This window comes from Ligilactobacillus ceti DSM 22408, from assembly GCF_000423245.1.
Taxonomy (GTDB): Bacteria; Bacillota; Bacilli; order Lactobacillales; family Lactobacillaceae; genus Ligilactobacillus; species Ligilactobacillus ceti.
Window position 1 is genome coordinate 1 of record NZ_AUHP01000015.1, and the last position, 57671, is coordinate 57671.

Annotated in this window: 53 protein-coding genes, 1 rRNA gene and 1 riboswitch (1 of these 55 running past the window's edge); of the genes, 12 read left to right on the forward strand and 42 right to left on the reverse strand. The window is 33.5% G+C overall.

Going from position 1 to position 57671, the window contains the following annotated elements:
* The 7 genes from G540_RS07510 to G540_RS0101810 form a co-directional block, all read right to left on the reverse strand.
* Nucleotides 1–115 (reverse strand): 16S ribosomal RNA (locus G540_RS07510); the annotation flags it as partial.
* Nucleotides 116–508: 393 nt separating this feature from the next.
* Nucleotides 509–1126, reverse strand: coding sequence for a histidine phosphatase family protein (locus G540_RS0101785; RefSeq protein WP_027106619.1), 618 nt, complete (start codon nt 1124–1126; stop codon nt 509–511).
* A gap of 93 nt (nt 1127–1219) precedes the next feature.
* Entirely contained in the window at nt 1220–2488 is a 1269-nt protein-coding gene (serS, locus tag G540_RS0101790) for a serine--tRNA ligase (protein WP_027106620.1), read from the reverse strand.
* 294 nt (nt 2489–2782) lie between these two features.
* Nucleotides 2783–4267, reverse strand: a complete 1485-nt coding sequence (locus tag G540_RS06850; RefSeq protein WP_051188925.1) for an amino acid permease — start codon at nt 4265–4267, stop codon at nt 2783–2785.
* 221 nt (nt 4268–4488) lie between these two features.
* Nucleotides 4489–5025, reverse strand: coding sequence for an Rrf2 family transcriptional regulator (locus tag G540_RS0101800; RefSeq protein WP_027106621.1), 537 nt, complete (start codon nt 5023–5025; stop codon nt 4489–4491).
* A gap of 24 nt (nt 5026–5049) precedes the next feature.
* Nucleotides 5050–5556 (reverse strand): GNAT family N-acetyltransferase, encoded by a 507-nt coding sequence (locus G540_RS07210; RefSeq protein ID WP_051188921.1) that lies wholly within the window; start codon nt 5554–5556, stop codon nt 5050–5052.
* A 58-nt stretch (nt 5557–5614) separates the two neighbouring features.
* Nucleotides 5615–6466 carry a zinc-ribbon domain-containing protein gene (locus G540_RS0101810; protein ID WP_027106622.1) on the reverse strand — a complete coding sequence of 284 codons (852 nt, stop codon included), beginning with the start codon at nt 6464–6466 and terminating at the stop codon, nt 5615–5617.
* A gap of 133 nt (nt 6467–6599) precedes the next feature.
* Between G540_RS0101810 and G540_RS0101815 the strand changes: the two genes are divergently transcribed.
* Nucleotides 6600–7448: a sulfite exporter TauE/SafE family protein gene (locus tag G540_RS0101815; RefSeq protein WP_035463502.1), complete on the forward strand. Its 849-nt coding sequence runs from the start codon at nt 6600–6602 to the stop codon at nt 7446–7448.
* A complete protein-coding gene (locus tag G540_RS0101820; protein ID WP_027106624.1) occupies nt 7449–7829 on the forward strand; it encodes a DUF1634 domain-containing protein in 381 nt (126 codons plus the stop codon). It abuts the gene before it with no gap.
* 52 nt (nt 7830–7881) lie between these two features.
* Here the strand turns inward: G540_RS0101820 and mscL are convergent, their stop codons facing one another.
* From mscL to G540_RS0101880, 12 genes are all read right to left on the reverse strand, one after another.
* Complete coding sequence (gene mscL, locus G540_RS0101825; protein ID WP_027106625.1) at nt 7882–8259, reverse strand: large-conductance mechanosensitive channel protein MscL; 378 nt, start codon at nt 8257–8259, stop codon at nt 7882–7884.
* 79 nt (nt 8260–8338) lie between these two features.
* Nucleotides 8339–8779 carry a threonine/serine exporter family protein gene (locus G540_RS0101830; protein WP_027106626.1) on the reverse strand — a complete coding sequence of 147 codons (441 nt, stop codon included), beginning with the start codon at nt 8777–8779 and terminating at the stop codon, nt 8339–8341.
* A 14-nt stretch (nt 8780–8793) separates the two neighbouring features.
* A complete protein-coding gene (locus G540_RS0101835; RefSeq protein WP_027106627.1) occupies nt 8794–9537 on the reverse strand; it encodes a threonine/serine exporter family protein in 744 nt (247 codons plus the stop codon).
* A 155-nt stretch (nt 9538–9692) separates the two neighbouring features.
* Nucleotides 9693–15848 (reverse strand): SpaA isopeptide-forming pilin-related protein, encoded by a 6156-nt coding sequence (locus G540_RS0101840; protein WP_027106628.1) that lies wholly within the window; start codon nt 15846–15848, stop codon nt 9693–9695.
* A gap of 238 nt (nt 15849–16086) precedes the next feature.
* Nucleotides 16087–16287, reverse strand: a complete 201-nt coding sequence (locus tag G540_RS0101845) for a cold-shock protein (protein ID WP_027106629.1) — start codon at nt 16285–16287, stop codon at nt 16087–16089.
* A gap of 156 nt (nt 16288–16443) precedes the next feature.
* Nucleotides 16444–17091, reverse strand: coding sequence for a metal-dependent transcriptional regulator (locus G540_RS0101850; protein ID WP_027106630.1), 648 nt, complete (start codon nt 17089–17091; stop codon nt 16444–16446).
* A 74-nt stretch (nt 17092–17165) separates the two neighbouring features.
* The gene (locus tag G540_RS0101855; protein ID WP_027106631.1) at nt 17166–18068 is read right to left on the reverse strand and encodes an RluA family pseudouridine synthase; all 903 of its coding nucleotides are present in this window, start codon (nt 18066–18068) and stop codon (nt 17166–17168) included.
* Nucleotides 18069–19028 carry a hypothetical protein gene (locus G540_RS0101860; protein ID WP_027106632.1) on the reverse strand — a complete coding sequence of 320 codons (960 nt, stop codon included), beginning with the start codon at nt 19026–19028 and terminating at the stop codon, nt 18069–18071.
* Nucleotides 19029–19030: 2 nt separating this feature from the next.
* On the reverse strand, nt 19031–20389 hold the full coding sequence (locus G540_RS0101865; RefSeq protein WP_035463503.1) for an MATE family efflux transporter: 1359 nt from the start codon (nt 20387–20389) through the stop codon (nt 19031–19033).
* Between the two features lie 125 nt (nt 20390–20514).
* On the reverse strand, nt 20515–22437 hold the full coding sequence (mnmG, locus tag G540_RS0101870; RefSeq protein WP_027106634.1) for a tRNA uridine-5-carboxymethylaminomethyl(34) synthesis enzyme MnmG: 1923 nt from the start codon (nt 22435–22437) through the stop codon (nt 20515–20517).
* Nucleotides 22438–22517: 80 nt separating this feature from the next.
* Nucleotides 22518–23912, reverse strand: coding sequence for a tRNA uridine-5-carboxymethylaminomethyl(34) synthesis GTPase MnmE (mnmE, locus tag G540_RS0101875; RefSeq protein WP_027106635.1), 1395 nt, complete (start codon nt 23910–23912; stop codon nt 22518–22520).
* A 137-nt stretch (nt 23913–24049) separates the two neighbouring features.
* Nucleotides 24050–25702 (reverse strand): putative polysaccharide biosynthesis protein, encoded by a 1653-nt coding sequence (locus G540_RS0101880; protein WP_235807539.1) that lies wholly within the window; start codon nt 25700–25702, stop codon nt 24050–24052.
* 600 nt (nt 25703–26302) lie between these two features.
* Here G540_RS0101880 and G540_RS0101890 point away from each other — a divergent pair.
* A complete protein-coding gene (locus tag G540_RS0101890) occupies nt 26303–27334 on the forward strand; it encodes a branched-chain amino acid aminotransferase (RefSeq protein ID WP_027106637.1) in 1032 nt (343 codons plus the stop codon).
* A 62-nt stretch (nt 27335–27396) separates the two neighbouring features.
* Here G540_RS0101890 and G540_RS0101895 read toward each other — a convergent pair whose 3' ends face one another.
* The 3 genes from G540_RS0101895 to G540_RS0101905 all read right to left on the reverse strand — a co-directional run bounded on the left by G540_RS0101895 (nt 27397) and on the right by G540_RS0101905 (nt 29673).
* Entirely contained in the window at nt 27397–27864 is a 468-nt protein-coding gene (locus G540_RS0101895; protein ID WP_027106638.1) for a universal stress protein, read from the reverse strand.
* Nucleotides 27865–27942: 78 nt separating this feature from the next.
* Nucleotides 27943–28854, reverse strand: a complete 912-nt coding sequence (locus G540_RS07215) for a CPBP family intramembrane glutamic endopeptidase (protein WP_027106639.1) — start codon at nt 28852–28854, stop codon at nt 27943–27945.
* A gap of 78 nt (nt 28855–28932) precedes the next feature.
* Complete coding sequence (locus G540_RS0101905; RefSeq protein WP_027106640.1) at nt 28933–29673, reverse strand: deoxynucleoside kinase; 741 nt, start codon at nt 29671–29673, stop codon at nt 28933–28935.
* A 222-nt stretch (nt 29674–29895) separates the two neighbouring features.
* Here G540_RS0101905 and G540_RS0101910 point away from each other — a divergent pair, with 222 nt between their 5' ends.
* The 3 genes from G540_RS0101910 to G540_RS0101920 all read left to right on the forward strand — a co-directional run bounded on the left by G540_RS0101910 (nt 29896) and on the right by G540_RS0101920 (nt 33496).
* Nucleotides 29896–30372, forward strand: a complete 477-nt coding sequence (locus G540_RS0101910; RefSeq protein WP_027106641.1) for a nucleoside 2-deoxyribosyltransferase — start codon at nt 29896–29898, stop codon at nt 30370–30372.
* A 147-nt stretch (nt 30373–30519) separates the two neighbouring features.
* A complete protein-coding gene (locus G540_RS07220; protein ID WP_051188922.1) occupies nt 30520–31248 on the forward strand; it encodes a DUF1003 domain-containing protein in 729 nt (242 codons plus the stop codon).
* Between the two features lie 190 nt (nt 31249–31438).
* Complete coding sequence (locus G540_RS0101920) at nt 31439–33496, forward strand: KUP/HAK/KT family potassium transporter (protein WP_027106642.1); 2058 nt, start codon at nt 31439–31441, stop codon at nt 33494–33496.
* Between the two features lie 101 nt (nt 33497–33597).
* Here the strand turns inward: G540_RS0101920 and G540_RS0101925 are convergent, their stop codons facing one another.
* The 7 genes from G540_RS0101925 to rsmG are packed head-to-tail and all read right to left on the reverse strand — an operon-like array spanning nt 33598 to nt 39058.
* Nucleotides 33598–34320 (reverse strand): DUF1129 family protein, encoded by a 723-nt coding sequence (locus tag G540_RS0101925; protein ID WP_027106643.1) that lies wholly within the window; start codon nt 34318–34320, stop codon nt 33598–33600.
* A 30-nt stretch (nt 34321–34350) separates the two neighbouring features.
* Nucleotides 34351–35451, reverse strand: a complete 1101-nt coding sequence (gene ychF, locus G540_RS0101930; protein ID WP_027106644.1) for a redox-regulated ATPase YchF — start codon at nt 35449–35451, stop codon at nt 34351–34353.
* Between the two features lie 23 nt (nt 35452–35474).
* Nucleotides 35475–35678 (reverse strand): DUF951 domain-containing protein, encoded by a 204-nt coding sequence (locus G540_RS0101935; protein ID WP_027106645.1) that lies wholly within the window; start codon nt 35676–35678, stop codon nt 35475–35477.
* Nucleotides 35679–35697: 19 nt separating this feature from the next.
* Nucleotides 35698–36579 carry a ParB/RepB/Spo0J family partition protein gene (locus G540_RS0101940; RefSeq protein WP_027106646.1) on the reverse strand — a complete coding sequence of 294 codons (882 nt, stop codon included), beginning with the start codon at nt 36577–36579 and terminating at the stop codon, nt 35698–35700.
* Nucleotides 36572–37336 carry a ParA family protein gene (locus tag G540_RS0101945; RefSeq protein ID WP_027106647.1) on the reverse strand — a complete coding sequence of 255 codons (765 nt, stop codon included), beginning with the start codon at nt 37334–37336 and terminating at the stop codon, nt 36572–36574. The genes G540_RS0101940 and G540_RS0101945 overlap by 8 nt, the downstream gene beginning before the upstream one ends.
* A gap of 14 nt (nt 37337–37350) precedes the next feature.
* Nucleotides 37351–38298 (reverse strand): nucleoid occlusion protein, encoded by a 948-nt coding sequence (noc, locus tag G540_RS06870; protein ID WP_081653523.1) that lies wholly within the window; start codon nt 38296–38298, stop codon nt 37351–37353.
* A 28-nt stretch (nt 38299–38326) separates the two neighbouring features.
* On the reverse strand, nt 38327–39058 hold the full coding sequence (gene rsmG, locus G540_RS0101955) for a 16S rRNA (guanine(527)-N(7))-methyltransferase RsmG (protein ID WP_027106648.1): 732 nt from the start codon (nt 39056–39058) through the stop codon (nt 38327–38329).
* A gap of 391 nt (nt 39059–39449) precedes the next feature.
* Here rsmG and G540_RS0101960 point away from each other — a divergent pair, with 391 nt between their 5' ends.
* The 4 genes from G540_RS0101960 to G540_RS0101975 all read left to right on the forward strand — a co-directional run bounded on the left by G540_RS0101960 (nt 39450) and on the right by G540_RS0101975 (nt 43395).
* Nucleotides 39450–40280 (forward strand): metal ABC transporter solute-binding protein, Zn/Mn family, encoded by an 831-nt coding sequence (locus G540_RS0101960; RefSeq protein WP_420865043.1) that lies wholly within the window; start codon nt 39450–39452, stop codon nt 40278–40280.
* Nucleotides 40281–40334: 54 nt separating this feature from the next.
* Nucleotides 40335–40988 carry a metal ABC transporter ATP-binding protein gene (locus tag G540_RS0101965; RefSeq protein ID WP_027106650.1) on the forward strand — a complete coding sequence of 218 codons (654 nt, stop codon included), beginning with the start codon at nt 40335–40337 and terminating at the stop codon, nt 40986–40988.
* On the forward strand, nt 40988–41788 hold the full coding sequence (locus G540_RS0101970; protein WP_027106651.1) for a metal ABC transporter permease: 801 nt from the start codon (nt 40988–40990) through the stop codon (nt 41786–41788). Before G540_RS0101965 ends, G540_RS0101970 begins: the two co-directional genes overlap by 1 nt.
* Nucleotides 41789–42165: 377 nt before the next feature.
* Nucleotides 42166–43395 (forward strand): C40 family peptidase, encoded by a 1230-nt coding sequence (locus tag G540_RS0101975; RefSeq protein WP_027106652.1) that lies wholly within the window; start codon nt 42166–42168, stop codon nt 43393–43395.
* A gap of 113 nt (nt 43396–43508) precedes the next feature.
* Here G540_RS0101975 and G540_RS0101980 read toward each other — a convergent pair whose 3' ends face one another.
* From G540_RS0101980 to G540_RS0102040, 13 genes are all read right to left on the reverse strand, one after another.
* A complete protein-coding gene (locus G540_RS0101980) occupies nt 43509–43706 on the reverse strand; it encodes a heavy-metal-associated domain-containing protein (protein ID WP_035463504.1) in 198 nt (65 codons plus the stop codon).
* A gap of 37 nt (nt 43707–43743) precedes the next feature.
* Entirely contained in the window at nt 43744–45978 is a 2235-nt protein-coding gene (locus G540_RS06875) for a heavy metal translocating P-type ATPase (protein ID WP_035463506.1), read from the reverse strand.
* A gap of 261 nt (nt 45979–46239) precedes the next feature.
* Nucleotides 46240–46383 (reverse strand): hypothetical protein, encoded by a 144-nt coding sequence (locus G540_RS07385; protein WP_155885126.1) that lies wholly within the window; start codon nt 46381–46383, stop codon nt 46240–46242.
* Nucleotides 46384–46492: 109 nt separating this feature from the next.
* On the reverse strand, nt 46493–46975 hold the full coding sequence (locus G540_RS06880; RefSeq protein WP_051188923.1) for a GNAT family N-acetyltransferase: 483 nt from the start codon (nt 46973–46975) through the stop codon (nt 46493–46495).
* Between the two features lie 269 nt (nt 46976–47244).
* The gene (locus G540_RS0102000) at nt 47245–47778 is read right to left on the reverse strand and encodes a folate family ECF transporter S component (RefSeq protein ID WP_027106654.1); all 534 of its coding nucleotides are present in this window, start codon (nt 47776–47778) and stop codon (nt 47245–47247) included.
* A 52-nt stretch (nt 47779–47830) separates the two neighbouring features.
* Nucleotides 47831–47933: riboswitch (THF riboswitch) on the reverse strand.
* A gap of 72 nt (nt 47934–48005) precedes the next feature.
* Nucleotides 48006–49355 (reverse strand): leucine-rich repeat protein, encoded by a 1350-nt coding sequence (locus G540_RS0102005; RefSeq protein WP_027106655.1) that lies wholly within the window; start codon nt 49353–49355, stop codon nt 48006–48008.
* Nucleotides 49345–50631 (reverse strand): glycosyltransferase family 2 protein, encoded by a 1287-nt coding sequence (locus G540_RS0102010; RefSeq protein WP_035463508.1) that lies wholly within the window; start codon nt 50629–50631, stop codon nt 49345–49347. The genes G540_RS0102005 and G540_RS0102010 overlap by 11 nt, the downstream gene beginning before the upstream one ends.
* The gene (locus G540_RS0102015) at nt 50622–51347 is read right to left on the reverse strand and encodes a hypothetical protein (RefSeq protein ID WP_152973831.1); all 726 of its coding nucleotides are present in this window, start codon (nt 51345–51347) and stop codon (nt 50622–50624) included. The genes G540_RS0102010 and G540_RS0102015 overlap by 10 nt, the downstream gene beginning before the upstream one ends.
* Before the next feature lie 210 nt (nt 51348–51557).
* The gene (budA, locus tag G540_RS0102020) at nt 51558–52277 is read right to left on the reverse strand and encodes an acetolactate decarboxylase (RefSeq protein WP_027106658.1); all 720 of its coding nucleotides are present in this window, start codon (nt 52275–52277) and stop codon (nt 51558–51560) included.
* Between the two features lie 15 nt (nt 52278–52292).
* The gene (gene alsS / locus G540_RS0102025; RefSeq protein ID WP_027106659.1) at nt 52293–53972 is read right to left on the reverse strand and encodes an acetolactate synthase AlsS; all 1680 of its coding nucleotides are present in this window, start codon (nt 53970–53972) and stop codon (nt 52293–52295) included.
* Nucleotides 53973–53975: 3 nt separating this feature from the next.
* The gene (locus tag G540_RS0102030) at nt 53976–54692 is read right to left on the reverse strand and encodes a TMEM175 family protein (RefSeq protein ID WP_051188924.1); all 717 of its coding nucleotides are present in this window, start codon (nt 54690–54692) and stop codon (nt 53976–53978) included.
* Nucleotides 54692–55405, reverse strand: coding sequence for a TVP38/TMEM64 family protein (locus G540_RS0102035; protein ID WP_027106661.1), 714 nt, complete (start codon nt 55403–55405; stop codon nt 54692–54694). The genes G540_RS0102030 and G540_RS0102035 overlap by 1 nt, the downstream gene beginning before the upstream one ends.
* A gap of 14 nt (nt 55406–55419) precedes the next feature.
* A complete protein-coding gene (locus tag G540_RS0102040; RefSeq protein WP_027106662.1) occupies nt 55420–55719 on the reverse strand; it encodes a hypothetical protein in 300 nt (99 codons plus the stop codon).
* Nucleotides 55720–56179: 460 nt separating this feature from the next.
* On the opposite strand from G540_RS0102040, the gene G540_RS0102045 reads away from it, so the two are divergent.
* Together G540_RS0102045 and G540_RS06885 are read left to right on the forward strand one after the other, a co-directional pair.
* The gene (locus G540_RS0102045; RefSeq protein ID WP_027106663.1) at nt 56180–56422 is read left to right on the forward strand and encodes a hypothetical protein; all 243 of its coding nucleotides are present in this window, start codon (nt 56180–56182) and stop codon (nt 56420–56422) included.
* A 121-nt stretch (nt 56423–56543) separates the two neighbouring features.
* Nucleotides 56544–57671, forward strand: partial view of an AAA family ATPase gene (locus G540_RS06885; RefSeq protein WP_081653526.1) — the 5' portion only. The gene runs 1062 nt beyond the window's last position; only the first 1128 of its 2190 coding nucleotides appear in the window; the start codon lies at nt 56544–56546; its stop codon lies beyond the right edge, outside the window.

Genomic DNA, 57671 nt, shown 5'->3' on the forward strand with positions numbered 1-57671 from the left:
GCTCAAAGTTTTATCGGTGGATGCAAGCATCCGGTGATAAAACTTTGCGCTCGACTTGCATGTATTAGGCACGCCGCCAGCGTTCGTCCTGAGCCAGGATCAAACTCTCAATTTGAATTTGTGACTCATTATTTTTTACTAGCGAATTGACTTCGCAAATGTTTGTTGCTCTTGTTTAAAACAAGAGACCCTACACATTTGGTTTGTCGAAACTTTGTTCAGTTTTCAAAGATCTACTTTTTTAATTAATCGTTCTTGCGAAACGACTTAATTAGTATATCAATTATTTTTTATTAAGTCAAGAACTTTTTAAATCTTTTTTGAAAAACATTTAAAAGTTATTAACTTGTTTAAGTAATCAACATTTAATATTTTAACAAATATCTTAACAATGTCAAGCACTTTTTTCAATCATTTTAAGCAGTTTTTATAACCGCCGTTCAACGACAAAAACTATATTAACAACTTTTAAACTCTAGGTCAACCCTTTTTAAACTATTTTTTCAATTTATTTCAAAAAACTTGTTTCATTCCATAAATCAGATGAAAAAGCTTGAAAATCAGGTGTACTTAATTTAGTAACACTAGTATTTGTCACCAAACCTTCTTTTTGAATATCTTGAACATCAATTCCTAATAAAGATTTTACAACAAAGGTAATCACGACTGCATGAGCAACGATTAAAACATTTCCTTGTGGATGCCGCGCTTGAATTTCAGCTAATGCTTTTTGCGTCCGCTCAATAACTTGATAAAAACTTTCGCCACCAAAACAACTTGGATCATATAAATCTGGATGTTGATAAAAATTCAACATTTGTTCATCATCTTGATAATTCTCAACCAACATTCCATCTCTTTCGCCAAATGCGATCTCGTGTAAATCATAAACTGTTTCTAGCTTCACAGGATGTTTATTCTCTGCCAAAATATATTCAGCTGTAGTCACCGCTCTTTGTTGCGGACTAGAGTATGCAGCTTCAAAATTAACATCACTTAAAAACTCGCCCACTTTAGTTGCATCTTTTAAACTTTGAGGCAATAAAGGTGAATCTTCCATACCTTGAAATCTTTTCACCAAATTAAATTCCGTCTTACCATGTCGTACAAAATAAAAAGTTGTCATTTATTTCACTCTTTTCTTCTTATGCTAATAACATTATAAACACAAAAAAATATGACACTCAAGCAACGAGTGTCATATTTCAATGATCATGATTTATTTAATTACTTCTAAACCACCCATATATGGACGTAATGCTTCTGGAATTGTTACAGAACCATCTTCATTTTGATAGTTTTCTAAAATTGCAGCCACTGTCCGTCCTACAGCTAAACCTGAACCGTTTAATGTATGAACGTATTGTAATTTACCTTCTTCATCACGGTAACGAATTTGAGCACGACGACCTTGGAAATCTTCACAGTTAGAACAGCTAGAAATTTCACGATAAGTATCTTGTGCTGGCATCCAAACTTCTAAATCATATGTTTTAGCAGCACTGAATCCCATATCACCAGTACATAATGTAATTACATGGTATGGTAAACCAAGTTTTTCCATAATATTACCAGCATTTTCAGTCATTTTTTCTAATTCTTCGTATGAATCTTCTGGTTTTGTAAATTTAACCATTTCTACTTTATTAAATTGGTGCATCCGAATTAATCCACGAGTATCACGACCAGCACTACCTGCTTCAGAACGGAAACATGGTGTTAAACCTGTAAAGTAAATTGGTAATTCTTCACTTGGAATTACTTCACCACGATAATAGTTTGTCAATGGAACTTCAGCTGTAGGAATTAAAGTCATATCTTCACCATTTACTTGGTAAACATCTTCTTTAAATTTAGGGAATTGACCTGTACCATACATTGTTGCAGCATTTACGATATAAGGAGGAATCATTTCGATATAACCTTCTTTATCATGTTCATCTAACATAAAGTTATAAACTGCACGTTCTAATTTAGCACCTAAACCTTTATAATAAACGAAACGTGCACCAGAAACTTTTGCACCACGTTCAAAATCTAAAATACCTAAATCTTCACCAATTTCATAGTGAGCTTTTGGTTCAAATGCAAATTTCTTAGGTTCACCAACTGTACGAACTTCAACATTATAATCTTCATCTGGTCCGACTGGGATTTCAGGGTTTGGCAAGTTTGGCAAATGAGCAGCCATATCTTTCACACGTGCGTCAACTTCATTTAATTCTTCGTCTAACGCTTTAATTTTAGCCCCAACTTCACGCATCGCTGTAATTTGTTCTGTTGCATCTTCTTTATTACGTTTTGCTTGCGCAATTGCTTCAGACACTTCATTTCTTTCTTGTTTTAAAGTTTCTGTTTCAACTAATAATTCACGGCGACGTTCATCGGCTGTTAATAAAGCATCGATTTCTTCTGCTTTCACACCACGTAAACCAAGACGTTCTTTATATTCAGTTGGATTTTGACGAATACTTCTAATATCTAACATTATAATTCCTCCTAAAATTTATTTGATCAAAAAGAAAAAGCCTCTCCATCCCCAATTGGGACGAAAAGACTTTTTCGCGGTACCACCCAAGTTCAATTTGCATTGCACTTTGTCAAGATAACGGTTGCCCGAGTAGCATTACCTACTATCCGATAACGTTTACTGGAGTTTCAGCTCATGATTCTCACCAACCATCATGTCTCTGGAGTGCTTACTTATGGCAAACTTGGATTTTCGATCAATATTTAATTTCATAATAATATGATTTAACTGAAATAGCAAGTAGAATAAAATTTATTTACTGTCATCTTCTTGTTTAAAATCATCTGGTGTCACAGCTGTAATTTCACTAATTACATCTTCAGCCATTTTTTCTGTTGCTTGTTTTTTAGATGTAATATTTGGACGAGTTAAATCTACTTGTTCTAATGGAATTAATTTTGTTTTATGTTTAATTTTATAATAGAAGAACAAGATTAAGAATAATGGAATTGACATATATGTCACCATAATTGCTTGCCAATCAAAATCAGCAAATGATTGTAAATCTTGACCTAAAATAACTAAAATACATAACACAAATGATAAGATTGGGCCAACAGGGAACCATTTTGCACGATAACGCAACTCATTTAAATCATGACCTTGCGCTTTAAATGCTCTTCGGAAACGATAATGTGACACTGCAATCCCTAACCAAGCAATAAAACCCGTCAAACCACTAGCACTAACTAAAAATGTATAAATATGTTCACCGAATACACTTGTTAAGAAAGTAAACAATCCAACTGCAGTTGTTCCTAATAAAGCGGGATAAGGAATCCCTCGTTGATTAATCTTCTTAAACACACGTGGAGCATCACCTGTTTTAGCTAAAGAGTATAACATCCGAGTTGAAGCATACATTCCGGAATTCGCAGATGAAATAACTGATGTTAAAATAACTGCATTCATCACAGACGCTGCTGAAGCCAACCCTGCTCTTTTAAACACTAATGTAAAGGGACTAATCGCAATATCTTGTGCACCAGAACCTAATAAATAAGGACTTGTATAAGGAATAATACATGCAATCACGAAAATAGCTAAAATATAAAACAATAGAATACGCCAGAAAACTTGTTTAATCGCACGTGGAACACTTTCTTCAGGTGTTTCAGATTCACCGGCTGTAATCCCGATTAACTCTGTCCCTTGAAAAGAGAATCCCGCTACAACGAATACACCTAAAATTCCTGGAACACCGTTCACAAAAGGTGCATCTTTATAAACAAAATTTTCAAGATATGTAGCATGACCACCCATAATCCCAAAAATAGTTAAAAATCCAATGACTAAGAAAACAATAACTGTAATAACTTTAATTAATGATAACCAGTATTCTGTTTCACCAAAAGATTTTACTGATAAAGCATTGATTAAAAAGATTAATCCTAAAGCTACTGTACTCCAAATCCAACTAGGGATACTTGGAAACCAAAATTTCATTAACAAAGCTACTGTTGAAACATCCACCGCTAATGTAATCGCCCAATTAAACCAATAGTTCCATCCCATTGCATAACCAAACGCTGGATCAACAAAGCGTGTAGCATATGTTGAAAATGACCCTGTTACAGGTAGATAAGTTGCCATCTCACCTAAACTCGTCATTAAAAAATAAACCATTAAGCCAATCCCGACATAGGCTAACAAAGCCCCACCTGGACCTGCTTGCGTAATTGCCGAACCACTCGCAACAAATAGCCCAGTTCCGATACTACCACCTAAGGCAATCATCGATAAGTGCCGCGTTTTTAGCGACCTTTTAATCTCATTATTATTTTCCAACCTTATTCCTCCTCAAATCTGATCAGTTGAAATTTTATCTGTATATATAAAAAAAGCAATTTAACCAACCTTAGTCGGCTAACTTGTTGTTCCATTATAACAAATAACCTTTAAAATAAAAGCTATTTACTGTTATTTTGCTTGTATTTGCAACAAAAAAGCAAATCCGACTATTCAGATTTGCTTTCATTGTGTAAATTCGTTTTTAAATTTTCGATAAATGACTTTTCTTTAACCGGCTCAACTTGATTCCAATCAATTGGTGTAATTTGTTTAACTTGGAATATATCACACAATAACTGTTCTAAAGTTACTTGTGCCAAAGAATTTTCCCATTGGCGATCAGCATCAGCAAATGCTTGTTCCATTAATAAAACACCATCTTGTGAATAAGGTTGAAATTCTTGGAAAACTTGTTCAATAAACCCAAACCCGGGATATGTTTTAACTTTCCCAGCTGTCGCATGAACAACATCTAACAAAGTTATTTCCGAAGGTGCATGCGCCAATTGAAATCCACCACGCAATCCAGCTGTCGAAGTAATTAAATCAGCTACAACTAATTTTCGCATAATTTTATGCAAATAAGTGTGCGATCCTTTAATTCTTTGATGAATAACTCGTGATGATAAAGGTATATCACGGCGTTGTGTTGTTAATAAAACCATAATACACGCCGCTTGTTCAAAACCTTTTGTTAATTGCATACCCTTCACCCCCTTTGACCAAAATTAATTTAAATTTTTACGATAAACGATTGGATAGGCGTTTTCTAATTGTAAAACACTTGGTAAATGTAAAACTGTTTCCGCGTGAAAATCATTTTTCACTAAAATCTGTTGTGAAGCTATATTATCACTGGCTACAACAGCAAAGACAGATTGATATTCTTGCTGTTTTAATCGAGCTAAAATGAGTTGAATAAGCTGTGTTCCATAGCCATATCCCCAAAATTCTTGATTTAAAGCATAACCTAGTTCACATTGTTTATCAGTTTCATCCCTTGAATCCATCGGATAAATCGTTAAATGGCCAATTACTTGTTGAGTCTTTCGCAACACTACCGCATAACTACCTTCTTGTTGTAACTGTCTTAAAAAAGCTTGCGCACTTAATTTATCAGTAACAACCGGAAAATTAGCTCCTTGAGCAACTGCTGTTTGACTTGTATAAGCAAACACATCCGCTAAATCATCAGCCAAAAAAGCTCGCAAAATTAATTGCTTATTTTCTAACAAGTAATGCACCTACCTTCTTATTATAACGACTTTAAAAACTGAAAACTATCAACGTTTTTTACTTTCCGTTGTATTTATCTAACATTCTTGCTCGTTGTGTTTTAAATGTATAACGATCATTAGTTACTTTTTGTGGTGCCATACAAATCAATAAGACAACTAATTCTCCGAAAAATGGCATTAATAAGATTAAAATTACTAATAATCCACTCCGCTCTAAGTCATGTAATCTTCGCACCATAGCTGTCATTCTTACTAAAGAAACGAAAGGATATAAAATCCATAAACTAAAATTCCAAAAATACATAAACCATGCAGGTGGTGGTGCTGCATTCCATTTTAAAGTGGCGTTTAAGATTGAACCTTTCATTACTAAACCACCATCAAAATGAACTAATAAATAACCCATCAAGCAAGCGTATAGTAATATTAAAAGTAACAAACCTAAATTCCCCCACCAAAAATCAGCCCGACCCATTCTTTTATCCATAATAAATGTATCTTTCAAAAGTAATTTAGTCGAAGTAATTAAACCTGGTTTTTTTGATTCATTTTTAGGTAATTTTTTAACAAGTAAACCTTGATCAGCTAATTTTTTATTTAACATAGCATCATCCGCTAATTTAGATAAATCAGCTAAACTTTGAATAATAATTTCTTCTTGTTTCTTTTGAGCATCATCAACCATGTCTTGTTCAACTTCTTTTTCTGGTTGTGTTTTACGCACAAAAATAGCTTGATCTTGACCACAATAAGGACAAAAATTAGCATTAACTGGTATTTCTTGCTGACATTTCTTACAATTTTTCTTTTCATTCTCTACATCAAATCGTTCTTGATGAGCTCCACAGTGGTGACAATTCATTTCATCAGTAGCGATATGACGGCCACAATATTGACATGTTATCATTTTTTATATTTATTCCCCTTTTTATAATTCAACTATTACATTCATTATATACTATTTTACCGGCTTTTTTTAATATGTTATGATTACACCATCAGTGAGTTATGCACAATCTATTTTTCAAGGAGGTCTTTTTATGGCCGTAAACTTCACTTTGCTTATGTTTGGTGTCGGTCTTTTCGCAGGCACTTTAGGTGCTATCTTAGGTATTGGTGGCGGAATGATTATCACACCTATTATAACTTTATCGTTAGGTCTTGATATTAAATATGCCATTGGTGCTAGTATCATCGCTGTTATTGCAACTAGCTCTGGTGCAACTATCGCTTTTTTAAAAGATGATGTCTTAAATTTACGTGTTGCTATGTTTTTAGAAATCGCCACTACTATTGGTGCCGTAATCGGAGCGATCTTAACTGGTTTAATCAGCACGCGCTTTTTATATTTTTTATTTGGGAGCTTATTAATTTTTTCCAGTTATAACATGTATCGTAAACTCCGTAAAAATGACGAAGTTTATCACAGTAGCACCCCTGATAAATTAGCAACTAAATTCAAGCTAAATGGTTCTTATTATGATAAAAACTTAAAAAAACAAGTTGATTATCAAGTAAAACACATCCCTGCCGGCTTATCAATTATGTTCGGTGCTGGTTTAGCTTCAGGAATGCTAGGGATTGGCTCTGGCGCTTTTAAAGTGATGGCGATGGATAATGCCATGCATATCCCTCTTAAACCATCTACTGCCACAAGTAATTTAATGATGGGTGTAACCGCAGCAGCAAGTGCTACCGTATACTTTTTCAACGGATCAGTCCGACCTGATATTGCTGTTCCTTTAGCTTTAGGTATTCTCGTTGGAGCACCCATTGGCAGTCGAATTATGCAACATTTACCCGCTAAAACAATTCGTTTAATTTTCATTCCACTATTACTATTTTTAGGTTTGAAAATGGCTTTAAAATCTTTCGGGGTGGTGTTTTAAATGAATCAACAAAAACAAAATCAACAACTAGACAAGGAAATGCATGATGTCGAAATTGTCATTGGTCAAATCATGCGCGTAGGTGTCATTATCGCCGCAACATTTATGATTATCGGTTTTATCATTTTATTAATTACTCACACGGGTGGCTATCCTGGCAATCATTTCCCAACTACTTTAAAAGCTATTTTCACTGGACTCTTCCATGGTAAAGCATACGCCTTTATGATGTTTGGAATTTTTTGTTTAATCTTAACACCTGTTTTACGTGTCATTATTTCAATTTATGCCTTTCTCAAAGAGAAAGATTATTTATACGTTGGTATTACCACTTTAGTTTTAGTGATTTTAATTATAAGTTTCATTTTAGGTCATCGTTAAATAACAAGCAAAAAAAGCAGTCATTTATACAAAATGACTGCTTTTTTAGTCTTTATTGACGTTCTTCTTTCAATAATTCAACAATTTCTTTTAAATAAAGTTCTTCAGGTGTTGCTTTGGGTTCAGCAGGTTTAGGTGCTGGTTTTGGCATTAATTTATTAAGGCCTTTCATCATTAAAAAGACAATAAATGAAATAATTAAAAAGTTAATAACTGCATTTAAAAATAAACCATATTTAAATGTTGCTCCACCAACTTTAAAAACTAAACTTGATAAATCAATTTTACCAATAAAAATACCTAATAATGGATTAATTAAATTATTAACCAATGAATTAACAATACTTGTAAACGCAGCCCCAATAATAACCCCAACTGCTAAGTCCATCACATTCCCACGGGAAATAAATTCTTTAAATTCTTTAAACATATACTATCTCCTTTTATTGATCTTAAGCACTAATTGTATCAAGATGATTTCAAAATAGCGAACTTAACACTTTACGCCCTTAATTTCGATACCGATATTTCAAATACACTTGTGATACTAACTCCGCTAAGAAAAAGCCCATCGCAATAGACCCTGCAATTAAAGTAACTTGCACTAGATATGAAATAGCTAAATCATGATTACCTAAAGCAAAATTACGCACCGCTTGATAGGCTTGGCCCCCTGGTACAAGTGGAACTAAACTAGGAATATTGAAAAGAATCATCGGCATTTTATGCCAATGAGCTGCCACAATCGCAAATAACCCAATCGCAAACGCTGAACTTAAATTAGCTAACATTGCTCCATATGTAAAATGTTTCACGGTTAAAAATACAATCCACCCTAAAACTCCTACAATCCCACAAGCATTCAAAGCTCTTTTTGGTACGTTAATAATAATCCCAAAACCAATTGTCGCTAAATAACTAAAAACAATATTAATGACCCAAAATTTCATCTCTTTTCTCCTTATTACATAAACCGAAAAACAACGGCAATCCCTAATCCAAGAGCACCGGCCACCAACAACGCTTCTGTTCCCCGTGCTAAACCACTTAAAATATGCCCAGCTAAAAGATCCCGCACAGAATTAGTAATAGGAACCCCTGGAACTAACGGCATTAACGCACCAACGATAATTAAACCAGCATTAACACCAAAACCTAGTTTAACCATCCAAATACTTGTTAAACCAATCACCACGGCTGCAACGAATTCACTAACAAATCTAAATTTAAAATTCTTATTAATAAAATAAAATAAGAAGTAACCTACTGCACTGGCAAGCATCGTTGGCACAAAATCTTGCCAACAAGCACCATACATTACAGCTAAAGTACTACTTACAATAACAGCCGCTAAAATTTGCCACCACATCGCAAAAAACGCCGGTGCATCACAAAGCTTCAATAATTCTTCTTTCATTTCCACCAGACTAATTGTTTTTGCTTGGAAAGCACGTGATAAATCATTCACTTGAGCTACTTTCCCTAAATTAATCGTTCTCTTTTCAATAGTTTCAACTTGTGCTCTTTTTTTATGCGGAATCGACATCACAATTCCGGTTGTTGTTTCAAATATTTTCGCATCTTCTGCACCAGCATTGGCAGCAATTCGTTTCAAAGTATCATCAACACGCGTCATATCAGCGCCACTTTCAATCATAATTTTCCCTGCTAGTAAGACCGTTTCTACTACTAAATCATTTTCATCCATTCCATTACCCTCAGCCTTATTCTTCTTTACTTTTTAAAAGTATAGCTTTTTTATTTTGAAAATACTAGCATAAAAAAGGACACACAAGTATTTTTTACTCATGTGTCCTTTTTTTCAGCATGTCACTAACTTTGAAAGCTAAGTTTAATCGTTAACTAAGCAGTTAATTTTCTCCGGAATAACAACATTCCTCCGGCTATCACTAAACCAAGTATTCCCCATAAAATATTCACTGTTTTTTGTGTTTCACCTGTTTTTGGTAAAACTTTTTGAGCTTTAATTGGTTCTTTTTGATTTGTAATTAGCCCTAAATCAACAACTTGTCCTTCTTGCATAATCACCACTTCTTTAATTTCAGTTGGTAAAATATAACCTTTCACCGTCTTCATTTCTTTTAGTTGATATTTACCATATACAACATCTTTAAATTCAACAACACCATTTTCATCAGATACTGCTCGATATTTAGTTTTGCCATTTTGTTGTAATTCAAATTCAACACCCGACAAGACTTTACTGTGATTATCACGATCTACTTTCACAAATTTAACAGTACCTTTTTTCATAGTATTCTTAAATTCACCTGCTTGAATGATTTCTTGATCTTTTTTGACTTCAACCACTTTAACTTCATTCGTTAAATTATAAGCTTCATTAGCGACTATTTCTTTCAACTCATATTTACCATATGGAATTTGTTTGAAATGCGCTTGACCATTTTGATCAGTCGTTGCTCGTGCAATTTCTCGATCTTTTTGGAATAACCCAAACACTGTGCCAGCAATTTTGATTTGTGGATCAGCTTGATCAACTTTATTTACAATAATATCAGCTTTAATTTTGCGATTAGTTACTTCTTTAGTTAATGTTTTACCATCTTCACGTATCGCAAATTGATATTCAGTTGGTGATAATACATAATTTTCTAAAGTCTTAATTTCTTTTACAACATAATTTCCATAAACCACATTGTTAAAAGTTACTTGACCATTTTGATTTGTAATATCTTCTGCAATTTTTTGTCCCTGATGGAACAACGCAAAAGTTACACCAGCTAATTTTTCTTTAGTATCGATATCTACTTTTTTAATTGTGATTTGACCCATTTTTAAGCGATTAGTAATTTGACCTAAATCAACAATTTTTTGATCAGCATCGATGTTAATTGTTTTTTCAACTTTACTTAAGTTGTAATTTTCTAAAGTTTTAATTTCTTTAAGTTGATATTTACCATACTCAACGCCACTAAAAATCACTTCACCTTGTGCATTTGTTGTTGCATGATATTTTTGTTGACCTTTTTGATATAAACCAAATTCAACACCGGCCAACTTAATTGTTGGATCAGCTTGATCAACTTTCACCAATTTAACTTGTCCTTTTTTAATTTGGTTAGCAACCCGACCTAAATCAACAACTTGATCTTGTGTTGTAATTTGGACAGCTTGATTTTGTTTTGGCAAGCCTTTATAACTTGGTAATGTTTTAACTTCCACCAAATCATATACGCCATATGCAACATCTTTAAATTCTACAACACCTTTAGCATTAGAATTTGCTTGATATTTCATTTGTCCATTTTGTTGTAATTCAAAACCAACACCTGCTAAAGTCTTAGTTGGATGATCTTGATCAACCTTGATAAACTTCACAGTTCCGGTGATCTTGGCATTTTTCACTTGTTTTCTTATTACTTGTTGATTAGTCTTGATTTCAATCTGAGATAATTTCTTATCTAATCGATCTTTATTGTACCCAATCGGTGCTGTTTTTTCAGTTAGTTGATACTTGCCGTATGGGACATCATTAAAGATGGCTTTACCTTGTGCATTAGTCGTTGCTTCAAAGACGATTTTTGGATCTTTTTGATTTGTTAAAGTAAAGACTGCTTTTTCCAATAGTTTTGTTGGATCAGCTTGATCAACTTTTGTAATTTCTACTTGCCCTTTAATCTTCTCATTAGTAACTTCACCTAAATCTTGCATTGTAGCATTACTAATTTTCACATCTTTAGTAACTTGTGATAAAAGATAACCCTGTTTTGGAGTTATTTCTTTCACAACATATTCACCAAATGGAACGCCTTTAAAAATCGCAACCCCTTGGTCATTTGTTTTCTCAATAGCCCAAGCATTCGCTGCCACTTGTCCTTTATCATCTTTGGCGAAAATACCAAATTCAACACCTGCTAATTTTTCTTTTGTATCAGCATCTACTTTTGTAACTTTGACATCAGCTTTAATCTTCTCATTAGTAACTTCACCTAAATTAATTACTGCCTTACCTGGTTGATCGATAGTTACTGCAATGTCTTTATGATTTAAAACATAACCCGGTAAAGTTGTTAATTCTTTAATGATATATGAACCATAAGCAATATCCTTAAATTCAACCAAACCTTGCAAATTAGATTTCGCTTTTTGGATTGGTTTCGTAGCTACCTTATTAGTCACTAAATCTTTTTCAAAAATACCAAATTCAACACCTGCTAAAGGTTTATGTGTATCAGTGTCAATCTTCTTCAAACTAACATCTCGTTTAATTGGTTTATTTTTAATTTCAATCTGAGCTAATGGTTTATCCGAAACAACAATTTCTTGCCCTGCTTGATTTAAAATTTGCTCAAACCCAGTTGGTGCTTTAACTTCTTTTAAAATATATCTTCCAAATGGTACATCTTTAAATTCCAATTGACCATTAACATCTGTTGTTGCTTCAAAATTAATCTTCGGATCATTTTTATTAATCAAAGTAAATTTAGCGCCTAATAATGGTTTTTTGATTATTAACTTACCACTTTGATCAGCCGTTAATTCAGAAGAAACTTTCAACAGTTTCACATTCCGTTTTTCTGAAACAATCCCAAAGTTTTCAATCGCTGTTGGTTGCATTGGTGATAACTCAAATTCATACGATGTAGCTGCAGTTGCTTTTATAGTTTGAGCATTACTTGCTTTTACATTATGATCATAATTTTTCTTAGTCATGTCAATCTGAGCCGTCTTTACAAACCGAACCGCATATTGTCCACGTCGGAAAACTTCAAAATGATAATGTCCGTTTTCATCTGTCGTTGTAGCTGGAATATCATTTCCTTGATAATCCTTAGCAACTTTCCCTGTCTTGACATCAATTAATTGTAATTTTTGACGAGCAACACCATCTTCATCCGCGCGCATTAAACCATCTTTATTTAAATCTTTAAAAATAGTCCCGCTCACTTCATACTTCGTATAATTAACACTAACGGTATTACCTTCTGAATAAATTGTGCCATCCGTTGAAATCGCCACCGAATTCACAGCAGTATCTTGATTAGCAATTAATTTTTTATCATAAGGAATCTTACATTCTACAACAAATCTTACTTCTGTTTTAGACTTAACAACTTGTCCTGGTTTTAATTCTAGTTTTATACTTTTTACTTGAGAAAAATCTTTAACTTGATCTTTAGTTAACCACTTACCATCACGCGTTGCTTTAAATGTTTTTCCTTGTGGCACTAATTGATAATACACCGCAAATCGTTCTAAAGATTTTTTATTAGCTGGAATATCCTCTAAAGCTTTAACTAATGGTGTAGCAAATTTTGATTGCCGTAGTGTGTAAATCCCCTTTTGATTTGGTGCAATCGAATGATCTCCAACAAATGGGAATGTATCAATTACATAAGCATTTTTAGCATCAGCAATCGTATTATTATAAACTTTCAATTCATAATAGAAACTATATCCTAAATCACCTGTAGCCATTAATCCCATATTATCAGCAGCTGCTGTATAACCAACACGTTTACTTGTAATTAATTCCAATGGTGGAATGTAATTAATATATGATTTAGCACGCATCAAAATTTCATTACGATCACCATTATTATTCAAATCTAATTTATCAATATATTCAATATTAGATATATACGGTTTAATAATATCGTTATCGGGATAGACAACAAATGTTTCAATAAGATTATTTCCACGTTCGGCTTGTGGTGTAGCTTCAATTTCTGTTCTAATATCTAAATCTTTAAAACCATCTTTATCAGGAATAAACTCTTCCACATCATAAATCACCGCTGTTCGGCCAGTATTTTTAAAATTTTGAATAATTGTTGGTTCTTTACTACTCAAGGTTGGACCGCTTTTATACGCTACTTTATGATACTTAAACGCTGGTGGTAATAACTGAATTACTTTAACGTTTTTGACTGGTTTTTTACTCAATGGTCCCCAATTACCTAAATTCCAATTAAAACGAACATCACTACGATATGTTAAATATGTGCCTGTACTAGAATAAGCTACTGTTTGATTGCCACTATCAGTTACATACGCACGCGGCGCTAATGGTTCTAAACTTGTATACCCATAACCACCACTATAACTATCTGTTGTTAATACAAAACCTTTCTGAGACGTATTTTGAGTTAAACCAACACCACTTTTATGAACTAGATTTGCTTGTCCATAATAAGTTTGTCTATCTTTATAAACACGATCTTTAAAATCTTGAATCACTTGTTTAGTCGGTTGTGTTCCAGTATAGAATTGAAGGTTCATATTATTTAAAATTAATGGTTTTTCAAATTCTAAACTTAATTTAACGTATTTTCTTTGCTTATCATCAATCGTAATTTTTTGTTGATACTTAATATTTTTGGCAATAACTTCTTTACTACCATCTTCTTTAATTCCGTATAAAACATTTTTAGAATTAATTTGTTTAATAACTTCTTGTTTTAATTCTTGGCCTCGCTGACTACTTAAATTACCGTTAGGTTCGACTGAGGCCACTTCATAAGTATAATAGTAAAGTTTATTTTTTTGTCTTGTTTCCAAAACATCAATAACAGATGAAACAGCTTCAACAATCCCGTTATCTTTATTAGTTAAACTAGATCCATTATTATTAGCCTTTAAATGTGTAACATAAAATAAACCATGTTTATTTTGTGAATCACCATACTTATCATAATATTGATCTCCTAAAATAGTATATTTACCTTCATCCAACCAATATTTAAAAGGCTTAGAACTCCTACTGTTAAGATTATCTTTATAAATTACTAAACCATGTTTCTTTTTAAACTCAATACCTCTAAATTTCACATGTGCTACTCTTTTTGGTAATGCTCGTTCTGTTGGTAACCCGGCATCCACATAATATTCAACTGGTAAGTCAACTATTTTCCCAAATGGAATATCTGTAAACAAAAGTTTTGGACAATAATATTGACCATAATGATCATTCATTCGCCAATCAGGCCCACTAGCTCCTGTCTTCGTTGTAATTAACGTCATAGTGCGATCTTTTTCATTCCATTGCCAATTTTTACCAGCTTTATCAGCTAAACTAACCCCTTTTGGTAAATGAACAACTGTTTTAAGATTTTTAGGTCGATGAATCGAAACTTTTTTAACACCTTCTAATTCTTTTTTAGTTAATAAAACTGTCGGTGACCAATAAATCCAAACATCTTTCCCTGGTTTTCCAGTTGTTTTAGCTCCTTCATCTACATTAACATCATAAATATTTACACAATTAGTATTGGTATCAATTTTTTTACCACTGTTTAACGGCTCTCTTGAATCAGGATTATAAGCACGAATATCAGAATAGTTATATTTAAAATCTGTTTTACGGAATTTATATGTTTTTTCTGTTTTATATAATACTTTTTGGTGATCCGTACCACCTAACATATCAAATTTAACTGTTAGAGTATCTCCGTTATTTGTCGGATCAATTTTTACTTCAAACGGAAATGGGAATGTTACCCGCGCTCCCCCTGCTAATTCATCAAACATATATAAAACATAATAATTATGTTCAATATCTAAATGAAACGCATCTTTTAATTTAATATACATTTCTTTAGCAGTTTTAGTTTCAATTTTCAAACCTTGATAATCATAGACATACTTTTTACCTTGTTTAAATAACCGCATTGCTTTTTCATATTGAGCATTCGAAGCATTTGCTCCATAAGAAAATTGAATTGTTTGTTGTGCTTTTTGTGAATCAATAAAAGTCGGCGATGTAATATCCGCACTCTTTGGAACAGTAAGTCTTAACCACGGTTGCTTAATGGAAGCTCCTGAACCAGAAATTTCACAATCAGCTGCAGCTGGTACTTTGTGACCCACCCAAAATTCTGTATCATGATTAATCTGATCATTATCATCCAAATTGACAATTTGTAATGTTGTCCTTAAAGTTGTATTTCCGGCATGAACCACCCCTGTTACTAAATTTGGGATAATCATTATCAAAACCATAAAAACATGGATGATATTGAGTATTTTTTGCTTCATTAGCCTTCCTCCTTGAATAATTAATATCTGTATTCAAAATTATTTTTTCTATTTCATCCACAGATCAACTCTTTTCACCTTTTAAACATTATAAATAACTTATTCCAAGCATTATCTGGCTCTTAATCCCAATCACAACCAAACAAATTTAAAGATAACAAAAAAGGAACGAAAACACTTATTACTAATTATCTTCGTTCCTTGAACATTTTTAAATTTTATTGTTTAAAAAATGTGATTAGCCTTTAACAACGTTAACTGCTTGTGGTCCACGGTCGCTTTCTTCTACGTCGAAAGAAACTGCTTGACCTTCATCTAAAGTTTTGAAACCGTCACCTTGGATTGCTGAGAAGTGAACGAAAACGTCACTACCGTCTTGACGTGTAATAAAACCAAAACCTTTATCTGCGTTAAACCATTTTACTGTACCTTGTTCCATATTGAACATCCTCCTTAGTACTAATTCATTAGTACTTCTTTAGTTGTAATTCTGATTGGTACTTAATGAAGGTGTTCCGTTGAAACATCCTAACCACAATAACCCATACCAAAATACAATACTTAGTATAGCACACAAAATAGCACTTGTACAATTTTATTTTACAAATATATAATGACCGGCTTTATATCCGATTTGTTTAACCTCATTAGTTGTTAAATTTTCTAAAGTGATTGGACCTTCAAAAGGCGCTTTCTTCAAGACTTTAACCCGGTTTCCAATTTGCAAATCAAGCTCATCAATATAGTTTAAAAGTTCCTGATTATCTATAAATCGATCAATAATTAAAACTTCATTTTCTTGAGCTTGAGCTAACATTTGTTGACTACCCTCAGCATAACTACCATCTTTTTTCGGGATAATGCCACCGTGCGGACATTTTGTTGGATATCCCAAAAATGCATCTAACCGATCAATTAAAATTTCACTTGTTCCATGTTCTAAAACTTCCGCATCATCATGAACTTCGGATAATTTATAACCTAACTTAGTCATTAAAAAAGTTTCCCATAACCGATGACGACGCACTAAACGTTCTGCGATTTCTGTTCCGGCCGGTGTTAACTTCGTTCCAGAATAAGGAGTATGTTCAACTAAACCATCTTTAACTAATTTTCCAACCATTTCAGTAACTGAGCCAGCTGCAATATTCAACCCGTGGGCGATTTTTTTATTTGAAACTTTTTGATCTTTGCCACCTAATTCGAAAATGATTTTTAAATAATCTTCTTTTTTAGGAGTCATTTTGCCACCTCAATTCTTTTTGGTTATCCCTATCTTTTCTTATCTTATAATTATAACAAAATCCAAACGGCTTTTTAAACCCTTTTTCGAGCATCCAATTGCGCCAAGGCAGCTTTAAAATCCGCAGGCAATTCACTTATAAATTGCAATTCGGTTTTCGTAAAAGGATCAACAAACTGCAACTTATAGGCATGTAAAGCTTGGCGTTGAATAATCGTTTGTGGACCTTGATATAATTCATCACCATATAAAGGATGACCTAATGATGTAAAATGAGCTCTAATTTGATGTGTCCGCCCAGTTAGCAATTGTACTTGTACTAATGCACCTTGATCTTGATAATCTTGCACCACTTGATATTTAGTTTGAGCATTTTTACCATCTGATTGAATTTCATAAGCATAACTATTCTCTTTACGTCCTAAAGGAGCATCGATAAGTGCTGTTTTTTCAATTAATTCTCCACTAACCAAAGCATAATATTCTTTATGAATTTGTTTTTGAGCAGCTGTAGTTGTTAATAAACCTTGAGCTACACGGTGTTTAGCAATCAACATCACACCACTTGTAAAGCGATCTAAACGAGTAATCACATGGGGAACTAAATCAGTCGCACCTTGTTGTAGTAAATACCCTTTAACGCGATTAACCATCGTATCTTGACGATCACTTGGTCCTGGAACACTAGTCACCCCAGCTGGCTTATTGACTACTAACCAATTAGAATCTTCATAATAAATTTCTAAAGGTTCTGAACTTGGTGGCACATTTTCATCCGCTTTTTCTGGTGGTAATTCTAACGTAACTGCGACTGGTTGCTTAATTACTGTATTCAAAGGGACTTGTTTTTGTTCCAAATACACTGTCCCCACACCTTTTTTCATTGTTTTGATTAACCGTTGACTAATTCCTTGAGCTAATAAAAACTTTTGGACAGTAATTTGCTTATGATCTTTTTTTTGCCAAGTCAGTTTCATCTATTCTTCCTTTTCTACTTCTTCAATGATTTGTTCAGCAGCTTTTGGGATTTGTTTATTTTGTGTTTCATTACCAAATCGCCGTAATGTAAAACTAATTAAAATTAAAACAATCGCTAAAATTAAACCGAGTACACCATTGAATTTCATTTGCATAAAAACTTTTTGACTTAAATCAATAATCAAACTATTAACATCAGGATTTTGTGAAGTGATGGCGTGTTCTTGATATAATTTAGCAACTAAGGTCACTAACCAATAAAAACTCAAGCCACTCCAACAAGCTGCAAACCCTAACATCTTCAATCGTTTCACCCATGTATATTCTCGTAAAATAATTTGCACACTAAAAATAACAATTCCAATACCAGCAACAATCAAACTAATTTGTGTTGTTTTTTGCCATAAATGAAAGATTTTTTGCATTTGCAGAATTTCGGGTGATTGCGTCTTTTGTTTTAACGTACTATTAATTTGATGAAGTAAAGTTGATTTAAAACTTAAATAATCTTCACTCTGCAATGAAATATGTTGAGCTTTGGCATTTTCTTCAATACGTTGTGAAATTGTTTTTTGAACTTTTGTACCTGATAACAAATCACTTTGATCATTATAAATATTAACAATTACTACACCAATATCACTTTTCAACTCTTTTTGATTAATCAAATTTTCGGTAAGTTCAGCCGGCACACCCAATTGTTTTGCATAATCATCAATCGTTTGTGTTACTTCGCTCGAAATTTGTTGCACAATATTGGGACTAACAATTTGTTTAGAAATATATTCAGCCGAAAATAAAGTCTGTTTCAAAGCTAAACCTAACATACCTATCATTAACATAATGCCCAACCAAATCATCGGTGCAACACTACTTTTTTTATTCTTTTGGTGCTCTTTTTTTAAGGCTTGCCGTCGTTGCAAGCGACTTTGAAATTCATTTGTTTCTGTCGTTTCCATTCTCAAACCTCCTCACTTTCAATAATTAGATTCTTTTTTACATTCTGATATTTTTGTCGGGTAACTTGTTTAATTCGTCTCACTAAGACAAATCCTAACAACATCGCTAATAATTCAATAATTGGTAAACTTAACCACACACCAATCAAATGAAATTTCCAAGCCATAAACGGTAAGACTAACCAAATCAATAAATATCCCCGAATTAAGACTAACGCAATACTTTGTTTGGTAGCATCTGCTGCAGCTAAAAAGATAATAATCTGATTATTAATAGCTGCAAAGAAAAGACTCAATAACACTAAGATCATCGCTTGGCTCGCTAATTTAGCTACATACAAATTATTTTGTTCATTAAAAACTGCTATAATTTCGCCACGAAAAACAACCGATAAACCATATAAAACTACTGCAATTCCTAAAGCAACGCGCATAGCTAACCTTAATGCCTGTGTTAATTTTTTGAAATTCCTTTTAGCATATTCATGACTCACAAACGGTTGCGTCCCTTGAGCAGTACCCGTAAACAACGCCAATGCAACTAACAAGACATTCGTGACAATTCCATAAGCTGCTACTACATAATCATTTGTAATCCATAAAATAACCCAATTAAAAATAAAGATTGTAATCCCATTACTCATTTCCATTAAAAAAGCTGGCAACCCTAATGAGATACTAGCTTTCAAATTAGCCAAATTAGGTAAGCCACTCTTGAACCGTAAAGTGTTTTTACCATTAAACCAATGAGCTGACATAATTAAAATGCTCACAACTGGTGCTGAAACAGTTGCTACACCAGCACCAAACATTCCCATTCCCCAATGCCAGACAAAAAGCCAATCAGCAAAGACATTCCATAAACTGGAAACTAATAAGGCCAACATCGCTAAAAATGTATCACGATCATTGCGAACAAAACTAACAAAAAAATTATTCAAAACAAACGCGGGACCACCGATTAAAATTACTCGTGTATAATCCAAAGTCATATCTAAAACTAAATCATTAGCGCCTAACAGACGGGCCACTTTTTCTGGACAAAATAGGCCAATCAGCATAAAGAAAATACCTAAGGCTAAACCGATCTTAAAAATTTGTCCAAATATCTTTTGAGAATTTTTTGGATTTTGAATACGATCAATTACAAATAATGTCGCACCACCCATCCCTAACAATAATCCCAGACCTTCAATTACATTAAATAACGGCATCGTTAAATTCATAACAGTAACGCCTAAAATACCCAATTTTTTAGAAACGAAAAATGTATCCGCCAACAAATAAATCGATAACCCTACTGACCCAAATGCTCCTCGAGCTACATCTTTTAAAAATCGGCGTTTCTCACTAACTTGCATACTAACCTTCCTTATATATTCTTCATCTTTTATATTCATGGATAATCTTACGCTATTACAACGTTTTTAGCTAGACTTTGCCGTTTAAAAAAACAGAATCTCATATTTGAGATTCTGTTTCTAATTTAATCTTTAGGTAAACGTGCTACTTTACCTTGTTCAATATAAATTGCCAAGATTGCCATATCAGCTGGGTTAACTCCACTGATCCGGCTCGCTTGAGCTAATGTTTCTGGTTGAATCTTGCTTAATTTTTGTTGAGCTTCTGTTGCTAAACCTTCAATGGCCGCATAATCAATCCGATCAGGAATCTTTTTAGCTTCCATTCGTTTTAATTTTTCAACTTTTTCTAGCGCTTTTTTAATATATCCCGCATATTTATATTGAATTTCAACTTGTTCTTCAACACGATGATCCAATGGTTGTTCTGGTGCAGGAATAAATTGCATCAAATCTTGATATGTGACATAAGGCCGACGTAAGAATTCACTAGCCAACACGCCATCTTTCAATGGATTATCGCCATGTTCTGCTAAATAAGCATTAATAGCATCATTTGGTTTAATCCGAATTTTTGATAAACGTTCTTGTTCAGCTTTAATAATCTCACGTTTAGTTTGGAAGTTTTGATATTCTTCATCGGGTAACAAACCAATTTCATGACCTAAATCACTTAAACGTAAATCAGCATTGTCATGACGTAAAATCAAACGATATTCTGCTCTTGATGTTAATAAACGATATGGTTCATTTGTACCTTTTGTAACTAAATCATCGATCATAACGCCAATATAAGCATCACTTCTTTGTAAAATGATTTCTTCTTGACCTTGAACATGACGTGCAGCATTAATCCCTGCAATTAAACCTTGACCTGCTGCTTCTTCATAACCTGATGTACCATTAGTTTGACCTGCTGTATATAAACCAGAAACTAATTTAGTTTCTAAAGTTGGTCGTAATTGATATGGTGAAACAACATCATATTCAATCGCATAACCTGGACGCATCATATCAGCATTTTCTAAACCAGGAACAGAATGAACCATTTCTTGTTGTACATCTTCAGGCATTGAGGTAGAAAGTCCTTGTACATAATATTCTTCTGTATCTCGGCCTTCTGGTTCAATAAACAATTGATGACGTGGTTTATCCGCAAAACGAATAATCTTATCTTCAATTGACGGACAATAACGAGGCCCTACACCTTCAATCACACCTGAAAACATTGGTGCCCGATGAAGGTTCGTATTAATAATTTCATGTGTTTTATCATTTGTATAAGTTAACCAACATGACATTTGTTGATCCAAAGGAACATATTGATCATCACTTGTTGTATAACTAAAATGATTTGGTACGACATCCCCTGGTTGTTCTTCCGTTTTATCACGATCAATTGTATTTCCATCCACACGTGGTGGTGTCCCTGTTTTAAAGCGTTTCAATTCAAAACCTAATCGTTCTAAATTCTTTGATAATTCAACGGCTGCTTTCGTATTGTTGGGACCGGATGAATACATTAATTCCCCGATAATAATTTTCCCACGAGCTGATGTTCCTGTTGTTAAGACAACAGCTTTCGCACCATAACGCGCACCAGTATTAGTAATTACACCTTTCACAACACCATCTTCAACAATTAAATCATCCACAATCGCTTGTCTTAATGTTAAATTAGGTTGATTTTCTAAAGTGTGTTTCATTTCAGCTGAATATTGATGTTTATCAGCTTGAGCACGTAACGCTCTAACAGCTGGACCTTTACCAGTATTTAACATACGCATTTGGATATAAGTTTTATCAATATTTTTACCCATTTCACCGCCTAAAGCGTCGACTTCACGTACAACAATCCCTTTGGCTGGACCACCAATTGAAGGATTACATGGCATAAAAGCTACCATTTCTAAATTAATTGTGACTAAAAGTGTTTTTTGCCCCATCCGTGCTGCTGCTAAAGCTGCTTCACAACCCGCATGACCAGCACCAACAACTACAACATCATAGTCTTGGGCCGTATATTGTTTTCCCACAGATTCTTTCATTTTGTTTTTGTTCCTCACATTTGTTTTAAAATTTCTTTTTTAAATTAGCACTCTTATGCTGTTTTGACCAATATTTTGGTTTATTTTCCTAAACAGAATTGACCAAATAATTGATCTAATAATTCATCTTGGTAAGAATCGCCAGTAATTTCTCCTAATAATTCCCAAGCTGTTGTCATATCAATTTGACAAAGATCGACCGGCATTCCCAACTCGATACTTTCTAAAACTGTTTCTAAACAAGTTAATGCACGTTGTAATAAACTAATATGACGGGCATTTGTAACCATCACAGTATTTTGCGAATTTTCAATTCCTTCCGCAAAGAACAATTGTGCAATTCGTTTTTCTAAAGCAACCATTCCATCAGTTGTTAAAACAGATGTTGCCAAAATTAATTCTTTAGGAATCATTGTTTCAATTTCTGCTAAATCTAATTTGGTTGGTAAATCCGTTTTATTCAAGATTACTAAACGTTTTTTACCTTCCGTTGCTTTAAATAATTCGCGATCTTCTTTAGTTAATGGTTCACTACTATTTAAAACTAATAATACAAAATCAGCTTGTTCGATAGCTTTTTTCGAGCGTTCCACACCGATTTTTTCCACTTTGTCTTCAGTTTCACGAATCCCAGCTGTATCAATTAATTTCAAAGGTACGCCACGAACATTCACATATTCTTCAATAATATCTCGGGTTGTCCCCGCAATATCCGTTACGATTGCTTTATCTTCATGTAATAAATAATTTAAAAGACTAGATTTTCCGACATTCGGACGTCCAATAATGGCTGTCGCTAAACCTTCTCGTAAAACTTTCCCTTGCATCGCAGTATCTAATAAAATTTGAATTTTACCGGCTACTTCAGTTGCTTTATCTTTCAATAATTGTGTAGTCATTGTTTCGACATCATCATATTCAGGATAATCAATATTAACTTCCACTTGCGCTAAAACATTTAAGATTTCTTGACGTAATTTGGTAATCATTTGTGATAAATTACCATCTAATTGGCTTAATGCAACTTGCATAGAACGATCTGTTTTCGCCCGAATCAAATCCATCACTGACTCGGCTTGCGCTAAATCAATCCGACCATGTAAAAAGGCCCGTTTGGTAAACTCTCCAGGTTCAGCTAAACGTGATCCATTGGCTAAAATTACTTGTAACACACGATTTGTCGCAACAATCCCACCGTGACAGTTAATTTCAACTGTATCTTCACAAGTAAATGTTCGGGGTGCTTTTAGAACAGAAACTAAAACTTCATCTAGTTCTTCGTTAGTTTTAGGATCATATATATGACCATAATTAATCGTATGACTCTCAACTTTGGTTAAATCTTTACCTTTAAATAAATTATTCGCTAATTCAATTGCCTCTTCACCACTCATCCGAATGATGGAAATTGCACCTTCACCTGGTGGTGTTGCAATTGCTGCAATTGTATCAAATTCCGTTGTTTCCATTGCCATTTTTCCGCTGCCTCCTTTTGAGCACAAAAAAAGCGCCTACTCCACGCCTTCATCATACAATAATACAATAAAAACGTGAATAAAGCACTTTGACTACTTTATCAATTAAGATAAGAATGATTACTATAAATATACTTTTAATCTTGAGAATTGTCAATTGGATTTTGTGTGGCCTTGGATCGTTTTTTCTTACCAATAACTGGCAAACTAAAGCCAAAGATTCGATCTAACAAACCAAATTTTTCTAACATTAAAATATATAACGCCAAAAAACTCAAGCCAAAAATCGCCGCATATATGAATGCTGTAATTTTAGTTTCTGGTATATAAACTAAATCCAAACCAGCACGAGTTAAGAACGCTAAACCACCAACAAAAATATTCAACAAAATAATCATTAAACCATAACCTAATTGTCCGCGTCCGAGATAATTTCTCCGTAAATACGCAAACACAACTAAAGTAATTAAACCAAAAGAAATAGCTGTAGCTAAAATCGTACCATAGGCGGAGAAGAAATATGTTAACGGTACTTGTAAAGTCAACTTAAGCACAATACCGACAGTTAACATTTTCACAGCTAACCGATGATGTCCCAACGATTGTGACACCATAAACAAATCAGAAAACAACGCCAAAGCAATACTACATACTAAAGCTAATGCCATTAAATTAGCACCTTGAACATTAAATGGGAAGAACACCCCATTGACTTCCCAAGCTAAAACAGCTAACAATAACGCACATGGTAATAATGTAACTAACATTAATTCCATATTTTGGACGATTAATTTACGAATATAACCTTTATTGCCAACTTTACTTTGTTCCGCTAATAAAGGTAATGATGTAGCCGCAATCGCAATTGTTAAAGAGACAACTACTGTCGTAATTTTATTCGGATTAGCAGAAAAATAAGTATAAAGATTTTGCGCTTGTAATTTATCCATCCCGGTCAAGCCCACAATAATACTTTTAAAGGTAATTTGATCAATAAATTGATAAATCGTAACTGCTGATCCAATATAAATAAATGGTAAAGCATCCTTAATAATCCCGCTAAAAACATGGCCTAATTGATGATTATCAACTGGCAAACTTTCTTGATATCGTTTTTTATATTCTGGTAATTTACGAAATGCATAGTAAATCAAATATAAATAACTCGCAATTGCCCCTACAAATGTGGCAAATGTACTATAATTAACAGCTTTAATATAACTACCATTTTGCATATAAATAATGAAATAAGTCATACTTAAAATAAATAAGACCCGCACTAATTGTTCCCATAATTGAGAAACCGCAAATGGTTTTGTATCATTATTACCTAAATAAAAACCTCGAATCAAACTCATTGGTGGCAAAATCACAAGTGTAGGAACCATCACCCGAATCGCTGTTGTTGCCACTTCACTAGATACAACTGCACTACTTTTCGCAATTGCTGGCGCTGTCACATACAAAACAATCCCACAAGTCAGTCCTGTAAATAACATAAAGCCTAAAGCAACTTTTAAAACACGTAAACTATTTTTAAATTTATTTTGACCATTATATCCAGCCACTTGTCTTGCAATAGCCGTTGGAAAACCTGCCGTCCCTAATGATAAGAACAAAGCATATGGTGTATAAGCAGCATTAAAAATTGCTTGTGCTGCATTTTGTTTTTCCGGACTTCCGATCATAATTAACCAAGGAATTAAATAGACAATCCCTAAAACACGGGATAAAATATTGCCTAACATCATCCAAAAGGCTCCGGATAATAATTTATTTTTTGTTTTCAACTTTCGACACTCCGCTTAAATTTTCATTTATCTTTTTTAGATTCTTATTGCATACTACCAAAAAATAGACATTTTTTACATCTTTTACATCAAAAAAGTAAAAAAAGCTGCTTTCAAAATTAAATTTTAACACAAAAAAATCCTGCTGCTCTTAACAGTCAGGATTTTTTTGTATTTTTCAAAGGAGATAAGGTATTAAGTTTTTTTGAGATCGACAACACATTACTCTAGTCGGCTTACTCATTTACGGTCTAAATCTAAGACATAATATCATCAATAACAACTACCTGGTCTTAGTATGCTTTTTTGCTTTAACAGCAAAAAAGGTTATTAAAATTCATTAATCGTCTTAAGTGTTGTACCCGAACCTCATTACTTAAATGGAAACAATTAAACTATACCGTCTCAAAATATAGTTAATCATTTTCCCTTACATGTGAATATTGTAAACGTTTACTTTTAGAGTGTCAATATTTATTTCATTCAATACACAAATCCATCATCTCAAGAATAGTTATTTAATTATTTAATAATAAACTGTATAATATCAACAGAAAGAGAACTTTGAAATTATTAAGAATTTATAAAGGAGTCTAGCAAATGTCAGATAAAAAACAAGTCCAACTTGATTGGGATAATTTAGGTTTTGGCTATATTGACCTACCTTACCGCTATCGTGCATATTATAAAGATGGTCAATGGCATCCAGGTCAACTAGAAACTAACTCACAAATTACGATCAGTGAAGGTTCAACTAGTTTACATTATGGTCAACAAGCTTTCGAAGGTTTAAAAGCTTATCGTTGTAAAGACGGCAGTATTAATTTATTCCGTCCCGAAGAAAATGCCAAAAGAATGCAAAAAAGTGCTGATCGCTTATTAATGCCACAAGTTCCTACTGAAATGTTTGTTGATGCGTTAAAACAAGTTGTTAAAGCAAACGAAGCATACTTACCACCTTATGGAACAGGCTGTTCTTTATATTTACGTCCTTACTTAATTGGGATTGGTGATAATGTCGGTGTACATCCAGCTGAAGAATATTTATTCTCTGTTTTCGCAACACCAGTTGGTAATTATTTCAAAGGTGGACTCACACCTACTAACTTCTTAGTCTCTGATTATGATCGTGCTGCCCATCGTGGTACAGGACAAGCTAAAGTCGGCGGTAACTATGCCGCTTCACTTCTTCCCGGTCATTTAGCTAAACAACAAGGTTTTTCAGATTGCATTTACCTTGATCCAATTGAACATCGTAAATTAGAAGAAGTTGGTGCAGCTAATTTCTTTGGTATTACAAAAGACAACTGTTTTGTAACTCCAAAATCAGATTCAATCTTACCATCAATTACAAAATATTCCTTATTATACTTAGCCAAAGAACGTTTAGGCTTAGATGTTAAACAAGGTGATATTTATATTGATCAATTAGATAACTTTGCTGAAGCTGGCGCTTGTGGAACAGCAGCAGTTATTTCACCAATCGGCGGTTTTCAAATCGGTGACCACTTCCATACCTTCTATAGCGAAACTGAAGTCGGTCCTATTACTACAAAACTTTATAATGAATTACTCGGAATTCAATTTGGAGATATCCCAGCTCCTGAAGGTTGGATTGTAAAAGTTGATTAAATAAAAATCAAAAACGCTTATACTTAGTAAAATCTAAGCATAAGCGTTTTATTTTTTATAATTTATTCTTTATCAGTTTTTTTAGAAACTAAAACGTCACAATTTGCGACTTTAATAATATGTGAAGCAACTGATCCCACAACAACTCTTTCAACAAAATTCTTACCTGTTGAACCAATAACAATTAAATCATTTTGATGTTCTGGTTGGAATTCTTCCACAATAATAACTTTTGGATTACCAAAGCGTAAATGAACATCTACTTGATCAGCTTCTAAACCATATTCTTCAATAACTTTTTTACGGATATCAAGCATGTATTCTTTATTAGCTGCTTCAATTTCCATAATATGATCAGTATTTAAAGATAATCCGGCACCAGCATATTCTAATGTATTAATATCTAAAACACGTAAAATATCTAAATGTGATTCTGAATACTTAACAACATCCACCGCATCGCGTAAAGCCCGATCGGATCCTTTTGAACCATCGATACACACTAAAACTTTTTTGTAGACATTCTCCATAACATATCACTCCTAAGTCGCTTTTTATCTATCTACTTAAATGATAGCCTTTACTTTTTAAAACTGCAAGTATTTCCCTTAATTGAGAGTCATATATGTTAAAACTAACGATACAACAATAATAAAAATACATGGTAAATTTAAAAAAGCTTTCTTTAAGTAACCTTTAGGGATTCTGTTGGCATGTAACCAAGCTTTGATTTTGTCATAATTAACAACAAAATATCGAATAGCATAAAAACAAGCAAAAATTTGTAAAACTACCAAACTAAATTGAATCCAATTATTGTTCAATAACTGTACCAACTCACCAATCACACCATTATTAAACATATGAAAAAGGACTGCCCATTTAAACCCATAATTATAAGCAATATACGCTAAAAGAAGTCCCATTAAAAACGCAAACGGAATTTGCACTACATTCATATGATAAATTCCAAATAAAAATGCTGATACAACTGCGGCTAACTTGAGATTATACTTTTCTAAATTTCGGAAAACATAGCCCCGAAAGACTAATTCTTCTAATAAAGGTGCAATCACAATAGCGTAAATCATTAAAGTAAATGTTTTATCACCTGCACTCGCACTTTTAACTTGACCTAAAATCGATATTCCAAATAACTGCATGACATAATTTAAAATCATCGTATAAAAACCGGTAAAAAATTGAATCGCTAAAGTAAATAACGCAAACTTCGCAAACGATTCGATGTTCATCTTTTGCTTACCAGTTTTAAAATAACTTTTCCACTGTAATGGTGTCGATGAACTATAAATAACTAATCCACCTAAAAAACAACTAATAAAATAAGGCAGACCATCTAAACTTCCATTCCCTAAATGTAATGAACGTAGCCCCCACATGGCCAAGCCGGTCACACCTTGAAATACAAACATATATATAACAGTAATCCACATAATCTTATTAATATGTTTTTGATAACTTTTTTCTGGATTTAATTCATAATCTTTAACTGTCTTCACCTTCTTAAAAATTTATTGATTTACTATTTCATTCTAACATAAAAAAACCTCTTCAAAAATTGAAGAGGTTTTAACTTTTTATTCAGCTAAATATGCTTGATGTTGTTGTTTTAATGTATTTAATTGTTCTAAAGAAATATTACCTAATTCATATAACTTAGTTTCAATTTCTTCTAAAACAGCTACCCGATCAGCTTTGTTACTCATGAAATCATAACGATCTCCATCAATAACTAATAATGGTGAAGCATCATATTCGCCAAGCCATGAATCATAATGACCCAATAAACGTTGATAATAATCTTCTAATGTTGGATCCTTTTCAACTTGTTCATAATCACGACCGCGTTTCGCAATCCGTGACAACATTGTTTCATAAGAAACCTTGATCATAATCATTAAGTCGGGTGATTTTTTATGTGCTGCTAAAGGAAGTTCTTCCATCATGTTAGCTAACAAGCTCTTATAAATATCATATTCAACTTGTGTCGCATTACCCATTTCGGTATTCATGCGCATAAAAATTTCATCTTCATAAATAGAACGGTCTAAAATATTATTATCATCAACCATTGCTTGTTTGATCATCGCAAAACGACGATTCAAAAAGTATGTTTGTAATAAATAAGCGTATGGATTAGTAGCATCCTGATCGCCGGCTGCTCTTCTTTTGGCAGCCATTTCATTCCCCTGATAAAAAAGTGGGAGAACTGGATTGTCCTTAACTGGTTCGTAGTATGCGTTTGTATCGAGTTCTTCAGCTAAAATTTTTGTTAAGCTAGATTTTCCAGAACCGATAATTCCTGATAGTGTAATCAAAATGGTAGAAGCATCCTTTCACTATAATTTAGGCTGACGCCTGAGTTATCTTTATTCTTATTAATCTTTCAAGTTTTGTAATTGCTACTTTAAAGATTTTTTAAGTTACTTGATTAATGATACTCGTCTTTGACAAAAAAATAAAGAATTATTTCAAATATCTTGTATGTTAATCATGATTGATATACTATATATAGTAATCAAACTCAAAGGAGCTTTCACATGAATAAAGTTTATCTCGCTGGGCCTTTCTTTAGCGATCAACAAAGAGAAAGAACAAAAGCTGTTAAAGAAGCCCTACTTAAAAACCCTACAATTAATTCAAATGGCATTTTCGTACCTGAAGAACACCCTTACGCTGATGAAGAATTTGGTAGTTTACCTTGGCAAGTGGATGTCTTCAAATTAGATGTTAACCATATTTACCAAGCTGATATTATGGTAGCTATTGCTGATTACAAAATGGAAGAATCTAAACATAACGAAATGGATTCTGGTACAGCATTTGAAGTCGGGTTAGCTTATGGCTGCAACACACCTGTAGCAGTTGTTCAATTTGACCCTGAAAAAGAATTAAACCTCATGATTTCTCAAGGTTTAACAGCTTATTTCGACGCTAGCAAAGATGGCTTAGAACAATTAGCAACATATGATTTCAATACTTTAATGCCAAAAAGAGCTGATCGTCCCGTTATTTAAAACAAAATCTCATAACCAACTTCACAACACTTGTGAAGTTGGTTTTTTTAATAGTTTTTTACTATATATTAGTAGCTTTTTTGTTTTGATGAGTATATTCTATGCTATGTAATTTATCTTATACTCTAAAAGGGGGGGAGCTTTCCTATGAAAACTCTAAAAAAATTAACACATCCAACTAAAGTCACTAAAAAGAAAAAACAAAATCAATTGGATTTAGATACCCCAATCGAAAATACCAATAACACGTTAGAACAAAAAGAAACTTTCGGGCAACAAGTCGCCGATCATGTGGCAAAATTTGGCGGGAGTTGGGCTTTTATTATTATTTTCTGTGTTGTTTTAATTTTATGGATGACGGTCAATGTTGTTCATCTCTTTGGCATTAATTTCGATCCTTACCCTTTTATTTTACTGAATCTCTTTTTAAGTTGTGTGGCCGCTGTGCAAGCTCCGATTATTATGATGAGCCAAAATCGCCAAGCCGAACGTGATCGGATTGACGCCGAAAATGATTACGCAATTAACGTCCGGGCAGAAAAAAGAATTAAAAAACTCCAAAGAAAAATCGATAGTGCCAGCCGCTATCAATGGGCAACTATTATTGAAAACCAACAAACTGAAATTGATCTGTTAACTAATCTACTCGCTAAAAAAGAAGCACAAGAACAACAAATCCATATTTCAATTACTGACGATCCTACCCAAAATATCGTCGCAATTAACGGCCTTTCACTTAACACCAAAGAAAAGCCTCTCACGATTCAAGAAATTAAAATTATTGCTCAAAATAATACCGACACTATTAAAATCGATTATCTTCAAGTCGAAGATGGTTCTTACCAAACAAAATTAACCCGCAAACAAAGCGAATAAAACACCAAGTTGCTTACTTTTTGTTAAGCAACTTTTTTATTACTCTGAAAGCATTTCCGTTCTTTAATTTACTGAACTTATTAACCCGTGAATATAACTTGTATTTTCACATTTAGAATAATATACTTGAAATTGAATAGTCTTAACTATTACTTAACATTTCAAATACTAATTGGAGGGTATCTAATATATGGATGCTAAAGCTCTCAAAAGAATTTCTTTTGCGGGGATGCTTGTCAGTTTAGGTATTGTTTATGGCGATATCGGGACATCACCCCTTTATACAATGAATGCCATTATTAACTATGCAGGTGGCTTACAAAACACAACACCTGAATATGTAATTGGCTCAATTTCTTTGATTTTCTGGACTTTAATGCTCGTAACAACGATTAAATACGTCATTATTGCCATGCAAGCCGATAACCACAATGAAGGTGGGATTTTCGCGCTGTATGCTTTAGTCCGACATCGTGCTAAATGGCTTGTAATTCCAGCCTTAATTGGTGGGGCTGCACTTTTAGCTGATGGTACATTAACACCTGCCGTAACGGTTACTTCGGCGATTGAAGGTTTGAAAGGTCAACAGTTTGGTCCTTTCTCATTTAGTCACAACCAAGGTACCGTCCTTATCATTGTTACCATTATCTTATTAATCTTATTTATGGTTCAAAGATTCGGGACAGGGGTCATCGGACGCTCATTTGGTCCAATTATGATTTTATGGTTTGGTTTCTTAGCAGTTGGTGGGATTATTAATATTTCTGCCTATCCACAAGTTTTCTCAGCATTATTACCACACCATGCAATTATGTTACTTGTGAGTCCATACAATAAAGCTGGTATTTTTATTTTAGGTGGGGTTTTCCTTGCGACAACCGGTGCCGAAGCTCTTTATTCTGATATGGGTCACGTTGGTAAAAAGAATATCTATGCTACATGGCCATTTGTCTATGCCGCATTAATCTTAAACTACTTAGGTCAAGGTGCTTGGATGATTACCCATGCCCACGATGCACAATTCGCATCATCTCAAGGTGTTAATCCTTTCTATTCCATGTTACCTGACGCTTGGCGTTTACCAGCCATTGCGATTGCAGCTATGGCAGCCATTATTGCTTCTCAAGCTTTAATTACAGGTTCATATACTTTAGTTAGTGAAGCGATTGGTTTGAAATTCTTACCAAAAATGGTTATTAAACACCCAAGTAATGTTAAAAATCAAATTTATATCGGAACTGTTAACTGGCTCTTATGTATTATTACATTAGGTGTAGTTTGGTTCTTTAGAAGTTCTGAACATATGGAAGCAGCCTACGGGTTAGCTATTACTATTACTATGTTAATGACAACACTCTTGTTATTCGAATATATCGCCATGAAACTCAACCGAGTTGTGGCCTTTATTATCGCAGCCTTCTTCTTCATGATTGAATCAGTATTCTTCCTTGCAAGTATCGCTAAATTCGTTCATGGTGGTTATGTAACATGTTTAATCTTATTTGTAATTTTAGCCGTAATGTACATTTGGTACTTCGGTAATAAACGCCGGGAATCATATGAAGGTGACAGTGAATATGTATCATTACTTGATTATTGCGATCAATTAGAAGCTTTAAGTCAAGATGAAACTATTCCACTTTACTCAACAAACGTTGTTTATATGACTAAAATCAAAAATGATTATGAAATCAAACGAAATACTATGTACTCCATTTTAGATAAAGGTCCTAAACGGGCTAAAGTCTACTGGTTCGTAACTGTTAATGAAACAGATGAACCATTTGAAAGTACGTATACAGTTGATATGATGGGTACAAACAACATTGTCAATGTTCAACTTTACTTAGGTTTCAGAAGAACTCAAAGCGTTAGTGTTTACCTCCATCAAATCATTGATCAATTAACAAGCCAAGGTATTTTGGAACCTCAAAATCCTAAATACTCAACTATGAAGAACAGAAAAGTTGGTGGCTTCAAGTTCATCATTATCACAGAAGAACCAGCTGACTTATCTAACAGTCCAATTAAGACTGCTGATCGTCGCTTAATTGCATCACGGATCTTCTTACAAAATATCACTGCTTCGCCAGTTGATTGGTTTGGTCTTGAATTTAGTAATGTAGTCGAAGAAACTTCTCCATTATTTATTGCTTTACACAAAGATACGTATCTTGTTCAAAGAAAGATTTATCATACAACAAGAGCTTCTCGTAAAGAAAAAGACGACAACTTAAAAAATCAATAAAACATTAAAGCCGATTAGTTATTAATAACTAATCGGCTTTTTTTAATAACTAAAACAAAAAAGAGTTGCTAGTAAAACTAGCAACTCTTTTATTTTATGATTTAAAGTGGAAAACGTTTGAACCCTAAACGATCTTTCAAGTAGTAACGAACACCGAATAAAGCAATACCTAATACAAGGTAAACATAGTGATTCAAGACAATGTTAATTGAATCAGGAATATATGAAATCAAGCCAAATGTTAATAACCAAGCAGCAACGATTTCAATCATTGTAATTACAATCCGAACCCAATCTTTTTTACGTTTTGCAGATACTTTATAGAAGTATGCTAAACTAAGACCCGTCACAACTGCAACTAAGACTAATGTAACAATCCCACCACTAGCAGCTTGTCCTAAATCAAAGAATCCTAAAATACCATACATAACACTAAATAAAATCATCATCATTAAAAAGTTATCTAATGCTACTACCCAAAAACTTTGGCTCTGTTTTTCTTTTTCAATTTTAGGACCGTTTTGAATCATTTCAATTCTTTCTTTAACAGTTCCGTACAATTTATTAGCTGTAATACCTTGCTTTTGTTTTTCTTTTAATTCAGTAACCATTTCTTGGACGATTGCAGCTTTCTTTTCTGGATCATAATTAATTCCATCTAAAGCTTTCATCAAATTATACATGTATTCTTCATTCCGTTTTGTTAAACCATCTAAATGACTCACACGTTCCATGGCACTTTCTTTTTTAGCTACAGAGCGTAATTCTTTTTGTTTCACTGCAGCTTGTTTATTTTTCTCTCTTAATGTTTGTTCTTCTGACACAATCTTAACCCCTATCTACTTGACCTTGAATTATACGTTGAATAAGAATTCCATAATGTCGCCATCTTGGACAACATATTCTTTCCCTTCAGAACGTAAACGACCAGCTTCTTTCACTGCTTGCATACTACCATACTGATCTAAATCTTCATAGGAAACAGTCTCTGCACGAATAAAACCACGTTCAAAGTCAGAGTGAATAACACCTGCTGTTTGTGGTGCTTTCATACCAGCTTTAAATGTCCAAGCCCGTGTTTCTTTTTCACCAGCTGTGAAGAATGTTGCTAAACCTAATAATTTATAAGATGCACGAATTAATCGGTCTAAACCTGATTCTGTGACACCAGCAGCTTCTAAGAATTCTTGCTTATCTTCTTCATCTAAAGTTGCAATTTCTTCTTCCATACGCGCAGATACAGCTAAAGCTTCACTACCTTCTGCATTAGCATGTTCTTTAATTTGATTGAAATATTCACAAGCTGTTGGATCAGCCATATCTTCTTCAGCAATATTAGCTACATATAACATTGGTTTAGCTGTTAATAAGAACATACCTTTAACAATTTTTTGTTCTGCTTCGTTAAATTCTAACATCCGCACAGGTTTTTCATCTTCTAAAACTGGTTTAATTTTTTCTAAAACAGCTAATTCAGCTAAAGCATCTTTATCTTTATTACGTGCTAATTTTTGCACACGTGCATAACGTTTATTAACTGATTCTAAATCAGCTAAAATCAATTCCAAGTTAATTGTAGCCATATCATCTAAAGGATCAACTTTATTAGAAACGTGTGTAATATTTTCATCATCAAAAGCACGGACCACATGCACAATCGCATCTACTTGACGAATATTAGCTAAGAATTTATTCCCTAAACCTTCACCTTTGCTGGCACCTTTTACGATTCCGGCAATATCTGTAAATTCAAATGTTGTAGGAATAATTTTTTTAGTTGTTACAATTTCTGAAATACGTTGCAAACGTGCATCAGGAACTTCAACCATCCCAACGTTTGGATCGATTGTCGCAAATGGATAGTTTGCCATTTCCGCTCCTGCTTTTGTAATTGCGTTAAATAATGTTGATTTACCAACGTTTGGTAAACCAACAATACCTGCTGTTAATGCCATCTGTATAATTCCTCTTTCTGTGTTTAGTTTTTGTCGTGTTGTTCTTGCTTTGCATGTTCAATAACTTTGACTAATTTCTTATCGAAATCACGTCTTTTCAACATTACAATATGTGAACATTCACAACATTTAATTTTAATATCCATCCCCATGCGAATAATTTCCCAACGATTGGTTCCACAAGCATGAGGTTTTTTCATTTCAACAATATCATTTAAGTCGTACATTGTCATCATTTCTCCTTATTTAATCTAAATTTATTTCCAAAATTTCTAAAATTCGATTAAAGTCAGCAGTTGATAAATAATCAATTTCAATTTTACCTTTACCAGTTTTCGCATTAGCTTTCACTGCAACTTTTGTCCCAAACTTTTCTGATAAAATTTTTTCACTTTGGCGATAATAAGGATTTTGTGTTGTTTTCTTTTTCTTCTTAGTTGGCGCTACATCACCATTTAATTTTTGCACTAATTGTTCTAAATTACGAACTGTTAAATTTTCGGCAACTGTTTTTTCTGCTAAAGGAATAATCTTGCTCTTATCTTTTAAAGCTAACAATGTTCTCGCTTGACCCATTGATAACTTTTCACTTTGCAACATTTGTTTTACAGCTGTTGGTAAACTTAATAAACGTAAATAATTAGCAATATATGGACGTGATTTACCTAAGCGTTGTGAAACTTCTGCTTGTGTTAAATGTAAGTTTTCCATCAAACTATTGTAAGCTTGAGCTTCTTCTAACGGTGTTAAATCTTCCCTTTGTAAATTTTCTAAAATAGCAATTTCCATCATGCTTTCTTCATCAAATTCACGGACAATCGCTGGAATTTGTGTCTTACCAGCTAATTTAGAAGCACGAAAACGTCTTTCACCAGCAATTAATTCATAACCTTTAATGCTTGATTGCCGGACAATAATCGGTTGAAATACACCTTGTTTTTCAATTGAAGCGGCTAATTCAGCTAAAGCTTCGGGAGAAAATGTTTTTCGTGGTTGATATGGATTTGGGCGAATGTCAGCTAATGCTAATTCCACGACAACTTCATTATCTGAAACTTCTTCATTTAACATTTCCCCTGGGAAAAAAGCATCCAATCCACGACCTAAAGCGTCTTTTTTCTTATTCATTGGCAGCTAAAACCTCCTTGGCTAATGCTAGATAAGTTTGGGCACCTTTTGATTTTGGATCATAATCAATAATTGGTTTCCCATGACTAGGTGCTTCTGACAAACGAACATTTCGTGGAATAACTGTTTGATAAACTTTATCTTTAAAATAGTTTTGCACTTCAGCAACAACTTGATTTCCTAAGTTAGTCCGCGCATCTAACATTGTCATTAAAACACCTTCAATCGCTAAATTACGATTAAAATATTTTTGAACCAATTTAATGGTATTCATTAATTGACTTAATCCTTCTAAAGCATAATATTCAGCTTGCACGGGTATTAAAATTGAATCACTAGCTGTAAAGGCATTGATTGTTAATAACCCTAAAGAAGGTGGGCAATCAATTAAAATATAATCATATTCATCACGAACACTATTGACCGCATTATATAGGCGTTTTTCCCGTGCCATTTGTGATGTTAATTCAATTTCAGCACCTGAAAGTTGAATGGTTGCCGGTACAATATCAAAATTTTCACGTTCCGTGGTTTTAATTGTTTCTTTTAATGGAACATCATTAACTAAAACATCATAAATATCTTGTTCAATCTCTGCTTTACGAATACCAGTTCCGCTTGTAGCATTTCCTTGGGCATCAGCATCGATTAATAAAACTTTTTGACCTAGTTCAGCTAAACTCGCACCTAAATTTACACTCGTTGTTGTTTTACCAACACCGCCTTTTTGGTTAGCTAATGAAATTACCTTTCCCATTTTAAACTTCCTTCCTATTGATCACTTTTCTTAACAGTCTTTTTCGCAGTCGCTTTTTTCGGTGCTGCTTTCTTTTTCGTTACTTTTTTAGCTGGTGTTTTCTTCTCAGCTGGTTTTTCAATTGGAATATCAATAATAATACGATGGAATTCAGGATGTTTTTCTTCAGTTGTTTTCACTTCAAAACCATTATCCGTAATTAATTTAAGTGATTTTTTAATTGTATTAACGGCTAAACGTGTGTCTTTCGCTTTACCTTGAACAACCTTTTTCTTTTTCGGTGTTTTTTTAGTTGGTTTTTTCTTAGTATTTTTAATTTCCTTCACAACAGCTTCAGTCTCTTTAACTGAAAGGTTTTTGGCAATAATTTCTTTCATAATTTCGACCTGTTGTGCATCAGGTAAGCCTACTAAACAGCGACCATGACGTTCACTAATTTTACGTTTTAACATCACACGTTGCACAGCTGGAGCTAATTTCAAAAGACGCATCTTATTCGCTACAAAAGACTGACTCTTTCCAATAGCACGACCTAATTCGACTTGTGTCATTTGATTTAAGTCCATTAAGTTTTGATATGCTTGAGCTTCTTCAATCGCTGTTAACCCTTCACGTTGTAAATTTTCAATAACTGCTAAAGAAGCTGCTTGTGTATCATCCATTTCCTTAATAATTGCTGGAATATTTTCCCATTTCAAACTAGTAATCGCTCTAAAACGACGTTCACCCGCAATAATTTCATATTGAGTCGTTTCGCCTTGAGCACGACGTACAATAATCGGTTGCAATAATCCATGTTTATCAATTGTATCAGCTAATTCTTTAATACTTTCATCACTGAAAACGCGCCGTGGTTGATATTGATTAGGAATAATTTGTGACAAAGGTAGTTCTTGAACTTTACTTTGTTCATTAGTTGTTACTTCTTCGTTTTTGTTACCTTTAAAAAATGACCAGGCCACTTTTAATTTCCTCCTTTGCAAACTAAATTTATTTCTTAATTAATGGTTTTTTCGTTGGTGTCCCCGCTTTACGAGGATATTTATTTGGTGTTGGTTTTTTCTTAGCAACTACCACAATGTGACGTTCATCACCGACTTCAGGTAAAGTCAATTCTGTATCAGAAATAACTTTTCCGCCCAACAATGCAATTGCATATTTACCATCAGATAATTCTTCTTGTGTTTTTTGAGCTTTCAAAGCAACAAAATCGCCACCAATTTTAACTAATGGTAAACAAAATTCAGCTAACACAGATAAACGCGCTACTGCTCGAGCTGTCACAAGATCGAAACTTTCACGATAAGGGCTACCTTTTTTCGCAAATTCTTCTGCACGTGCATGATAAAAATGAACATCTGTTAATGCTAATTTATCTGCTAATTCATTTAAAAATGTAATCCGTTTATTTAAAGAATCGACAATCGTCACTTTTAAATTTGGAAAAGCAATTTTTAAAGGAATTGATGGAAAACCAGCCCCAGCTCCCACATCACATAAATTTAACGCTTCTGTTTGTAATGCTTGATATTCAAATGCTGGTAAAAGTGAATCGTAAAAATGTTTTAAATAAACTTCATCACGATCAGTAATTGCTGTTAAGTTTACATTTTCGTTAGTTGCTACTAAAAATTCATAATATGTAGCAAATTGTTCCATTTGATAATCAGATAAAACAATTCCTTTTTCCGCTAATAAAGCTCTAAATTTCTCAGGTGTCATATTTTTCCTCGTAATTATTTAAATTATTTTTGTGAAACAATAGTCAATTAACATTGTTTCACACGCTGTTTATAGTTTATGCTATTTAGTGCTGAAATACAAGTAAACTCCTTGAAAATCAAGCTTTTTTTAGCGTGTTGTTAAATTTTTTAAATCGTAATAAAAAAATAAATCTACACGTCTTTTCTAGACTATCTGCTGAGCTAAAGCGTAATAGGTTTTTTTCCATAAAATTGAGACTTGACAGGCTTTTTTTCAATGTATAATATGTAAAAAGTAATCATTACAATTTAACAAGAAAATATAAAATTAAAAATTAAATTATTTCGAGGTGTATAACGTGTTTAAAAAACATTCTAAACTTATAACTTTAGTCTTATCTGGTCTAGCTATTGTATTAATTTTAACTGGTTGTAAAAAAGATGACCAAAAAACAAAATCTACTAATAAACTCCAAGTTACCGCTACTACTAATGTCTATGGCCAAGTTGCCAAAGCTGTTTTAGGCAAACATGGTGATGTAACAGTGTTAATCAAAGGTAGTCTTGATCCCCATGATTTCGAACCTACAACAGGAACTGCTAAAAAAGTTCACAATAGTGACTTAGTAGTATATAACGGTTTAGGCTATGATTCTTGGGTCAAAAAATTAAATCCGAAAAAATCTGTCAATATTGCCGCTGATGTGATGCATAAAAAAGTTGGTGACAACGAACATCTCTGGTATGATAGTGCTACTATGGTCAAAACAGCTAACTACTTAGCTAAAACTTACGGTAAATTATTACCAAAATATCAAGCTGATTTTAAGAAAAATGCAGCTAAATACATTAAAGATTTAGCTCCTTTAGATAACATAATTCAAAAAATCAAATCTCAAAAACAAAATAATAAAGTCGCTGTCAGCGAACCCGTTTTTGACTATGCTTTAGAAAACATGGGATATCAAATCATCAATAAACATTTTGCCAAAGCAACTGCAGAAGGTAACGATCCATCTTATCGTGATTTAAAACATTTACAAGATGACATCAAAAACAAAAAAATTGCCTTCTTTGTTGAAAATACACAAAGTGATAGTAAAGTTATTCATAATTTAGTTAAACTTTGCCATGAAAGTAATGTCCCTGTCATTCAAGTTACTGAAACAATTCCGAAAGGAAAAACTTATGTATCTTGGATGGTTGACCAAGATCAACAAATTTTAGATTTACAAAAATAACCTTGTTATATAGAAGGAAGTGAAAAAGTAGTCCTACTTACTGACTACAACTCAATGGACAGCATTTTAACAGTCAAGAACTTACATTTAGAAGTTCCTAATAAAGTCTTATTTGATGACTTATCATTTACAATTCCAGCCCATCAATTAACATGTATCACTGGGGAAAATGGCGCCGGAAAAACAACTTTAATGAAGTATTTATTGAATTCTTTAAAACGCCCCTCATCACATGTACAAATTAATTTAACACCCCAAGAAATTCAATATGTACCTCAATTACGCAATATTGATGACGATTATCCTTTAGATATTAAAAGTTTTGTCAGTCTTGGTTTTAAACAAACTTTAATTCCTTGGTTAACCAAAACACATCGTCAACAATTACAAGAAATTTTAGCTGAAACAAACTTAACAAAAATCAAACAACAACCTTTAGGTAAAGCTTCTGGTGGGGAAAAACAACGGGCCTATTTAGCACAAGCTTTATGTGCTGCACCTAAATTATTGATTTTAGATGAAGTCACAGCTAACTTAGATCAAAAATCAAAACATGAATTATTACAACTTTTAAAAGAATTAATTCCTAAACGTAATTTGACCGTTATTTTCATTTCTCATGACCATGAATTAATCGAAAAATACGCTGATTATGAATTACAATTAGCGAATAAACATGGAAAATTAATTCAAAAGGAGGCTAAATAATGTTCGCTTATGATTTTATGCGTTATGCCTTCATCGCCGGAATCTTCATTGCTTTAATCGCTAGTTTTATGGGTGTCTTCGTTGTTGCGCGTTCAACATCATTTTTCACACATACCTTATCTGAAATCGGCTTTTCTGGAGCTGCTTTTGGTGTGTATGCTGGTTTCCAACCATTAACTGGTATGTTGTTATTCACTTTCGCTAGCGCGCTTTTCATTGGCTTATCGGGCGAAAAAATCGGCCGTCGTGAAGCATCTATTAGTGTTTTTTCAGGAATCTTTTTAGGTTTAGGGATTCTTTTCTTATCACTTTCTGACAAACAAGCTAATTACGCTACTAGCATTTTATTCGGGAGTATTGTTGGGATTGATCAAAACAATTTATATACTTTAGTCGGATTAAGTTTAATTTTACTAATTTTATGTTTTACCTTATTCAGAAAATTAGCTTATAACTCATTTGATACACAAGGTTCTGAATTCAATCAACAACACAATAAATTAATTTCCATTATTTTCCTAGTAATGTTAGCTTTAACCGTCAGCATTACTGCTCAAATTATTGGTGCCCTTTTGATTTTCGTTTTATTAACAATTCCTGCCTCAGCTGCAAAATATTTTGGCCATTCATTAGCTAAAATGATCGGTTTAACATTTATTTTTGTCTTAGTCGGAATTTGGTTAGGTCTTTATTTAAGTTATTTAACCGATTGGCCTGTCAGCTTCTTTATTACTGCAATTGAAGCTAGCATTTATGGTTTAGCTTTAGCGAAAAACAAAATTTTTAATCAATATCATTAAAAAAAGACACGCAATTTAAAAATTGCGTGTCTTTTTATTTTTTGCTGAACAAATTGTTCAGGCCCCTGCCAAGGAAGTTCATTATACATCTTTTGTTACAAAATTGTAATACATTTTCAAACTAGCATCCTTTTTTACTAAAACATAATTTTTCTTAATACCGCTAAAAAGTATTGATTTTTATACATTTATCATTCAAAACACTGTCTAGACCGCGGTTTAAGAAAACCTTTTCAAAATCAATCTAAGTTGATGTTATAAAAAAGTTAATCTTTTGTAATATTTTTGTAATCTTTTGACTACACCATTGCAATATAAACATTGTATAATAAAGACATCAGTCGTAAGAACGTATATTATTACTTAGGAGTGAAATTATGAATCTTAAAGCCAAATCTTTACTAATCGGTTCCGTTGGTGCGGCCGGGTTATTCCTTGCATCTGCACAAAACGCTAATGCCGATACTTTAGTAAAAGTTAATAAAAACGATACCGTTTGGGATTTCTCACAAAAATATGATGTCTCAATCGATTCTATTGAACAAGCAAACAACATTGATCAAAACACACATATTATCATTACAGGCCAAACACTTACAATTCCATCGAAAGATGCTGCTACAGCTCCTGTTGCTTCTGAAAAGACAACAAGCGTTACTGTAAAAGCTGGGGACTCTCTTTGGGCACTTGCTAAGGACTATGGTACAACAGTTAATGATTTACGTGCATTAAACAATATGGGTGCCGATGAATCATTAATTAAAATCGGTCAAACATTACAAATTAACGGTACAGTTCAAACAACACCAGTAGCACCTGCTGCTACAACTCCTGTTAAAGAAGAAGTTGTTCAAAAAGAAGCTGCTAAACCAGCTCCTACTGTAACACCTGCACAAAAAGAAGCTCCTGCTAAAGTTGCACCTGCTAAAGTTGCACCAGCAACAAAAGAAGCTGCTCCTGTTGTAGCTGCTAACCACGTGAACTACGTTGTTAAATCAGGTGATTCTTTATATAACATCGCACAAGATTACGGTGTAACAGTAGCTTCATTACGCGAAGCTAACAAATTAGGACCAACTTTACAAATTGGTGAAAAATTAGTGGTTAATAACCCAACTAAAACACCTCAAAAAGCTGCTCCTGCTAAAAAAGTTCAACCAAAAGCTCAAACTGTAACACCAGCAGCTCGTCCTGCACAACCTGCTAAAAAAGCAGCTGTTAAACCTGCAGTTCAACCTGCTCGTCATACAACAGCTAACGGTCAAGCAGTTGTTTCAATTGCACAACGTTACTTAGGTGTTCCTTATGTCTGGGCTGGTGAATCTCCAGCTGGTTTCGACTGTTCTGGTTTAGTAAAATACGTATTCAAACAAGTTGGCGTTAACTTACCACACTACACAGTTTCTCAAGAAGGACACGGTCGTTACATCGACTGGCGCCAAGCACAACCTGGTGATCTTTACTTCTGGGGTAGCCGTGGCGGTTCTTACCACGTTGCAATTGCTACAGGTAATGGTAACTATATTCACGCACCACAACCTGGTGAATCAGTGAAATACGGAAGCACACGTTACTTCCAACCATCATTTGCAATTCGCGTATTCTAAATTTAAATTTAAACAACACGCTTTGAAATTAATTCAAGGCGTGTTTTTGTTTATATATAACAAAAAGACGAGCCCTTGTGTTTCATCACAAGAACTCGTCTTTTTTATTTTAATTATTCGCTAATTGCAACAACACTATATGGTGTATCACTTAAAGCTGCATTTAATTGATCTAATGTAGCATCACCATTAAAACTAGCTGTATTAGTTGCTAAATCAACTGTGACATCACTCACAACTTGACTTAATTTTTCTTCAACTGTACTAATACATCCTGCACATTTCATACCTGCGATTTCTGCTTTTTTCATAATAAAACACTCCTTAAAATATATTTTTTGTTTTTAATTATTTACTAAACATTTTTGGTTTAAATCGATTTAAACGTAACGCATTTAAAACAACCGTTACAGAACTGAAGCCCATTGCCCCGGCAGCAATCATTGGATTCAAGAAAGGTCCGCCAAATAAGGTTAAAACACCTAAAGCAATCGGAACACCTAAGATATTATAGAAGAAGGCCCAGAAAAGATTTTCTTTAATGTTAAACATTGTTTTATAACTTAATTCATATGCTGTTAACAAGGCACTTAATTCTGGATCCATTAAAATAACTTGGGCAGATTCCACAGCTACATCAGTCCCAGTTCCAATCGCTATCCCAATATCAGCTTGCGTTAAAGCTGGTGCATCATTAATCCCATCACCAACCATGGCGACTTTATCACCACGTTCTTGTAACTGTTTAATAACAGCAGCTTTGCCATCTGGTAAAACATCACTAATAATTTCTGTGATACCTGCTTCTTGTCCGATTTTTTGCGCTGTTTCTTTATTATCACCAGTTAATAACACTGTTTTAACACCTTTGTGATTTAATTGTTCGATTACATAAGCACTATCAGCTTTAATTGGATCACTGATGGCAATCACACCAATTACATCTTGTTCGGCTGCTACATAGACTAATGTTTGACCTTGAGAACGCATCTTAGCAACTGCTTGGGCTAATTTATGATCACGTGTTAATTTAGTTTGTTCAATCAAACGATTATTACCGACATAAATTTGCTTATCTGCTAGTTGACCTTTAATACCTAATCCAGGTAAAGTTTCAAAATCACTAACTTTCAATGATTCTTTTTCATTAGCATCTAAAATTGCTTTCGCAAGTGGGTGTTCTGTATAAAATTCTAAACTTGCGGCATATTGTAAAACAGTTTCTTTCGTAAAACCATCTTTCACAATCACATCTGTGACAACTGGTGTCCCTTGTGTAATTGTACCTGTTTTATCAAAAACAATTGTATCGATTTTTGTAAGACTTTCTAAAGCAGCACCATCTTTGAATAAGACACCAAACTTAGCACCTTTACCTGTGGCAACCATAATTGCAGTTGGTGTAGCCAAACCTAAAGCACATGGACAAGCAATCACAACAACCGCTACAAAAATATTCACTGCAAAAGCAAATGTGCTACCAGCTAACATCCAACCAATAAAACCAAGCAAAGCAATCACCATAATCACCGGAACAAAGACACCAGCAATTTTATCAGCTAAACGTGCAATTGGGGCTTTACTACCTTGAGCATCAGCAACTAATTTAATAATTTGTGCTAAAGCAGTATCTTCACCTACTCGTGTTGCCCGATAAACAATTTGACCATTTTGGTTCAAACTCCCACCAACAACTTCATCACCAACAAATTTCGAAATTGGTAAACTTTCACCGGTTAACATCGAATTATCAACAGTTGTGCTACCTTCTAAAATTTGTCCATCAACTGGGATTGTTTGTCCTGATTTAACTAAAATACGATCGCCAACTTTAATACTATCAACTTGTACTTCGTGTGGTTGATCTTGATCATCTAACTTAATCGCTGTTTTAGGAATTAATGTTAGTAAAGAAGTCATTGCTGTCGTTGTTTTTTGTTTAGAGACAGCTTCTAAATATTTACCTAACATAATCAAGGCTAAAATCATCCCACTAGCTTCATAATAAAGTGGTTGACTATTTTGTGTTACAACCATAATAATTGTATTCACTAAACTATATAAGAATGAAATACCACTCCCTAGTAAGACTAAAGAATCCATATTAGGAGCTAAATTTTTCAAAGCTTTCGATCCAACAATTAAAAAATCACGCCCAAACCATAAAATCGGAATTGTTAAAACTAATTCAATAAACGCTTTAATAATTTCTTGGCTAACATTCGCACCTAAAAAACTTTTTGTCATTGCCACAAACATTAAAATCACGGATAAAGCTAAAGCACCGACCATCCGATTACGTTTAACTTTCAAAGATTCTTTCTTTTCTGCTTGTTCTTTTTCATTACTTTCTCGTGTTAAGTCTTGTGCCAATTCAGCTCCATATCCAGCTTTTTCAACAGCTTTAATAATCTGTTCTGGACTCAAACTATTGCCATCAACCTTAACTTTCATTCTTTCAACTGCTAAATTAACATTAACTTCTGTGACACCTGGTAATTTAGCAATTGCCTTTTCAACAGCTTGCGCACAACTTGCACAAACCATCCCTGTTAATTTATATTGTTCTTCTTGTTCTGCCATTATATGGCCCCCTCTCGAAATCAGACCTCGTCCGTTTCATCACTGCATAATATATACCTTAATGTTAACTTTTTCAATTATTTATAATTAACATTAGTTTTTACTTACTTTTAGTATGTGATTATTATATACCCGCTTTTTGTTTTTGACAAGGTTTTGCACAATCTTTTTTATTTTTTTGCTACTTATCCAAAAAAACAAAAAAGAACCCGTGAACAACATGTTTCAAAGTTGCTCCGGGCCTTGTAGTTAATATTAAATTTATTTTTCTTTTTTCGCTTTGAGTTCTTTTTCAAGTTCCTCTTTGCGTTCTGATTCTAATTCTTGAGCCATTTCACGTTTACTTTCTTTCACGTTTTCGCCCACTTTATTGATTTTTTTAGCTTTTTCCCATTTGCGTTCCATAAGATCCACTCCTTAAAATCATTATTATCTTCACTTATATAATAATCCTTAAAAGTTTAAAAAGCACGTATTATGATTCAACAAACTAAAACTTACTTTCTTACTATAATTAATCAAATTCTGGATATTGTTGTTCTTCCATAATCGGTTCACACATTGGCTCACAAAGCGGTTGTAAGACTTTTTTCATCCAAATTAAATTAACAGAACGATTTTCATTTTTATCCGCAAAGGTAAAAAAGTGGGTTGTATAATCCATCTTTTGATAAAATGGCACGGCTTGAACACGACTTGTTAAAATTACATATTTATAATTCAAATTACGACAATGATCTTCAATCGCTTGAATCATTTTTTGCCCAATTCTTTTGCCACGACAATCTGGCGAAACGGCTACTTGGCGAATTCGAGCCACTTTACAAGGATAAAGTTGCAACGAGGCCGTACCGACGACTCGCCCGTCATCCAGTGCTATAAAGGTGACAACCTTACGTTCTTTCTTTACATCAATAATTGTTCCTAATACGTCTTGTCGCAATGTCATCGCTGCAACATGTTCTTTTCCAAATGGCTTTGCAATTGTAATTTGCATCAAATTCGCCTCCTAAATATATGAATAATTTTGTGCTAGTATCCTCATATCAGAATACTAGAAAATTATATTATCATCTCACTTCCCTCTTTGTAAAGTGATAATACCATTAAAAAACTAGCTAAAAATAGTTAATCATTATAACTCCCCATATATTAACCATTAGAACAAAAAAAGATACTAGCCTGCTGATCAGACTAGTATCTTACGCTCTTTTTTATTTTATTAATTTTAATCTAAATCTTATCCTTTTGATCAGATTTACCTTGTTATTCTTTAATCGCAATGCGTCTGCGTGCAATTTCATGAATCACAATAAAACCGACAAAAGCTTCAATTGGCCAACTAATAATTTCTTTAGGTAACCGCATCATCAATAACGCCTTAAATGGTGTATGCCATAATAAATGAATCCATGTTGTTGTTAAACATGTATTAATAATCAAAATTTGGCAAAATGCATAAGCTACTTGTCGTTGCCAGGTAATTTCTTGTTTATGCAAGAAAGCCCCTGCAATTACACCTGCTAAAAATGCACCGAAAGTAAAACCGATGAAAAAATTAGCCGTAGATGCTAACACGGTATTACTAATCAAATCGGCAATAATCATCGCCAGGCCACCTAACCAAGGACCTAAATAATACCCCACCAAAGCTGTTCCAATAAAACCAAGACTAATTTTAAAAACATTCTCTGGTCCTAAGGAAATCTTGGATAAAACAATTTGTAAAGCTATTAAAAGTGCGGCATTAATCGCCACTTTATTCGTTAACTTTGGACTACTCCAAGTTAATTTATTCATAAAACATCTCCCTTTCTTTTAGGGGGAGACAAGCACCAATTGGTATTTAATTTATGGTGAATGCGAAAAGAAAACGTCGAATTAATCACTAATTCATTCTACCGATGTTCACATTCCGTTCCATCGATCATTAACATCATCTTTCCTACCCCTCTGTCGTTCAATATAACACGAACTAACATAGATTACTATAAAAAATTAAACACAAGCTCTTTACAGACTATTTTCTAACGCAATTCCACTACTACACCGTTCGCGATTAATTCTTGAATACCAGGTTGTGTTTCACAAATCTTTGGCACACTAACTTTCACCAAGTTAGGACAATTATAAAAAGCACTCATACCTACTTCTGTTACTTGATCAGGTATATAGACTTCTTTTAAAGCAAAACATTGTTTAAAACTATGTTCCGCAATGATTTCTAATTGTGACTGTGATCCAAAATCCAACTCTGCTAAATGCTGACAATCATTAAAAGCAGCCCGACCAACTTCTTTCAGACTTGTTGGGAACTTTACTTTAATTAATGAATTACAACTCTTAAAAGCATTATTTTCAATAGTTACAATTTCGGTATGACTTAAATCTAATTCGGATTCTAAATGGTAACAATCACCAAAAGCATATTCTTCAATCTTCGTTAAAGTCGGTGGTAAAACAACTTTTTCTAACGATTTAGCACCAAAAAACATTCTTTTCTCAATTTTAGTTAAACCATTTGGTAAAATCACTTCTTTTAAATAAGGTTCATGTGCATAAATTGCCGGTTCTAAAGCTTCATATTCTTCGAGATTATTTAAAATTAATTTAGTAATATGCGGTAACTTTTGTTCACTAAAAGAAACTAATTGTACTTTATCCAAAGCATCCCCGATAAAACCCATTTGACAATGTACGTAACCATACACATAATTATTACCTTTAAAATACAAATCTTCACGAGAAATCACAGAAACGATTTGATATTTTTGGCCAATCACAGTTCCTTCACCAATAACTAAATCATCTCGCGTTAAAACATTCCCTAAGATTACAACATTTTTCCCAATGTCTACTTTGCCATAGGCATAAACATTCCCACAAATCGTCACATTATCTTGAATTGTAATGCTTTTTTGACAACGTAAATCCCCTTGGATAATAACATTAGACTCAACTACGACATCAATATCATTTAAAAATGTATATTCAATCACACCTTCATCAGATTCCATCCCTTGATGAATGCGACTTAATTTCATATTTGGATACCAATTTGTTTTTAAATCTAACGCTAAATGTGCAATGCGCGCTGAGACTTTTGGCGCAATCTGATGATCATTTTGCGGTAAAATGCTAATTTCAGGAGCGTATAAATTATAAAATCGTCCCGTTTCATTAATAACCATAATTTCAGAAGATCGGAAAAGTGGTTTTTTTAATTTTTTAAACACCCGACCATCAGGTTTACCACTCAATTCCATATCAATATATAAACGATGATTATCATGATTTGTTTTTAAATAAATATAAGCGACAATAAGTGGTAAAAACATAACAACCACAAAGAGGATAAACATTATACTAATTATCATGACTAACTTCCCCCTCGGATTGTGCATCTTTTTGTTCAAAGCGTTGTGTTTTTGCCCAAGTAACATTTCTACGTGTGATACGATCAACCACCGCTTGCCAAAAACCAACATTAATAACCCACATATTAAAGAAGAATGTTCCTAACATAACAGGTAATAATAAAGCTTCTTTGGATCGTTTATCTAAATATAAACCAATTCCAATCTCAAAAAACGGCGCAAAGTTCCCAAAAGAAGAATACACACCCATAAAAATAATGGAACCCGCAAAAGCTAAATAATTAATGTCTCCGCTATAAAATAAAATAATCGCATCTACCATTCCCCAGAATAATAATACTGGTAATAAATACACTAATAATAGTAGTAAACCATCGATTTTTTCTTTGAAATTAATATACTTACTCTTAAATAGTGCGCCAAAATGTTTAAACATAACTTGATTATGGCCCCGTGCCCATCGTTTAATTTGATTACCACGAACTTCCCATGTTTCCGGTGTTTCTTCATAACATTCAGCAGCATTCGCATAAGCGACTTTCCAACCACGTTCATACAAAGTATATGTTAAATCAGTATCTTCAGCTAAAATACTAGGATCAAATCCACCGACTTCTTTAATCGTACGTGTTCTAAAACCACCGACAGTTCCTCCATATTGGACAAACAAACCTAAATCATAACGAGCTTGTTGATCAACTTGGTAACCACCAGATCTTTCTAAAGAACTCAAACGCGTTAACATATTTTTATCAGCATTATACGGAATTACTCGGCCCATCACTGCCCCAACTTTAGGATCTTCAAAAGCTAAAGAAATAATCCGAATTAAACTCACACTTGGAATATAATCCGCATCTAAAACAATCATGATTTCACCTTGTGCCACTTTAATAGCATCATTCAAACCATATTGTTTCCCACGTTCTGGGCAATTACGGTGAATCGGTTTAATAATACTGTGCTGAGCAGCGTATTCATCTAAAATAGCTTTAGTATTATCAGTTGAATTATCATTAATTGGGATAATTTCTAAATAATCATAAGGATAATCTGTTTTTAAAATAGCATCTAATACTTGTGAAGCAACTTTTTCTTCATTGTGCATTGGAATTAAAACAGTTACCATTTTTAAATTACTAGAACAAATATCCTCGTTCGCTCTGGTTGGTCGGTGAAATAATCGTTCTATCGAAAAAACTAACTGACGAAGCATATAAATCAGCAACAAGACCATTAAAAACATCATATAAGTTTTTAAAATTATTAAGAACATATTTCTAAACCACCTTTTCTGAGCTTGTTTTCGTACATTTTACTCATAGACATCAAGAAAAAGGCATATAGCATAACTAATGATAGAAAATCAAAAATCGGACCTAACGCAAAATACATAATTCCCATATAAATAATAGAATATTGATGCAAAATATATATAAACACAAGATAACGGAAAAAACTTAACAAAATCGGATAAGCCGCAACAAGAATAAAAAAGAAAAAGCGTCTAATATATCCTGAATTACCCCAAAAGGCCGTTACAAAGGCTCCAAAAATCATAAATGCCGCACTAATTCCGATTTCTTGTTTTGTATATAAAATTGAAAAATCAGCAATCGTATATTTAAAATCTGTCCCGGCATACCAAACGACTAAAACATGGACCATATGAACTGCGGCAATAATACCTATTAAAATCATCGCAGGATGTCCACGCCATTTTTTATAAAATGTAATTAAAATAATAACTACAGCAACAATCAAATTAATAATAATACTTTTCAACGAAGGATATACTGTCGGTAAAACAACATATTCTACATCACCAAATAACTTCATCATCATACTCGAAATATGCATGTCTGTATTTGGCATAATTTGTTTTAAAAATACAACAATATGTTTAATCAAAAAATGATTAATATTGTCCATTTTCGTAAAATAAACGTATCCACTTGGCACGAGCATAACCATAAAATAGATAAAATTCATCCAAATATTGCTCTTCATATAACGATATGGTCTAGCCAAACACGTTTGTTCTTCCTTTTCTCTCTTTAACACTTATTTCGACATCCTTTTTATAATAATATTATTAGTATATCATTAATAAAACTTGTTTCATAATTTTAATTTATAAATATAACTAAAAAAACAAGCTAGACATCCCTGTCTAGCTTGCGTTTTTTGATAATTTCTTATTTACTTTTCAGATTGTTCAATTTCTTTTGCTAAAGAACTTAATTCTAATTTACTTTCCATAAATTGTTGATTGTCAATCGGAAAATTATTTTCTAAAGTTTTAAACGGTTGAATTGTGAGCGTCCCACTTGTTAAAACAAATTCTAATAAATGACCAGCTATACTGTGATCATCTGCTAAAAAGTGTAAATGTAAACCAGAGGCAGCGACACCATTATATAATTCAGGTGAAAAATAACCGATAATTTGTCCTCGGACATTTTCTTGTGTAAACAATGCTTGTTTTTCAGCAACTTCAACTAGTTTCGGATATGGTGGATATTGTTTTTCAACAACACGCGTTTTAATCTGCTGAAAATCACCCGTCAAAGTAACTGCATAAAAGATATTTTCATAAGGATAAAGATTAGCAATTACCTCTTTTAAATTAGTAAAAGTTACATCAGTTAACTCAGCTGTTAACGCTGGCATATCACTAGCAAAATGCACCGTCGCAAACGGAACCGTAAAGTCTGCGTCAACTTCAATCACAGTGCCATCATTTTGAGCTAAAAAAGGATGTCCTTGCGCTACAATCAACTCTCCATCTAAACCTTCACCCGTTCCAATTCCAGTATCACCATGACTTAGTAACTCTGAAATTGTCATTGTCCCAGTTAATAAACCATCGACTAAATTAGCTAATGTTCCTTGTTGAAATAATTTAGTTGTATCTTTCATCTTTTTCAGCCTCTTTTAACGTAATTGATCTTCTAAAATTTGTTTACCAAGTTCTTTGTTACAACTATAATCCACTGGAATATCCACAATTACTGGACCTTTTGTCGCGAATGCTTCTTGTAAAACCCGGCCTAGATCTTCTGCTTTTTCAACACGTAAACCAGTCGCACCAAAACTTTGTGCATATTGCACAAAATCAACAGGACCAAAAGAAACGGCCGCTGATTTACCGTATTTCATTTCTTCTTGGAATTTCACCATATCATAGTTACCATCATTCCAAATCAAATGTACAATATCCAAATTCAAACGAACAGCTGTTTCTAATTCTTGTGCAGAAAACAAGAAACCACCATCTCCGGAAACGGAAACTGATTTCGCATTGGGACGAACTAAAGCTGCTGAAATTGCCCAAGGAAGTGCTACACCTAATGTTTGCATCCCATTGCTAAATAATAAATGACGTGGTTGGTAACATCTAAAGTGCCGTGCCATCCAAATATAAAAACTCCCCACATCAACAGAAACCGTCATATCATCAGTAACAATTTTTTGTAGTTCTTGAATAATATTTAATGGATGATTTAAAATTTGTCCCGGTTGAATCATTGGTGGTTCATCCCGAACTTGTAATAAATGACGTAATTCTGCTAAATACTTAGTTAATTCTGGTTTTAAAGTAAAACCCTTCATATAAGGAAGTAAGAATTCTAACGTTTGAGAAATATCACCCACTAATACATTTTCTGGTTGGAAATGTTTATCAATTTCTGGTAATTGTGAATCAATCACAACAATATTAGCCTCACCAGTTGCATTCCAGTTGCGTGGTTCATATTCAATCGGATCATAACCAATCGTAATAATTAAATCACTATGTTTCAACAATTGATCACCTGGTTGATTTCTAAATAAACCAACTCGACCAAAGAAATCATCTTCTAATTCACGAGGAATAATACCCGCGCCTTGGAATGTTTCAACAACAGGTAAATGTGTTTCAGCAACTAAATTCCGAATAGCTCGTGTAATATCAGGATCAGATGCTCGCATACCTAATAATAAAACAGGGAATTTAGCAGCTTTAATCCGTTGTGATAATAAGGTCGATTCAATTGGACTAGCTGGGCCAAATTTTGGTGCAACGAGTGGTTTAATAACATCATTAGCAACTTTAGCATCAGTCACATCTTGCGGCACAGAAACAAAACTAGCTCCTTGCTTGCCGGAAACGGCTGCTTGATACGCATTGGCAATCACTTCTGAAATATTATCTGGATCTTGAATTTCAGCACTGTATTTGGTAATCGGTGCAAACAAAGCCGCATTCTTCATACTTTGGTGAGTTAAACGTAATAAGTCTTTTCTTTGTACTTGTCCAGAAATAGCTAACACAGGATCACCTTCAGAAGTCGCTGTAACTAAGCCGGTTGCTAGATTACTTGCTCCTGGTCCTGATGTCGTAATAACCACACCTGGTTCCCCAGTTAAACGCCCAATCCCAGCTGCCATAAATGCAGCATTTTGTTCATGACGTGCCAAAATAAATTGCGGTGCTTTAGGATCCGTTGGGTGATCTAAAACTTCAAACACGCGATCAATTTTAGCTCCTGGAATCCCAAAAACGTATTTTACATTATGATTAATTAAACTTTGAACAATGGCATCTGCACCATATGTTTCTTTCTTTTCCATTTTTTAAACATCCTCTTTCATTTCTTTAAAGCTATCGCGTTCCAATAAATGAGTAATCCGATCTGGAAAGACAAAGTCAATAATTGGCAAGGCCAGATAAGCATAAATCATTACACGTGGGAAATAATATGATAATAAAATTAAAATCGCACTCACAATTAATAACACTATCATCCGTAAACGAGTAACTTTATATAAATGGTTTTTCATCCAACTCGAACACTCGATAAAATCACGAATCAATAAATAAAATAACACCATTTCTAACAAATCTAAAATCATATAAATCACACCATAATTAATTACCGCCAAACGGTTATGATAATTCATTAACCATTTAGTAATAATTGGCATCATGGATAACGCTGCTAAAAAGATAAAATTGACAATCATCATCTTTTTGGTGGCGACTTGCACCAAACTATATAACCGGCTTAATTCATACCAGAAGTTCGCCACAATAAAGAAACTCACTAAAAAGATAGCCACAGCTTTAATAAAACGAATATAACTGGCAACATCGCCACTTGGTACAGGAACTTCCAAAATCATAATCGTAATAATAATAGCAATTATCCCATCATTTAAAGCCATCATTCTTTCTCTTAATTGGCGCGAGCCTTTTTCAGTTTTAGGTGCTTTACTGAATTTTTCTTGCAAATGGGTTTCTTCCATGTTGCCAATGTTCCCCCATAATTTTTCTCCCAATCTTCTAAACATTATTTTCCCCCTACAGAATTTGTTAATGTTGCTTGTTTTTTCTCAGCTAAAACTTTTTTCTTGTGTAAATGAACCACAACATACAATAGAAACAACACGACTAATCCGACCCCAACAATAATTAATCGTTTCCGATCACCTCTTAACAAAGCATCCCCACCAAAAGCATACATAAATGAAGTTGGTAATACTCCCAAGACAATCGCTGCTAATAACTTGGATTTAGGAAATTTCATTTGAATAGCTGTATAATCAACTAAAAATGAAGGAATCACCGGAATCATAAACCCGACAACAATTCCTAAAAAATGATATTTAAAATGTGAAATACTGTCAACAATATGTCCCATCTTCTTCACTTTATCAGAGAGATCAAATTTTTCAATAACATATGAAACTAAAACATTACCTAAACTATTACCTAAGATATTAATAGCTAAACCAATCCACGGCCCATAACAAACACCGGCAAAAATACACACAACCGAGTTTGATACTCCGGGAATAGCACACATCACTCCGATTAAAGCAATTAAAATCAACGCATCTTCCGGACCATGACTGCGAATGCTTTTCATGAATTCTGCCCGATAATTTTTCGGACTTAATAGCATTTCTAATTCAGGATGAAAATCATGATATAAAATAAAAAACAAACCAATAATACTAATAATACCTAAGATTATTAACGCTATTTTAGTTTTTTTACGCATAAATTACTCCCTTCTTAATTCCACGGATCATAACGCCGAAAAGGTAAAAAACTTCTTTCACGCGCTAATTTTTCCATTTCTTTCAAAACTTGAAATGTTTCATCATTAATTTTTATTTTTTCTTGTAATATCAAAGCGTAACTAATTTTGACAAATTTTTTAATAATATTTTGTGGGGCAATTTGCCGAGCTGCTAACTTTTCTTGCGTACGCGTTACCAGACTTTCCATAGCCGGATTATCTAAAGGTCCCACTTGTGAAAATTGCAACACTAATTCATTGGCTGCTTGGGCAATGGATTTTCTTGTCATCATTTAGCAGTTCACTTCCTTTAATATTCTTAAATTAATTTTACCATTTTTTCAAAACCATTCATAAACTAATGCAAAAAACTGCAAAATAATCTGACTAATGTTATAATGTAAGCGTATTCAAAGTGTAGTTTAACTCCTTTTATTTATATGAAATACTCCAAGAGAGTTAACATTCAGACACTTTACATTAATTTTCAGGACAGTGAATTTTGCTGCGACCTGAGTTTGACAGCCGCAACAACTTCATTGGCATATGAAGTTTATAACACTTAGCGTAAAAGCTAGGTGTTTTTTTTATTTAGCAACACATTTATCACTAAAAAACAGAAAACAAGTCTTTTTTGAGTGTTTTTGCGACACTTTCGCGATATTGTCGCGTAAATATTACACTTTTGTGCTATATTACACTTGTGTTATACCACAAAAGTGTTATACTTATAAACGTGGAGGTGAGTTAGTAGTGAAGGTCGATATTAAAACTTATTTAGTTGAACATGAACTTAGTATTTATGAAGTCGCAAAACGATCTGGCTACGGCTACACTACTCTGCATAAGTCTTTTAACAAACATCAAACAAAAGCTACATCCTTGAATTTGCGAGACCTTGATGCTTTATCAAGAGCTCGCCATCAAGCAATGTGGGAAGTGTTAAAAGATTTAGAAGAAAATTATCTCAAACTAGAATTAAAAGATAATAAATAATACAGAGTGTTGTAGTTGTATGTTTCAGGAAGGTCCGTATTTATAGGGGCTTTTTTGATTAGACTGACACATTTAGTATTTAAATTACAAATATAAAAAATAGAAATGAGGGTGCTTATTTATGGCAAACATTCCAATGGATCCATTCAACAATGATATGAACGATATTTTTAATCAACTTATGGGCAATATGAACGGTATTAACTCCGAACGCCGCTATCTCATTAACGGACGCGAAGTAACACCCGAAGAATTTGCCGTTTATCGTCAAACTGGTAAATTACCTGAAATTGAAAATGAAAATGGACAACAACAAACAAATAATAAAGGTTTCAAAAAAGATGGAATCTTAGAAAAATTAGGTCGCAACTTAACAGAAGAAGCTCGTAATGATGCTTTAGATCCTGTTATCGGCCGTAACAAAGAAATTCAAGAAACAGCTGAAATTTTAGCTCGTCGTATTAAAAACAATCCTGTTTTAGTCGGTGATGCTGGTGTTGGTAAAACAGCCGTTGTCGAAGGACTTGCTCAAGCAATCGTTAATGGCAACGTTCCAGCAGCTATCAAAAACAAAGAAATTGTCAGCATCGATATTTCCGGTTTAGAAGCTGGTACACAATATCGTGGTAGTTTCGAAGAAAATGTTCAAAAATTAATCGAAGAAGTTAAATCAGCTGGTAACATCATCTTATTCTTTGATGAAATTCATCAAATTTTAGGTGCTGGTAGCACAGGTGATGGTAATGGCTCTAAAGGTTTAGCTGATATCTTAAAACCAGCTTTATCTCGTGGTGAATTATCTGTAATCGGTGCAACAACTCAAGATGAATACCGTAATACAATTATGAAAAACGCAGCTTTAGCTCGTCGTTTCAATGAAGTTACAGTTAATGCACCAAATGCTGAAGACACATTCAAAATTTTACAAGGTATTCGTAACCTTTACGAAGAACACCACAATGTAACATTACCTGATGAAGTCTTAAAAGCTGCTGTTGATTTCTCAATTCAATATATTCCACAAAGAAGCTTACCTGATAAAGCAATCGATTTAGTGGATATGACAGCTGCTCACTTAGCTGCACAACATCCTGTAACAGATGTTAAACAACTTGAAGAAGAAGTTGCTAAAGAATCTGAAAAACAACAAATGTTTGCAGAAAAACAAGATTACGAAGCTGCTTTAAATGCTAAAGTTCGTATCGAAGAATTACAAAAACAAATTGATAACCATTCTGAATCTCAAAAT

Coding starts and splice junctions, on each gene's coding strand:
- G540_RS0101975 (WP_027106652.1), top strand. CDS start 42,166: ATGAATCTTAAAGCCAAATCTTTACTAATCGGTTCCGTTGGTGCGGCC.
- ychF (WP_027106644.1), bottom strand. CDS start 35,451: ATGGCATTAACAGCAGGTATTGTTGGTTTACCAAACGTTGGTAAATCA.
- G540_RS0101890 (WP_027106637.1), top strand. CDS start 26,303: ATGTCAGATAAAAAACAAGTCCAACTTGATTGGGATAATTTAGGTTTT.
- G540_RS0101965 (WP_027106650.1), top strand. CDS start 40,335: ATGGACAGCATTTTAACAGTCAAGAACTTACATTTAGAAGTTCCTAAT.
- G540_RS0102000 (WP_027106654.1), bottom strand. CDS start 47,778: ATGAATAAATTAACTTGGAGTAGTCCAAAGTTAACGAATAAAGTGGCG.
- G540_RS0102035 (WP_027106661.1), bottom strand. CDS start 55,405: ATGCGTAAAAAAACTAAAATAGCGTTAATAATCTTAGGTATTATTAGT.
- G540_RS0102010 (WP_035463508.1), bottom strand. CDS start 50,631: ATGTTCTTAATAATTTTAAAAACTTATATGATGTTTTTAATGGTCTTG.
- serS (WP_027106620.1), bottom strand. CDS start 2,488: ATGTTAGATATTAGAAGTATTCGTCAAAATCCAACTGAATATAAAGAA.
- G540_RS0101910 (WP_027106641.1), top strand. CDS start 29,896: ATGAATAAAGTTTATCTCGCTGGGCCTTTCTTTAGCGATCAACAAAGA.
- G540_RS0101940 (WP_027106646.1), bottom strand. CDS start 36,579: ATGAATAAGAAAAAAGACGCTTTAGGTCGTGGATTGGATGCTTTTTTC.
- G540_RS0101935 (WP_027106645.1), bottom strand. CDS start 35,678: ATGTACGACTTAAATGATATTGTTGAAATGAAAAAACCTCATGCTTGT.
- G540_RS0101835 (WP_027106627.1), bottom strand. CDS start 9,537: ATGGATGAAAATGATTTAGTAGTAGAAACGGTCTTACTAGCAGGGAAA.
- G540_RS07220 (WP_051188922.1), top strand. CDS start 30,520: ATGAAAACTCTAAAAAAATTAACACATCCAACTAAAGTCACTAAAAAG.
- G540_RS0101800 (WP_027106621.1), bottom strand. CDS start 5,025: ATGCAATTAACAAAAGGTTTTGAACAAGCGGCGTGTATTATGGTTTTA.
- alsS (WP_027106659.1), bottom strand. CDS start 53,972: ATGGAAAAGAAAGAAACATATGGTGCAGATGCCATTGTTCAAAGTTTA.
- rsmG (WP_027106648.1), bottom strand. CDS start 39,058: ATGACACCTGAGAAATTTAGAGCTTTATTAGCGGAAAAAGGAATTGTT.
- G540_RS0101815 (WP_035463502.1), top strand. CDS start 6,600: ATGGCCGTAAACTTCACTTTGCTTATGTTTGGTGTCGGTCTTTTCGCA.
- budA (WP_027106658.1), bottom strand. CDS start 52,277: ATGAAAGATACAACTAAATTATTTCAACAAGGAACATTAGCTAATTTA.
- mscL (WP_027106625.1), bottom strand. CDS start 8,259: ATGTTTAAAGAATTTAAAGAATTTATTTCCCGTGGGAATGTGATGGAC.
- G540_RS0102040 (WP_027106662.1), bottom strand. CDS start 55,719: ATGATGACAAGAAAATCCATTGCCCAAGCAGCCAATGAATTAGTGTTG.
- G540_RS0102015 (WP_152973831.1), bottom strand. CDS start 51,347: ATGAATTTTATCTATTTTATGGTTATGCTCGTGCCAAGTGGATACGTT.
- G540_RS0101980 (WP_035463504.1), bottom strand. CDS start 43,706: ATGAAAAAAGCAGAAATCGCAGGTATGAAATGTGCAGGATGTATTAGT.
- G540_RS0102030 (WP_051188924.1), bottom strand. CDS start 54,692: ATGTTTAGAAGATTGGGAGAAAAATTATGGGGGAACATTGGCAACATG.
- G540_RS06875 (WP_035463506.1), bottom strand. CDS start 45,978: ATGGCAGAACAAGAAGAACAATATAAATTAACAGGGATGGTTTGTGCA.
- G540_RS0101855 (WP_027106631.1), bottom strand. CDS start 18,068: ATGAAACTGACTTGGCAAAAAAAAGATCATAAGCAAATTACTGTCCAA.
- G540_RS0102005 (WP_027106655.1), bottom strand. CDS start 49,355: ATGATAATTAGTATAATGTTTATCCTCTTTGTGGTTGTTATGTTTTTA.
- G540_RS0101865 (WP_035463503.1), bottom strand. CDS start 20,389: ATGCAAGTTAGTGAGAAACGCCGATTTTTAAAAGATGTAGCTCGAGGA.
- G540_RS0101785 (WP_027106619.1), bottom strand. CDS start 1,126: ATGACAACTTTTTATTTTGTACGACATGGTAAGACGGAATTTAATTTG.
- G540_RS07385 (WP_155885126.1), bottom strand. CDS start 46,383: ATGGAACGCAAATGGGAAAAAGCTAAAAAAATCAATAAAGTGGGCGAA.
- G540_RS0101850 (WP_027106630.1), bottom strand. CDS start 17,091: ATGACTCCTAAAAAAGAAGATTATTTAAAAATCATTTTCGAATTAGGT.
- mnmE (WP_027106635.1), bottom strand. CDS start 23,912: ATGGCAATGGAAACAACGGAATTTGATACAATTGCAGCAATTGCAACA.
- G540_RS0101830 (WP_027106626.1), bottom strand. CDS start 8,779: ATGAAATTTTGGGTCATTAATATTGTTTTTAGTTATTTAGCGACAATT.
- G540_RS0101970 (WP_027106651.1), top strand. CDS start 40,988: ATGTTCGCTTATGATTTTATGCGTTATGCCTTCATCGCCGGAATCTTC.
- G540_RS0101860 (WP_027106632.1), bottom strand. CDS start 19,028: ATGGAAACGACAGAAACAAATGAATTTCAAAGTCGCTTGCAACGACGG.
- G540_RS0101945 (WP_027106647.1), bottom strand. CDS start 37,336: ATGGGAAAGGTAATTTCATTAGCTAACCAAAAAGGCGGTGTTGGTAAA.
- G540_RS0101845 (WP_027106629.1), bottom strand. CDS start 16,287: ATGGAACAAGGTACAGTAAAATGGTTTAACGCAGATAAAGGTTTTGGT.
- G540_RS0101810 (WP_027106622.1), bottom strand. CDS start 6,466: ATGATAACATGTCAATATTGTGGCCGTCATATCGCTACTGATGAAATG.
- G540_RS0101895 (WP_027106638.1), bottom strand. CDS start 27,864: ATGGAGAATGTCTACAAAAAAGTTTTAGTGTGTATCGATGGTTCAAAA.
- G540_RS0101820 (WP_027106624.1), top strand. CDS start 7,449: ATGAATCAACAAAAACAAAATCAACAACTAGACAAGGAAATGCATGAT.
- G540_RS06880 (WP_051188923.1), bottom strand. CDS start 46,975: ATGCAAATTACAATTGCAAAGCCATTTGGAAAAGAACATGTTGCAGCG.
- G540_RS06850 (WP_051188925.1), bottom strand. CDS start 4,267: ATGATTGCCTTAGGTGGTAGTATCGGAACTGGGCTATTTGTTGCGAGT.
- G540_RS0101840 (WP_027106628.1), bottom strand. CDS start 15,848: ATGAAGCAAAAAATACTCAATATCATCCATGTTTTTATGGTTTTGATA.
- G540_RS0101920 (WP_027106642.1), top strand. CDS start 31,439: ATGGATGCTAAAGCTCTCAAAAGAATTTCTTTTGCGGGGATGCTTGTC.
- mnmG (WP_027106634.1), bottom strand. CDS start 22,437: ATGAAAGAATCTGTGGGAAAACAATATACGGCCCAAGACTATGATGTT.